Consider the following 57,671-nt stretch of genomic DNA (forward strand, 5'->3'; position numbering starts at 1 on the left):
CGACTCGCAACCTCGTCCGCCGTGAATTGCGTGCCCAGCAGCATCGCCGGCCAGATCAGGGCGTGGAAGACGATGTTGTCCTCGCCGATGAAGTGGACGATCTTGCAATCGGGGTTGCGCCACCAATCTTTATATTGTTCCCAGTCGCCGTCGAGCTTCTGACACAGGGCGGCGGTAAAACTGACGTACCCGATCGGCGCGTCAAACCAGACGTACAGCACCTTGCCCGCCGCGTCGGGGTCGTCCAGCGGCACCGGGACGCCCCACTCCAGATCGCGCGTCATCGCCCGCTCGGGCAGACCCGTCTTGATCGAGCCCAGCGCGAAGTTCGTCACGATCGGCCGCCAGTCCAGCGACGTGAGGCTGAACCAGTCGGCCAACATGCCCTGGAATTGGTCCAATCGCAGGTACCAATGCGTGGTGTTGCGCTGTTCCGGCGTTGCGCCGGTCAGCGCGCTGACCGGGTTGATGAGCTTGAGCGGGTCGATGCTGTTGCCGCATTGCTCGCACTGATCGCCGAGCGCCTGCGGGTTGCCGCAGGGCGTGCCGTCGTCCTTCTTGTGATAGCACGTCCCGGTCACATACCGGTCGGGCAGAAACTTCTTCGCTTGCGCGTCGTAGAGCTGCTCGGTCGTGCGCTTTACGAAGTGGCCGTTGGAATGGATCGTGCGGAAAAAGTCCTGACTCAACTTCGTGTGCAAGGCGACGTACTCGGGTTGATGCGTGCCGCCGTAAATGTCGAAGTGAATGCCCAGCCCCTCGAAGTCGGCGGCCTGCCGCTTGTGGTAGCGCGTGCAAAGCTCCTGCGGCGTGGTGCCTTCCTTGCGGGCGGAAATTTCAATCGCCACGCCGTTGTCATCGCTGCCGCAGATGAATCGCACATCATCCCCGCGCGAGCGCAAATAGCGCACATAAATGTCGGCCGGCAGGTACGCCCCGGCGATGTGCCCGACATGCAGGCGGCCGTTGGAGTAAGGCAACGCGGCGGTGACGAGGAACTTTCGACTCATGGGCGGGGATTCTAATGCCCGCCCCATCGCGCTGCCACGCGGCGCGGCAGCGCTCGCTGTCAGGGTTTCTGCGCCGCGGAATCGTCCGCACAGCTCCCTGGGAAATCTGGCTCCCACGGAATTCTGTCGACAAAGCCAGTTGGCCATGACCGGATCGACGTAGGATTTCTCATTAAGGCTGGTACAGAAAATGGGGCAGGTTCAACAGACCCCGATCCTAACGCAGGACCTGGATCAGTTTCTGGGGGGAAGGTCAGCATGTGTTCCGCTGCTCAATCCACTCCACCAAATCCCCCAGAAACGGCTTCGGATCGGCATCAAACTCCAGCGTGTGGCAGCCGTTGGGGTAGTCGGTGATGCGGCGGTCGGGGGACGGCAGAGCGCGGAGCCAGGCGCGGGTGCGGTCGTTGTCGATGATGCGTTCGCGGCCGGCGAGCAGGAGGTGGACAGGGTTGCGAAAGGATGTTTCGCCGAATCGGCGGACGATGCGGTCCATGCGGCGCGTGACGAGCAGAAACGGCGCGGTGACGTGCGTGAGAAGCAATTTGTCGTTTTCAACAAACCGGACGCGCTCGGGGTTCTCGGTGAAACAGGCGGGGTCGTTCAGCGGAATGGGAAAGAGCCGCTCGCGGTCGTTGATCAGCGCGACGCCGACGCGGAACTTCTGCGCCGTGGTGAGATCGACCCGCGGGAACAACCCCGGCGCGACCAGCGAGAGCGACGCGACCTCATTCGGCCGCTGCGCCGCGAGGCAGACGGCGAGCTTGCCGCCCCAACTGACGCCGACGACGTGCGCGGCAGGCTGACCCGTTGCCGCCAGCAGCGCATCCAGCGCGTCCGTAGCATCGGCGATGGCGCGCTCGAGCGAATCGACATGCCCGCGCTGCGATTGATTCAGCCCGCTGCCGCGCCGATCGGGCATCAGCACGGTGTACCCGCGATCGGCCAGGGCCTCGCCGGATTGTTCGTACCAGCCGCCGTGGGATTGGATGCCGTGAAAGTAGAGCACCGCGCCGCGCGGTTTGGGCGGTCGCCACCACCGCACCACCGCGCGATAGCCGTCGGAGAGCGTGAGGGGTTCGATGGTGGGCGACATGGCAGAAGAATAGACACGGTCGAGAGAAAAGTCGAAACGTCGAAAAAACGAAACAGGGAGCCGGCGGCACGCAAGGCCAAGCCTGGGATGGACATCGCCGGGGTATGACGGCGCGATGCGCCGAGCGGCGCGAGATGAATTACGGTTGAACCGTCGATTCGTCTTGGGGCGGCGGAGAGAAGAGCGCCTTGGCGGCGTCGAGCTGCTTGTGCCCGCCGAGGAGGATCAGCAGATCGCCGGCGGCGAAGGTCCAATCGGGGCCGGGGTTGGTCGCGGGCTTGCCGTCGCGCACGATGGCGATGATTGAGACGCCTGTCGCGGCGCGCAGATCAACCTCTCGAATCGAGCGGCCCAGGACCGGGCTGTCGGTCTCGAGCAGAAACGTCTGCGTGGCGGTGGCATCGAAGAGCTGAATCAACTCGGCGCGGCGTGCGGCCGTGTCGGGCAGGCCGCGCATCATGCCGTACTGCCCGGCGCGGACCATGGCCACTTGCGCCTCGATCACGTTGTCGGCGATTCCGAAATGGTGCAACACGTGCGCAAAGATTTCGATGGATGTCTCAAACTCCTCGGGGATCACCTGCTGCGCCCCGAGGCGATGGAGGACGTCCAGCTCGGCGACGTTTCGCGTGCGCGCGAGGATGAACAGATCGGGCCGCTCGGCGCGGGCCTGGGCCACGATGCGCCGCGTCGCAGGCTGATCGTGTATGGCGACCACCAGCGCGCGGGCGCTGGCCAGACCGGCCTGGAGCAGAATCGACAGCCGCGTGGCGTCGCCCAGGATCACGCGCCAGCCGTCGGCGCGGGCGGCCGACGCGAGGGCCGGGTTCATTTCGACAATGCTGAAGCCGATGCCGGTGGCTTTCAGCACGCGGGCGAGATTCTGGCCGTTCAGCCCGTAACCAACGATCACCACGTCGACGCCGGGCAGGCAGGGCGCATCCGTAAGCGGTTTGTCGAGATTGGAATCCGTCGAGGCCGGCTCGCCGCGCCGCCGCGCGATGGAGGCTGAAGCAAGGAAGATCGCCGAAATGCGATGCGCCAGCGGCACGAGCGGCGTGCCGAGGATCATCGTGCCGACGATGATGGCCGTGAGGACATTCATGGCGGCGGACGGAAACAGATTCATCGACGCGGCCTCGCGCGCGAGCACGAAACCGAACTCGCTGATGCTGGCCAGACCGAGGCCGACCTGGATGGCCAGGCGCATGGGCCAGCCGGCGATTCGCACGGCCAGCGCGGCGAGCAGCGTCTTGATGACAAGAATGACAACGACTGCGGCGGCGATCCAGTGCAACTGCGGCGAGGCCTCGGGCAGGTCGACGAGCATTCCCATCGACATGAAGAACAGCGCGTTGAAGACATCGCGAAAGGGGACGATGTCGGCGAAGAGCTGGTGCTTGATGTCGGTCTCGGCGAGCAACATGCCGGCGATGCAGGCGCCCAGGGCCGGCGCCCATCCGGCGCGCGCAGCGAGCCACGCGCCGGCGCAGGCCATCATCACCGCGAAGAGCGCCATCAACTCCTGACCGCCGACGCGCACCAGCGAGTTCGTGATCAGCGGCAGTACGTATCTCAACACAACCGCCGCAACGGCCAGCCCGGTGAGCGACGCCGCGCCGCGCAACAACCCCGCCGCCAGCCCACCCTCGCCCGGGCCGGCCAACAGCGGCAGGAACAGCATCAGCGAAATCACCATGATGTCCTGCACCAGCGAGACACCGGTGATCGTGCGGCCCATGGCCGAGTCCGTCTGGCGCATGTCGGCCAGCGGCTTGAGCACGATGGCCACGCTGCTGGGCGTGATGGCCAGCGCCAGCGCGAATGCGACAGTCCAGGACGAGGGCGTCGATGCCTTGATGAGCACCAGACCGACCAACAAGGTAAACGCGATTTGCAAGGCCGCGCCGAGAATGATGCGATGGCCGGTGCGCAGCAGCGGGCCGGGCGACAGCTCCAGGCCGACCGCGAAGAGCAACATGACGAGGCCCAGCTCGGCAAATTGCGAGACGGTGTCCTGCGTGATCAGTTGCAGGCCCGACGGTCCGATGACGATGCCGGAGACCAGAAACCCGACCACCGACGGCGCACGCAGCACGCGAAACAGCCACGCCACGGCGACGGCCGCACCGAAGAGCAGGACGGTCTGCTTGAGTAGAAGTGTGTCGGGCATGGAAAGACCGCCAACAGGCAAACCGCCAAAACGGTGAAACGCCGGATCGCGGTAGAGTGCTCCCAGACGGCACCACGTCAATGCGCAATCACGGAGTTCACCCGGCGACGCCGTAGTATGTGGCAACGGGTGCGTTGACGCGAGCACGAACGGCCGATGCGATGCCGTCCAGCTCCGCGTCGGTCAGCATCGTGGCATACAGCTCGGTCGTCTCGCGCGCGATCGTGTAGAGTTGAATCCTTTCGAGTCGCCCGCCGGCGGCAAGCAATTCATTCAATCGCGCGCAATAAGCATCGATCTCCTCGCGAGACGGCGGCGCGCCGTGCACGCGCATGAACAACGATTGGATCGTGACCGGCCGAACCCGCGCCGCGTCGAGAATGTTCGCCAGCACATGCGACAACGGAAGGTTCGGTCGATTCACGAGGCGATAGTATTCCTCCGTGCCGGCGTCGAGCTTGGCCCAGATGTGCCCGTTGTTCGCGTCGAGAATCGCCAGCCCCTCGCGCACCGCGGGCCGCGCGAGATAACAGGCGTCGGTAATCAGCACGAGTTGCGTATCCGTCAGCCCGTGAACGCGCCGCAGCTCCGCGGCGATCTGCACGGCGTCCTTGAACCGCGGATACGTCGTCGGCTCGCCGTCGCCGCTGAAGGCGATGTCACGAATAACGCGATTGGCCGGCGGCACGCGGTCGTAGGGCGACTCGGTGAAAATCGATCCGTCCACGGCGGCGAGGATCAGTTGTTCCAGCTCCGTGCGCAAAACGTTCAGGTCCACCTCGCGCGTGACGGGCGGCGTCTTGCGATCCACTTGGCAATAGATGCAGTCGAAATTGCACGCCTTGTCCGGGTTGAGATTGACCCCAATCGAAAGCCCCCCCGAACGCCGAGACACTACGGCATAGCAATAGAGGTTGTCCTGCCAGCGGCGATCGTGCTGGCGATAGGCGATGTTCAGCGGCGTGTCTGGCATGAGGATTGCTTAGTCTATCCGACGGTGAGGGTCAGCCGCCGCGTTGACGCGGCCCGGATGACATCCTAGGATGATACCACGCTGACGGACCATACGGCATGAGAGCAAGCACGCAAACATCCCGTCGAACCATGCTCTGGCGCAGCCTCTGGGCGCTGGTGCTGCTGTTGCACGCCCCGATCACGGTCAGTGTTTTCGCGGCCGCCCTGCGGCTGGAAGAAGGCCGGGCGTCGTGGTCGTCGCTCCTGCTTCTGGCTCTTAGCAACGCTTTCTTTATTATCGAAATTCTGTTCGCCTATTCGCTTCGACTGTTGCGCGATCGGCGGGCCGTATTTGTCTTTTTCCTCGTCATCGCCCTGTTGCACGTCGGTGTGATCGAGCGCGGTTTCCCGGCCTTGGTAGCCAACCTCGATCAACCCGTTGCATGGCTTCTGCTTGGCGTCGTCGGCACGATGGCAGTGCCGTTTTTCGCACGCCAGGGCCTCATTCTGGCGATCCGCCGCTGGGCCGATTCACTGGCGGCCTCCGTGCTGATAAGGGCCAGGCGCTATTCCACGCGCCCGGTGAGTCCCATTCTCCGGGTCTCACAGATTCAATCCATTCCCTTTGCCGCGCTTCGCGCCCCGCCTCGACGCTGACGTTCGTCGCTGCCGACGGATCGACACCGATCGCTTTCGCGCTTCGCGCGTCGGCTGAACGTCCAACCCCATTCTCGGATCATTGTTCGAGCGACCACTGCCGATTTCGGCGTGGCGCGGCAGCGTGTGAATCGCGTTTCAACGGAAGCGATGATCCAGTGCGCTGTTCATCCCGGATTCTCGCCGACCGAATCAGATCGGCGTGAGCAGTCGGCGCGGCGCATGGCCGCGCGAGGAGGCATGACGTTGAAGCGATTTCTTCCAGCGATGGCTGGAGTTCTGATAGCGGCGATTTCCGCGCGCGCTGCGGAATTTCGCCTGCTCGTGGGAGTGGATGTCGGCCGGTATCCCGGCACGGCGCGAAACGTTGCGCCGTCTCCGGGGCCGGGTTTTCCCGGCAGCTTTGCCGACGGTGACCGGCTGGCCGGCACGTCCGACACCGGCGCGATCGTCGCGTACCAGGGAATCGGGACGCCGCTGTATCCGCCGAACCACGTCGGCGCGATGAGCATGCTGTTCCGCCGCGGAAGCGTGCCGATCCCCGGGTTCGGTCCGCTGCCGCTGATGGGGATCGATTTCCTCGGCGGGCCGCTGCTCGATCTGGACGGCGACCTGAACAACGGCGTGCGCAGCCTCGTGCCGGTCGGCGGGAATCCGACACCGGTCGAGATACCGGGCACGACGAGCCACGTCGATCTGGTGTTTGATTTCGCCGGCGGCCTCGTCACGCTCGTGGGGCTGGATGCCACGGGTACCAACGAAGGCGGACCGTCGATCGGCCCCGGGATCGCGACGGTCCTCGTGACGCTGGCCGGCACGACGCCGACGGGCGGCGCGGGGGCCGGGCCGAATCCGGTGTACGACACGCGCGTCGGCGCGCTGACGCCGTACACCGGAACCGGCGGCACATTGACAGGCGTCTATCGTATCGACGCGTTGCCGCTGGAATACTGGTATGACTCGATCGAGCCGAACAGCGCGACGGCGGCCGACCTCGGCTCGCTTCAGCAGTTCGGCGTCTTCCGTGGATGGCTTGTCGTGCGCGATTGCGCGACGGGGCAGTTCCCGGTGCTGACCGGCGAAGGACTCGGGTCAACGCTCTGGCCGCTGGTCGACGCCGGGGACGTCGGAAACATCTACAACACCGCGGTCGATGCCTTCGGCGACACGGCGGAGATTTTCGAGGGCGTGCCCGCCGATCTGTTCACCGCGGCGGGCAACGGCGGTCTGCCGCTGACCGACGGCGGCGGCGATCTCGGCGCGTACTTCGACCACGTCGTGAAGCCGCGCGTCGCGATCGGCTCCGGTGCCTTTGTCTATCTCGAAGCAGCCGGCTTCGGCATCAACAATAGCGGCGATCCGGTCTTCACCGATACGGTGGGCTACGACGCCGTTTTGATCGGTGAGGCGGCGAGCGTCTTCGCCGCGGGCGATGTCAACGCCGACGGCGCGATCGACCTGCTCGATGCGTCGCTTCTGGCGTCGGTTCTCGTCAACCCCGCCGCGCACTCATCCTGCGAGCAAGCGCGGGCGGATGTCAACGGTGACGGCCAGCGCGACGGGCGGGACGTTCGCGCGTTTCTTGACGCTGTTCTGTGAAACGATGGAAACGAACTTTTTTCAAAATCGCACCTCAAGAGGGAGAAAGATCAAGATGACCAGGAATCAAAGCACAATGATCGTCGCGGCCGTGGCCGCTATCAGTTTGTCCGCCGGCGCGGCGCACAGCGCGGAATATCAGTTGTTGACCGGCGTCGATGCCGGGCTGGCACCGGGTGCGGTGCGCACGGTGTTCCCCAGCGGCGCGGGCGTGCCGGGGTCTTTCGCCGATGGCGATCGACTGGCTGGATCGGGGGCGACCTCGTCGGCGGCTTACGTCGGCACGGGCAGCCCGCTGATCGCGCCGAATGCCTACGGATCGCTAAGTTTCATGTTTCGCCGCGGCAGCGTGCCGGTGCCGCAAGTGGGTCAGGCGCCGGTGCTGGCCATTGATTACCTTGGCGGACCGCTGCTCGATCTGGACGGCGACTTGAACAACGGTTCGCGCAGCCTCGTGCCGGTCGGCGGGAACCCCACTCCGGTCGAAATCCCCGGCTCGCGCAGCAGCATCGGCCTGGACTTTGATTTCGGCGCGGGCGCGGTCTCGCTGACCGGTTTCGATGCCACGGCCACCAACTCCGGCTTTCAGGGGTTCGGCCCGAACATCGCGCTCACCGTCAATACGCTGTCCGGCACGCTGCCCAACGGCACGAACAGCGGCGCGGTGCTCAACCCCGCGCTGGACACGCGCAGCGGATCCTTGCAGGCGATCGCGCCGAACGTATATGGCATTACCGACCTCGGCTACGAAATCTGGCAGGACTCGATTGACCCCGCCTCCAGCACGGCCAGCACGCTCGGGACGTTCCAGTATCTCGGATCCCTGCGCGGGCTGGTCGTCACACGCGACGGCAACGGCAATTTCCCCACGCTGGCGGGGACGGGTCTGGGCGGCACGCTCTGGCCGCAGGTGAACTCGGCGCTGATCGGCGCGAACGTCGCGCAAACCTCCGGCCCGCCGCCGTTTACAACGATCACGAGCGGCCCCGCCAACGACAGCTTCCTCGCGCCGAACAACGGCGGTCTTCCGCTGACGGCGTTCGGCGGTGATCTCGGCGCGTATCTCGACGCCGTGGTCATTCCGCTGATCGATCCGCTGTCGCAGAGTTTTGTCTATCTCGAGTCGGCCGGCGTCGGCGCGAACAACAGCTTCGACCCGGTCTTCAGCGATACCACGGGCTACGACCTCGTGCTGATCGCGCAGTCGGCCCCGATCCCCGAACCGGCGACGGGCCTGCTGGCGCTGATCGGTCTCGCGGTGATCGTTCGGAATCGGCGCACTGCATAGAAAGGTTTCTCCGACTGGAGCAGTCGGGCACAGGAGCACGGGACATGTCGAAAGGAATGACAAATAGTCGGCACCCTAACAAGCCGCGACGTGGCGCCTTCACGCTGATTGAGCTGCTTGTCAGCGTGGGCATCATCGCGACGCTGATCTCCATCACGCTTCCGGCGCTGTCGTCGGCCAAGCGCCAGGCGCAAATCACCGGGTGCCAGGCCAAGCTGCGCGAGGTCTCGCAGGCGTTTTGGGCTTATTCCGTCTCCAACGACGCGCGCGTGCCGTACGTCGTTTCGCCGATGGTGAACGGCAAGTTCAACAACGCTTCCGTTCCCGATGCCGACATCGACCCCTACAACCGTGACCTGTGGCCCGACTCGCTTCAGAACATTCTCATGCCGCTTTACCTCGGTGAGAATCGAAAGCTCTTCACCTGCCCCGCCGCCAACCGCGGCTGGCCGCGCCAATCCGGTATGTTCGAGATGACCTACCGCGATGCCGGAATCAACCAGCCCGGCGGCGGCACGTCGCTGGCCGGTTCATACGAGCGTGAGGCGTTCGGCTTCCTCGATGGCCGGCCGATGGTGGAGTTCCGCCCGAAGTTCAGCGGCAACATCATTCAGGATGCGCAGATCCAAAGTTATCTGCGCGGCGCATTCCTGCGCGACATGATCCAGCGCGATGGAACGAAGATCGTGGGTCCGCATAACGGCGGGATCAACGTCATCAACCGCGAATTCGGCGTCGAATTTCGGGACCGGCGGGAGACGCAGGCCGATCTGGCCCCGAATTTCGGCGGCGTTCAGTTCTAGACCCCCTCGCCGAGGCGACCATCACGCCAACGGCGTTGTCGGCTCCCCATCGCCCCATATTTCCCGCGGCAACTCCCTCCAAACACTACCTGTGAATTGCTTGCCGCGCCGGCGACGAGGCGTATACAATCGCCCTCTGTGGGCAACTCGTAGCGGGGGGCGGCCGATCGTCAAGGCCGGGCAGGACCCAAACGATGTATGCGGGAAGAACCGCTGAACCGGGCGCGCCGCTCGCGAACCGGGATGCACGGCGACCGCAAAGGAGCGGGTTGCCGTTCGGAGCCGCAACCGTGAGGGGGCGGGTTCGAGGGCTATGACGCGCGGGCCGAGCCAGGCCCATCGCACCAGGAGGCGTCACCATGATCGGAGTGGGCGTGATGGGTTTGGGCTACTGGGGTCCGAATCTCGTACGCAATTTCGCATCGACCGACGGCGCGAAGCTCGCGGCCGTTTGCGACAAAGACCCGAAGCGTCTCGAACGCATTGGGCGACAGTACCCGGCGGCCGCCACGGTTGAATCGGCCGAAGCACTGTTCGGAACACCGGGCGTGGACCTCGTGGTGATCGCGACGCCGGTGCACACGCACTACCCGCTGGCCAAGGCCGCGCTGAACCAAGGCAAGCACGTGCTGGTCGAGAAGCCGCTGACCAGCGACCCGGCGCAGGCCGAGGAGCTGGTGGACCTGGCGAAGAAGGCCGGCCGCGTGCTGGCGGTGGATCATACATTTGTATATCACCCGGCCGTTGAGAAACTAAGCGACGTGATCAAGCGCGGCGAGCTGGGGGACGTCTGTTATTACGACTCGGTGCGGATCAACCTCGGCCTGTTCCAGTCGGACATCAGCGTGTTGTGGGATCTCGCCCCGCACGACGTGTCGATCATGCAGTACCTGATCAACCGCAAGGTGAAGTGGGTGCAGGCGGTCGGCGCGCGGCACGCGGGCCAACCGGTCGAGACGATGGCCTACCTGACGGTGCAGTACGAGGACAACGTGCTCGCGCACTGCCACGTCAACTGGCTTAGCCCGGTGAAGGTGCGACAGGTGTTCATCGGCGGCAGCAAGCGCATGGCCGTGTACGACGACAACCAGGTGGCCGAGAAGATCAAGATATACGACCGCGGCGTGGAGTTGCACGGCATCGATGGCGTGCATCAGGCGCGCGTGCAGTATCGCATCGGCGACATGTACGCGCCCGCGATTTCCAACGACGAGGCCCTGCGGCGCATGGCGCAGCATGTGGTCCACTGCATCCGCGAAGGCAAGTCGCCGATCACCGACGGCGCCGCCGGCCTGATGGTGGTGAAGATTCTCGCGGCGGCGCAGGCGTCCATCGAAACCGGCGACCGCCGAATGCTCTAAGCGCGGCAGCGGCCGCCCCCAGCGAGTCACAACATGAACCCACCCGACTACAAACGCATCGCGCCCGACGTGAAGCTTGGCCAGGACGTGCAGATTTACGCCTTCGTCAACCTCTACGGCTGCGAGATCGGCGATCGAACCAAGATCGGAACGTTCGTCGAGATCCAGCGCGGCGCGGTGATCGGCCGCGACTGCAAAATCTCCAGCCATACGTTCATCTGTGAAGGCGTCACGATCGAAGACGAAGTCTTCGTCGGGCACCACGTCGTCTTCATCAACGATCGATTCCCCCGCGCCACCAACCCCGACGGCACGATCAAAACCGCCGCCGACTGGGAGTGCCGCCGCACGCGCGTCGGCCGACGCGCCGGCATTGGCAGCGGTGCCGTCATCCTCTGCGATGTCACCATCGGCGAGAACGCGATCGTCGGCGCGGGCGCGGTCGTCACCAAGGACGTGCCGGCCGGCATGATCGTCGCCGGCAATCCGGCGCGCATCCTCGGCCCCGTCGGCGACAAGGAAACATGATGGCATCTCCGAAGTGGTCGGTCGCCGTCATGTGCTACAACGAGTCCGGATCGCTGGAGGCGATGGTCCGGCGGACGGTGGCCGTGCTGCGCGCGCGAGGCGAGCCGTTTGAAATCGTCATCATCGAAGACGGCTCGACCGACGGCTGCCGGGAAATCGCGGCGCGCCTGGCCGACGAGATCGCGGAAGTTCGCGTTCATCAACACCCGACGAATCTGGGCATCGGGGCGGTGCTCACCGATGGTTACCGTCAGACGATCGGCGACGTGGCAGTGATACTGCCAGCCGATTTGCAGTTTGCCCCCGAAGACCTCCCCAAGGCGATGGATCGCATGATCGAATCGAACGCCGACGTGGTGATGATCCGCCGGCCCGACCGGCACGACCCGCCGATGCGCCGAATGGTGTCGGCCTTCGATGAGATGCTGGTCGGCCTGCTCTTCGGCGTCTGGCAGCGCGATCTGCACTGGGTCAAGCTGTACCGTCGCAGCGTGCTGGATCGCGCCACGATCGTCAGCACGACGCCCATGGTTGATACCGAGTTGCTTGTGCAGGCCCATCGCATGGGCGCGCGAATCGCCACCATTGACCTGCCGCATCACCCGCGCACCACCGGCCAGAGCACCGGCGCAAAAGTCTCCCTGCTGGTTCGTACGTTTGTCGAATTATTCCGTCTGCGCCTGCGCCGGATGGGTCGCGTCGAACGCGCTCCAGGCGGGCGCCCTGTTCAACCCCAGGCAAAGAGTCACCCATGAAGAACATTCCGTTTCTCGATCTCAAGGCGCAGTACCTCCCGCTCGCTGATGAAATCCAGCGCGAACTGAAGGAAGTCTGCGAGACCACGCAGTTCATCCTCGGCGGAAAGGTCAAGGCATTTGAAGACGCTTTCGCCAAAGCCGTCGGCGCGAAACACTGCATCGCCCTCAACACCGGCACCAGCGCGCTGCATCTCGCCATGGACTGCCTCGGAATCGGCCCCGGTGACGAAGTGATTGTGCCCGCGATGACCTTTATCGCCACCGTCTGGGGCGCGGTCTACGCCCGCGCGACGCCGGTGCTCGTCGATGTCGATCCCGCAACGCGCAATCTGGATCCGAAAAAACTCGAAGCCGCCATCACCCCGCGCACCAAGGCCATCGTTCCCGTTCACCTGTACGGCCAGCCCGCCGATCTCGACGCCATCTTCGCCATCGCGAGGAAGCACAACATTCCGGTGATTGAAGACACCGCGCAGGCACACCTCGCGCAATACAAGGGCAAGACCGTCGGCAGCCTCGGGGTCATGGGGTGCTTCAGCTTCTATCCCGGCAAGAACCTCGGCGCGTACGGTGAAGGCGGCGCGCTCACCACCAACGACGACGCGCTCGCGAAGATCGCCCTCTCGCTGCGCGATCATGGCCAGGCGCAGCGCTACCATCACGATCGCATCGGCTACAACTATCGCATGGACGGCTTCCAGGGCGCGGTGCTCGGCGTCAAATTGCGACATTTGCCAAATTGGACCGAGCAACGCCGCCGGGCGGCCGCGCGCTACGCACAAAAGCTGGCACCGCTTGCAGACAAGGGCTTGGTGGATATCCCCCGCGAGCCGGACTGGTCGCGCGGCGTGTATCATCTGTACGTTGTACTCGTGAAAAACCGCGACGCCGTGAAGGACAAGCTGACCGCCGCCGGCGTCAACGTCGGACTGCATTACCCGATCCCGCTGCACCTCCAGAAGGCGCTGGCCCACCTCGGGCACCAGCGCGGCGATTTCCCCGTGGCGGAGCGAATCGCCGACGAGTGCATCAGCCTGCCGATGTTCCCCGAGCTGGCCGACGCAGACATCGATTACGTCGCCAGCGTCCTGTCAGAGTGCCTCGCATCCTGACGCGGTGAGGAACGACGCTTCGGACCTGGGAGCCGCGCCGAGATGGCCACCTCCGTGAATCTTGTCGAGCTACAGGACACGCTCTACACGTCGCGTAATCCCACGCGCCGCTGGTTGCACACCCAGCGGCTGGAATGGGTGCTGTCGGCCCTGGAGCGTCACAAGCCCGCGCCGTGTCATCGCGCCCTGGAGATCGGCCCCGGCTCGGGTACGTACCTGCCGACCCTTTGCGCCATGGCCGACGAAGTCGTCGCCGCCGACATCGAAGACGCATACCTCGAAAAAGCCAAGACCCTGACCTCCCGGCTGCCGAATCTGCAACCGCTCAAGGATGACATCACCGCGTCAAAGCTGCCGACCGGCCATTTCGATCTCATCCTCTGCACCGAGGTCATCGAACACATCCCCGGATCGCCGGCGGGTCTGCGCGAGATGCGCCGCCTGCTTCGCCCCGGCGGCGTGCTGGTGCTCTCCACGCCGCAAAAATACAGCACGATGGAAATGATGTGCAAGATTGCCCTGTTGCCGGGCATCATCGAAATCGTGCGGATGATCTACCGCGAGCCCGTCGTCGAATCGACCCACTGCAACCTGCTGACCGCCGGCATGTGTCGCCGCCTGATCACCGAGGCAGGGTTGACAATTGTCGATCATTACAAGCTGGCGCTCTACCTCCCCTTTATCGCGGAACTCACCGGGCGCGTCGGCCTGCGACTGGAGCAGTGGCTGGAGTCCGCCCTGCGCGGCACGCCGCTTGACGGCCTGCTCTGGACCCAGTGTTATGTGGCGCGGGCTTGATCCGCTCACGTCGAACCGCCGTTCGACGTGAACGCCTCCGCCGTCGCTTCGCGAACCCTTGCCGTGTTCGCCTGTTGAGCGCGACCGAACGGCTCCTGCTAGTCCCGATTGCATCCAAACATGGATTACGCTCACGCTTCCATGACCGATTGCCGACACCACCCTTCAAGCTTTGAACGCACACGGCGAATCGCCGCCTCGCTCATTCTGATCGTGACGATCGTCCTGATCGGGTTCGTTGCCTGGGCCGGCAGCTGGCGCGGCGGGTTGCAACCCGACTCGGTCACGTTTCTCGACGCAGCGCAGCGCCTCGCGGACGGCAAAGGTCTTTCCCACCGGTGGGCCTACTGGGACCCGGTCTATGAAACCGCTCATTTGCCCACGCGGACGACCATGTGGCCACCGGGTTATACAGCCGCCATCGCGGCGATGATCAAATCGGGCTGTTCCGCCTACGACGGCGCGCGACGCGTCGCCGGCATCGCGCTCTACTTGCTGCCCCTCGCACTGTTCGGCCTGGCGTGCCGAATGACGACTCCCGGCCGCGCTGCGCTCTGTGCCGCCGCGGCCGCCTGCTGCTTCCCCGTCCTGCGATTCGCCGGCGTCGTCCTGGCCGAGCCGCTCTTTCTGTTAATGGTGCTGCTGACCCTCATGGCCGCTTCGCGCGGGGCGACCGCCCCCCGCGCTCGAACGGCCGGAGCGTGGTTGCTCACGGCCGGCGTGCTCGGCGCGACGGCCTTTCTCGTGCGCCTGCCCGGGGCATCGCTCGGCGCGGCGCTGGCGGTCGCGGCGCTGTGGACCCGGCGGCGATTCGGCCGGCGAACCGGCCTCGCGATGCTTATTCCAGCGACCGGTCCGCTCGCCGTCGCGATCGGCGGATGGGTGTTAAGAAATCGACTCCTGTCGGGTTCAGCGGTCGCCTCCTTTCCCAACGGCCCTTATTCGCTGATCGCCAATCTGCGCGAAGTGCCGCGCAACGTTCTCTCGGAGTGGTTCGGATGGAAGTCGCTTTACCCCGGCCTGTTGGCTTTGCTGCGACCGCTTCAGGTCGGCCTGCTCCTCGTGCTGATCGGTTTGGCCCTGTGGAATGCCTGGCGCGGGTGGACGAGACCGAGACAGCCAATCGTCCCGGATTCCGCCGCGATCGATCCCGGCGGGACCGGTCACGCCGCCGGATCCCTTCTCGTGCTGACCTTTCTCATCGCTTATGCCGCGCTCATCTTCGCCGCCACCGCCGGCAAGGGCCTCATGGCCGAGGCACGATACTTTGTCGTCGTGCTGCCCGTCGTGACGCTCCTGCTCACAGTCTGGGCCACGTCGGGAGCCATGCGCGCCTCCAACGAAGCTTGCACTGCGCGAGCTGATCTGTCGCGATTCACGGGTGTTGCCGCGACGTTGCTTCTCTGCGCCGCGCAAGCGACCGCCCTCCTCCGCTGGACATCCGAACCGTCGCCGGAAAGCTACGTGGTCACGACGCGCGACAGCCCGGTGATTGCCTGGCTGCGCGATCACACAACGCCGGACGAATTGCTTCTGACCACCGCCGGCGCCGAGATCGCCATGTACCGGCCGAATCCGATCTTGCGCGTCGCCCGGCGGCCGCACTCGGCACGGCAGACGACCTCTTGGTCCGACGTGGACGAACTCGCCCGGCGAGCCGGAGCCCGCTACCTGATCCATTGGCGAAATTCCGAGCCGAACCCTTATGACGCCGAATCCTCCCGATTCGAGCAGTCGCTGAACGACCCGGCAATCTTCCGGGAGCGGGAGCCGGTTACCCTCGGAGAGCACATCATCTATCGCGTCGGGATCAGCGCGGGCACTGGCAGCGGCGCTTCGCGCGCGGGAACTGGCCATGGCAAGGGACAATCGAGGCGCGCAGAGGCGCTCGCCTACGACGAAGCAGGCGCATATGTCGAACGATCCAGCCAAAGCCCGCTGATGCATTGACACGCGCCGCCGAATAGCGCGATCGCGCGGCCCTTCGCGCCCCGCGCTTTAGCTTTCACGCACTTCTTGATACGCTCTTGCCCTGTGCCGCGGCGCGACGAACGCGCCGGCGGCCGGGGCATTTTTCATGCACGTCCTCGTCACCGGCGGCGCGGGTTACATCGGATCGCACACGGTTCGCGCCCTCCGCGCTGCGCGGCACGACGTCACGGTGCTGGACAACCTCTCGGCCGGTCACGCCCCCGCTGTTGATCCCGCCGCGAAGTTGATCGTCGGCGATCTCGAAGACCCGATCCTTCTGCGCGATGTGTTTGCACTGCGCCCCGTCGACGCCGTGATGCACTTTGCCGCGTCGATTGAAGTCGGCGAATCGGTGCGCGATCCGCTGAAGTTCTATGCGAACAACGTGGCCAACTCGGTGAATCTGCTTCGCGCCATGCAAGACGCCGGCGTGAAGCGCCTGGTGTTCAGCAGCACGTGCGCGCTGTATGGCGCGCCCGAAACAATGCCGCTCACCGAGGATCTGCCGACGCGGCCCGAAAGCCCCTATGCCCGCGCCAAGCTGGCCGTCGAATGGGCCTTGGCCGACAGCGCCGCGGCCTGGGGCCTGGGATACGTCGCACTGCGCTATTTCAACGCGGCCGGCGCGGCGGCGGACGCGACGATCGGCGAGGATCATGACCCCGAGACGCATTTGATTCCCAATGTGCTGAAGGTGGCGCTGGGGCAGGCGCCGCACGTGACGCTCTTTGGAACCGATTACGACACGCCGGACGGCACCTGCATCCGCGACTACATTCACGTGGACGATCTCGCGGCGGCGCACGTCCTCGCCATGTCGGCGATCGAGCCGGGCCGCGGGCGCGTGTTCAACACGGGGACGGGTCAGGGCGCGAGCGTGCACGATGTCATTAATACGGCACGCTCGGTGACCGGTCACGCGATCCCCGTGGTGGAGGCGCCGCGCCGCGCCGGAGATGTGCCGCGGTTGTACGCCGATTCGTCGCGTCTTCAGCGCGAGCTGGGCTGGACGCCGCGGGTGCCGCGCCTGGCCGACATCATCGCCAGCGCCTGGGCCTGGCACCGAGCGCATCCCAACGGGTTTGACGATCGACCGCGAGGGTGACCCATGTCCGAAACGCCACCAATCTGGCACCGCCACGGCCGGCCGCTGACCGAACTGGCCGACGCCTGGACCGTGCTGGCCGCCAACGCCGCGCCGCTGCCGATCGAATCCGTTTCGCTGGATCGAGCCGAAGGCCGCGTGCTCGCGCAAGCGATTCCCTGCAAGGGCGATTTTCCGCCGTTCGACAAGGCGATGATGGACGGCTTCGCCGTTCGTTCCGCAGACTGCGCAGCCCCCAACGCGTCGCTGACGCTCATCGGCACCGCCGCTGCCGGCCACGTGGACATCGCCGCGCTTCGACCCGGTCAGGCAGTGCGAATCAACACCGGCGCGCCGATGCCGAGCGGCGCCGACGCCGTCGCGCGAATCGAGGATGCAACCGTTTCGCAGGACGGAACGCGTGTCTCGCTGGCAAAGCCCGTGCGGTCCGGCATGCACGTCTCCCCGCGCGGCAGCGCGCAGCGCGCGGGCGATGTCGCCGTCGCGGCGCCGACTCGAATCGGACCGGCGCAGGTCGCGACGATTGCCGCCGCGGGCCATACGAATGCAACCGTGTTCGAACAAGCCGACGTCGCCATCGTCTCGACCGGTGATGAACTCGTCCCCCCCGGCGCTTCGACAAAACCGGGGCAGATTGTCGAAAGCAACAGCATCCTGATCGCCGGGCTGGTGCGACGATTCGGCGCAACCGCGCGGCCGCTCGGCATCGTTGAAGACCGCCCCGATGCGTTGCGCGAGCGATTTGCGGCGGCGCTTCAAAGCCGCGTGGTCATCACCTGCGGCGGCATGTCGATGGGCACGCTCGATCTCGTGCCGCAGACGCTCGAATCGCTCGGCGTACGATGGCTGTTTCACGGCGTGAACATGCGCCCGGCCAAACCCGTCGCCTACGGCCGCGGTCCTGCCGGGCAGCACGTGTTCGGCCTGCCGGGCAATCCCGGTAGTACATTTGTCGCGATGCACGTATTGGTGCGGCCGCTGCTGGACGCGCTGCATGGACTGGGCGGGGGTCCGCCGCGCTGGCGAGCGGCACGGCTGATCGAGGAGATCGCGCCGCACAAGGACTCTCGACCGGCCGTGCTGCCGGGGTTGATGCATGATGGCGACGACGGCGTGATGGAGGTTCGACTCATGGCGTGGGGCGGATCGGGCGACGCGATCGGCCTGGCGAGTGCCGAGGCGCTGATTTTCATTCCACACCCTGCCGAGGGCCTCCGCGCGGGAGAGGCTGTCACTTATCTGACACTTGATTGATTTGCGGGTCCCAGGCCCCGCGACAGGATCAGCGCCCGCGTTGCATCTGCTTGCGCAGAGTCTCGTATGCTTCCTGGCGCTGCTCGACCGAGGACTGCGACTGATTCAACGCTTCGAACCCCTGGCCGCTCGGAATCAACTTGAGCAGTTCTTCCAGCCGCGCTTTCGTCTCGGGGCTAAGTTCATCGAGGTTGATCTGCCCGTCACGATTGAACTGGTTGATGGCGTCGCGCAGCGCGGGGATACGCTCCATCGGGCTGGTTCGATTGACAAAATTTGACAAGCCCACCGAGCTGACTTCGTTCGCAATGCGCAGAATCGCGTCGGCCGTTGCCCGCTGATTCGGCGTGATGCGTGAGTCGGCGCCGGCACTGATGCGCGCCGCCGCCGGACGAATCGCCACCGCCGCCCAGCAAAGTGCCAGCGGAATGAGCGCGCCCTCGGCCGCGCCAATCAGCACGCCGATGCAGCGTTCGATCCGATGCAGCATCGGGCGCGATTCGACCGCGCTGCGCCGCACGCGAGACACGGTCGTGGCACCGACGAACAGCGCGACCATGCCCGCGACGCCCGCGACGAGATACCCCGTCACACCCGGCATGCCCAGCGACGCCGGCAGGCGCGCGACCGCATACGCAACAACGGCAAGCAACGGAAGCATCACCACTTTCCGCAGCCCGCCGCGCCACAGGCCCTGCAAACCGCCCAAGCCGATCGCGACCGCGGCAATCTGGCCCAGCAGCACGTCGCGCCCCCAGCTCGTGTAAAACAAGCCGCCCGCCGCGCCGATCCACAGGAACGCCGTCAGAAACGGCGGACCGGCGCGACGCGCGCCGGGAACCAGATCAAACGATGGCGCTGCACTCGAGGCACTGCGTCGAGCCATCTTCGGGGGCTGTTTCACGGGTGAATCCTCCACGCAGGTCGACCAGGGCGGAAGCTCCTGATAGCTCGGGCGCTCCACGGCCGGCGCCAACTCCAGTTCCTCCGGCGGTTGTTGCGTATCGCCATCAACGGACGAGCTCCGCGTCATGAACATGGCCGATTCTCCGATGGATGTTCCGTCTCGCGAGGCGGGTCTGCACGCTCGCGCAGTCGGTTGTCTATCGGTTCGGCCGAGGCGCGACGCAAGCTCGCCGATGGTCCGCGGCAGCCGTATCGGCCCTTCAGATAATAGCGGGATTTGACGAAAACGGCGTTCGGCAGACCCACGCCCGGGCCGATTCGCCGCTTCGCGGGTTACCGGTCGGCGGCACCCGTCAGGTCGTCGAGTTCGATTAGATCCTCGCGCCGGTCCATCGCGCGGTTGGCCAGCTCGTCGGCGCGCTCATTGGACTCGCGGTAAACGTGGGTCACCTTCCAGTCGCCGATCGCGCGCAGCTTCTTCATGATCGCGTCGAAGATGTCTTTGAGGTTCTCGCTTTTCACGCGGTACTCGCCGTTGAGCTGGCGCACCATCAGCTCGCTGTCGGACTTCACGAGAACCGCCGTGGCCCCCGCCGCAACAGCCACGTCCAGCGCGCGAAGCAGACCCGTGTATTCGGCCACGTTGTTCGTCGTGTGACCGAGAAAATAGCCGGCTTCATATTTCGGATTGCCCGCCTCATCGCAGATCGACACGCCCGCGCCGGCGGGTCCGGGATTGCCCCGCGCCCCGCCGTCGGTGTAGATCACAAGTCGCATGGATGAACTTACCGGCTGGCGGCCGCCCCGGATTCAAGGTAGAGAATTCGCCCGCAGACGTTGCACTTCACGGCCTCGTCACGCGACAGCAGGGCGTTGACCTGCTGCACCGTGACGCTCATGTTGCAACCCTGGCAGGCGTATTCGTCGCGCTTCGGATTGGTACGGATGATCCGCGCCATGGCTTCGCCGTCGTTCTTCGCCGCCACGCGGTTGAACAGATCAAGCACACCGGCTGGAATCCCCGCGGCCGCCTCGGCACGCTGTGCGTTCAAACTATCCAGCCGATCCTTCGACTGCGCCTCGACCGCCTTCTGCGCCGCGAGGAACTCGTCCACTTTTGCCGCCTCGGCTGCACGCTGTTCCTGGAGCGCGGCAATTTCCTTGCGCCGGGCGTCGACCTGCGCCATCTTCTGAAGCGCCGCCTCCTCGATTTTCGAGTTGTCGGCCTTGGTCGTGTTCAACTGCATCAGGACGGCGGAATACTCTTTGTTGGTTTTCGCGGCGTTCAGGGCCTGGCGAAGCTTGGTGATCTCGGCTTCGCGCGATTTGACGTCGAGATCAAGCCGATCGGCGTCCATCTGCTCGGAACGCAGCTTGAGCTGAAGGGCTGCGATTTGGGCGTCGAGCGATGCGACGGTCTGCTGCTGCCGCCGGACGGCTTGCGCCTTGCGGGCGATGGCCCGGTTGATGTCGGCGATTTGAAGCTCGACTTCCTGAAGTCGGTGCAGGGCGTCGAGAACGGCTCCCATGTTCGGCGTTCCTCACTTGCTCCGCGCGGGCGGTATTACCTTGCCAACCACGTCGAACATTATGCCCCCGCGCGGCCGTTTCAGCAACTGACCGCGATTTCACGCCCCGCGTCGTGATTTGTTTCGCGACCTCCGCGCATAAGCAAGGCCCGTCGGAGGTCGCCCACGGGCCTTGCCATCCGCCGCGCGGCCTGCGCGACGGGCCTCTCCCACACCGGTTGTTGGATCGCGCTACACCGCCACATCCGTCGGAGTACGCTGCGGCAAACCTGCCCCGCCGTCGCGCACGCACAACTGCCCCGGCACGATGATCTCCACCGGTCGCTGCCCCGCGCGATGTTCCATTGCCAGCTTCGCCGCCCAGTTTGTCAGCCGTGTGGCATCGACGTCATACGACGTGACCTTCGCCGCCACCGCCTGCGTCTCGCACGGCTCACCCAGCGCCGCCATCACCATACGCTTCCCGCGCCGTGCAGCGACCATCGACGCGTCGTTGAGGACCGCCTTCAACGCCGCACCGATCGCAATCACGCCGATCGGTTCCGCGCTGCCTCCGGAAGCGATGCGCACCAACGCGGGCGGCGACGCGATCTCGCATGAAACCGCCACGCGCCCGCTGCGCGCGGCGCACGTCTGCGCGCCGGTCAATACCTGATTCAACGCCGATGAACCCAGGGCCGACGCAAGCATGGCGACGCGTGTGCAACCGCGCAGGTACAAATACTCCGCCAGGCGAAATCCGGCATCGACGTAATCGGGTACCACTGTACACACTTTCCCCGCGCTGGACGGTGCGCCGACCTGCACGAACGCCAACTGCCGACGGAGCACCTCTGCGAGCAGATCCATCGTCGGCTCGCCTTGCATCATGCCGAGCGGATCGGCCGGAATGCAAAAGACCCCGTCCACGGTTCGCGAAGGAGACCCGGCCGCGTGGCCGTTGCCGTTTCGATCCTCGACGGCGGACGGATCAATCTTCACCGCGGCGCGACCGCGCTGCGGGCGATCGAGCGTCACGAGGCGATGGCCGGACGCCGCCAGCGCGGCGCGCAAGCGGTCGATCAGGGCCGCGCGATGCGGCGCGGCGGTCAGCGCGTCGGGCATGTGGCATGAATAGACACGTGCAGATTTCTCGGTCGCAGCCGCCGGACTGATGACGAACGTCCCGCGGCCGATGCGCCGGGTGACCAGTCCCTCGCTGCTCAAATCGCACAGGGCTTTGTTGATCGTCTTGGCGTTGGCCTCGAAGCGCCGGCCCAGGGCGCGTTCACCCGGCAGGCGGCCGGTCAACTCGCCGGTCAGAATCGCTTGTCGCAGTTGCTCCCGAAGCCGCTGAAACTTGTAACTCAAGCGAGGAAGATCCGGCGAACCGGACACCGCCCCTTGCGGGCGCGGACCCATCGACGCATGCATGCAAAAACCCCTGCTAAAATGTCGCGAGGTGAGTCGAGCCGGCACGCAAGCCGACGCACGGAGTACGCCGAGTTACGCGACAAAGGCGTCGGGGCGGGAGAAACCCGGAACAGCCTTCGCGGCAGGTCGAGTGACCGATCCGCCGTGCGGCTCTGCGGGATTCTTGGAGCGGACCAAGTGTCCGGCGATCCCTATCGGGCGGGTTCTTGCGCGTTATCGGATTGGACGGGTCGCAACCGAACTCCAAGCCCACTACTTCGACCCGGCGTCAATCGCCCGCCCGCGCCGCCGATTCCTTCGAACGGCTCCTCGGAAAGCAGCAAATGCCCGTCGAGATCCAGCCAGTCCACCAGCGGCGCGAGTTGCAGCGCCGCCGCGATGCCCAGACTGCTTTCGATCATGCAGCCCAGCATGACCTTCATCTCAAACGTCCGCGCCAAGGCGATCATCCGCAAGGCCTCGCGAATCCCCCCGCACTTGCTCAACTTGATGTTGATGCCGTCCACGCAGCCTGCCAGCGCCGCCACGTCGCGCGGCCGAACGCAGCTTTCATCCGCCACGAGCGGGCAGAGATTCCCCGCCAAGCCCGCGTCGCGGCCCATTTGAAGCCCTGCCTCACGAATGCGCCGCAATCCTTCCACATCGCCCGGCGTGATCGGCTGCTCGACAAACTCGACGCCGTACTTCGACAGCATCGGCAGCTTGGCGATGGTCTCGTCCACCGACCACGCGGTGTTCGCATCGACGCGAATCACGGCCTTCGGCGCCGTCGCGCGAATCACCGCGAGATTCTCCTCGTCGCGCGCCGTGCCGACCTTGATCTTCAACACGGGGTAACCGGCCGCCGCTCGCACGCGTTCGGCCAGCTTATCCGGATCGGCAATGCCGATCGTATATGAAGTAACAGGTATACATTTCGTCGACAGGCCCAGCATCCGCGCCGTGGGGACCCCCAACCGCTTGCCGATCCAGTCATGAAGCGCCGCATCGACCGCACACACCGCCGCGCGCTGACCGTCGAAACGTTCAAGCAACGCTGCAACGATGTGCTCGACTTCGAACGGATCCCGATCCGCCAGCAGAACGGCCATCTCCTGGAGCGCGGACGACGCCGATTCCAACGTCTGACCGTACGTGTCCATGGGCACGGCTTCGCCCCAACCCTCACCGCCGTCGTGGGTGACTTTTACCCAGAGGGTCTGTTTGTCCGTGCGAGTGGCGACGGCCGTGCGGAACTCCCGCGCCAGTCTTAGATTGATTTTTTGAAAGGTCAGATTCACGATGCAATTGCGGCCATGCTAAGGGGTTACGTGTCCATCAAGCAACGGGCGGCGGACCTTTGCAGGATGAAAGCGATGACGAGGTTTCCAAAGCCTGCATGGTCGTCATAACTATCGAATTATGATTAAGTTATGGCGAATTGCGCGGCTTGGTCAGGTGAAAGAAACATCCACTGGTCAGCGACGAATGGGGTGCTGAAAAAAAAGCAGAGAGGACTCCCGCACTGGCGTGGGTTTTGCTATCATTCGCAACTTGCTGAATGGGCTGATGACGGCCAAAATGCGAGTGAGTTGAACCGCTCGGGCGTTGGTCCCGAGAATGGTGTATTCGCTAGGAGTGCTATGTCCCTGTTACCTGTCAGGATCGCGGGCACCGGCAGTTTTCTTCCCGGGCCTCCGGTATCGAGTGATCGCCTGGAGGCGGTGCTCGGCACGTTGGATCAGGCGCCGCCGAAAGTAAAGAGCTTCCTGTCGAGCGTTGGTCCGAAGATGCTCGGCGAAGGCGGCGTTAAAACGCGCCATTTCGCAGTGGATCCCGAGACCGGGAACATGACGCACAACTTCAGCAGCCTGGCTGAAGAAGCGGCTCGTCGCGCCTTGGACATGGCGAAGATGGAACCGCAGGACATCCAACTGCTGATTATCTCCTGTCCGTCCTACGATCAGAGCACCCCGCCGACCAGCGCTCTGCTTCAAGAGCGTCTGGGTATCCAGGCGTGCGCCGAAATGGAGATTCACTCCAATTGCACCGGCGTCGGCAAGGGCGTGCAGGTCGCCTATGACGCCCTTCGCACCGGTCGCTACAAGACGGCCCTGGTGTGCTATAGCCAGTTGTCGTCGATCTACCTGCGGAGCTGCTACTTCAAACAGTCCAAGATGGACAAGGTTCACGCTGCGTTGCGGTGGATTCTCGCCGACGGCGCCGGCGCGCTTGTCCTCACCGGCGGCGACCACGGCAAGCCTGACCACGAAATCATCGGTACCTACGTCGAGTCGGTCGGCGCGGGTCGCCCCTCCGGAATGACCGCCGGCGGCGCCGCGGCAGACCTGATGCGAAAGGATCACCAGATCCCCGAGCTGTATAACGACGGCACGCACCACCTGTGGCAGGATTTCACCGCCGTCAACGACAACGCCGCTCCGTTGCTGTTGCAGGGCCTCATCAACTTCACCACGCAGATGAAGATTGATTCGTCTACGGTGGATCACTACGTCGTCTCGATCCCGACGCTTCAGTTGTACGAACGGCACATCCCGGCGTTTCTGGATCGCCTGCGGATCACTCGGGACAAGATCAAGTTCCGCAGCGACAAGATCGGCTACTGCGGCGGTTCGGCGACCCTGCTGCACCTCGATGAAATGGTGCGAACGGGCGAGTTGAAGTCCGGCCAGTTGGCGATCGTGCATGCCGTCGAGTCCAGCAAGTGGATGACAGCGGGGTTTGCGGTGCGATGGTAGACGAGCCGCGGCCTTCGCCGAGGCAGGACAAACCCTTCGCCCTTCGGGCCGTCGTGTACACGATCGGCTTTCTCTTCGTCATACTCGGCGTAGTGCCCTCGCTGTTCTACATCGTCGGCGAACGGCTCGTTCCGCCCATGGACTGGCCCGGCGACTGGCCGCCCGAAATCCAAGCCTATTGGACGAGTTTCCGCTCACTGGTGGGTGGGGCCATCTTTTCCGCGGGCCTGGCCGCGTATCTGTTCTGCTCGGCGTGGCTTGTGTTTCTTAGCAAGGCGCCGCACGTTCAGTTTCACGATCCCCAGGTGTTTGTCGCGACCGGGCCTTATCGCTGGGTGCGCAACCCCGTGGTGCTTACGCTGCTGGTGACCGCTGCGGGCCAGGCGATCTACTATGCCTCGTGGGGCATCGCACTCCTGGTCGTTTTGGGAATCGGTTTTGGGCACTGGCAGGTCACGCGGCTGGAAGAGCCGAACCTGCGACGCCTGTTCGGCGACAGCTACGAGGCGTATTGCCGTCGCGTGAACCGCTGGCTGCCGAAACTGCCGTCCGCCGAGCCGGACGACTAACCTTCTCATTCTTGCACCCCTCATTGCCATGACGGTTTTAGTCACGGGAGCTACAGGCTTTTTCGGCAGTCATCTCGTCGAGCAGCTCCGCGCCGACGACGTGCCGGTTCGAGCGCTGGTTCGACCGACAAGCGACACGGCGGTACTTGATCAGTTGGGCGTGGCGTGCGCCGTCGGGTCGCTCGAAGATGCCGATTCGCTCCACCGCGCGTGTGAAGGGTGCGACTTGGTTTATCACTGCGCCGCGCGCGTGGACATCGTCGGCACGCCCGACGAGTTTCATGAGACGACGGTCGAGGGCACGCGCCGCATGTTGCACGCGGCACGCGACGCCGGGGTCCGCCGTTTCGTGCACGTGAGTTCGTGCGGCATTTATCACCCTGACTTGCTCTCCGACGGCCGAACCATCACCGAATTCACGCCGACCCCGCTTCCGCCCGACTGGTTCATCTACGCACGGGCCAAGTATCACGCCGAGCAGGCGGTGAAGGAGTTTGACGCCGGCGAGATGGAATGGGTCATCATTCGAATCGCCTACCTTTACGGGCCGCGCAACCGCGTGATGCACAGCTATCTGCGCCCCGTTCTGGCGGACGGAATCATGATGATCATCGGCGACGGATCGAACACCCTCGCGATGATCTATGTGGCCGATGCGGCGCGAGCCGTGCGCCTGGCGGGGACGGTCCCCGACGCGGCGGGAAAAATACTCATCGCCGGGCCGAACGAGGGCGTGACGCAGCGGCAGTACTTTGACGCGCTGGCCGACGGATTCGGCCTGCCGCGCTGCAGGAAAAACGTTCCTTATGGAGTGGCCTTCTTCTTTGCAAGGATGGGAGAAGCCTTCATCAAGTCCGGCCCGCGCGCGGCGGCGATGCGGCGATCGGCCGTTGCGCTCACCGGTCTGCCTCAACGAATCGACTGCACGTTCACGCAGCGACTGTTGGGCTGGAGGCCGAGCACGTCGTTCGCCGAGGGAATCAGGAAGACGTTTGAGTGGTATCGCGCGGCGTATCATACCGCGAAGAGCGAGTAACGAAGGCAACGCCCTTTGCGCTTCTTGCTGAGTGGAATGCGACTGCTCGCAGCGGCCTGCGATCGTTCAGTCTCGCGCCGTCAGCTCGAACACGTCCCCCGCCGCCGGCATGTTGATATCCCGAAATCCGTCTTCGATCAGCGCCGACTTCATCGCCTCCATCTGATCGATTTCGCCATGCACCAGGAACGCCCGGCGGCAGCGCGCCGCGGTCGGCTTGCACATGCGGCGTAGTTCGTCGATGTCGGCATGGCCGGAGAAGCCGTTCAGCACAACGACTTGCGCTTTGAGGGACAACGTCTGCCCGAAGATCGAGACTTTTGGCTGTTTTTCGACGATGCGCCGGCCGAGGGTGTGCGCGGCCTGAAAGCCGACGATCAGGATCGTGTTGCGGGGGTTCTGGATGTTGTTGCGCAGGTGGTGAACAATGCGGCCCGTCTCGCACATGCCGCTGGCCGAAATGATGATGCACGAGCGACGGATGCGATTGAGTTTTTTGCTCTCCTCGGCGTCGCGGATGTAGGTGCAGGCGCAGGCGCCGAGGATGTCGCCGGTTTGTTTCTGAAAACTTCTCGCCTCGGTGTTGAACAGCTCCGGATGCATGCGGAACACCTCGGTCGCGTTCACCGCGAGGGGACTGTCGATGTAGATCGGCACACGCGGGATCGCCCCGGCGCTCTGAAGCTGGTGCAGCGTATAGACCAGCACCTGCGTTCGACCGACCGAGAAGGCGGGAATGATGAGCTTGCCCTTTCGCGCGATCGTGTCGTTGACGACGGCCGCCAGCCGCGCGCCGAGGTCCTCGGTCGGCGGATGATGCCGACCGCCGTAGGTGCTTTCGACGATGAGGTAATCGGTTTCTGAAAAAGGCCTGGGGTTGCGCAGGATGGGAATATCAAACCGCCCGACGTCACCGGAGAAAACAAGTGACACAGGCTTGTCGCCAACGGGTTGTTTGTATAGCAGGGCAATCGACGCGGCGCCGAGCATGTGGCCCGACGACTCGAACCGGGCGGAGAGCCGCCGGGTGATCCAGAACGGCTGCTCGTACGCGACGGTTTGAAACAGGCGCAAGGTCTGTTGCACGTCGTCATCGGTGTAAAGCGGCTCGATGGGCGGCTCTCCGACGCGGCTCTTTTTCTTGTTCAGAAAGTTCGCGTCTTCCAGTTGGATGTGCGCGGAGTCGGCCAGCATCAGGGCGCACAGGTCGCGTGTCGCCGGTGTGGCATAAATGCGGCCCGTGAACCCCTGTTTGACCAGAAGCGGCAGGCGGCCGCAGTGGTCGATGTGTGCGTGCGACAGGACAACGGCGTGCAGGGTGGACGGGTCGAAGGGAAACGTCTTGTTCTTCGTCTCGGATTCGGCGCGGCGGCCCTGAAACATGCCGCAGTCGAGCGCGACCTTCATGCCGTCGGCTTCGAGGAGGTGAAGCGAGCCGGTGACTTCGCGCGCCGCGCCGCAGAACGTGACCTTGAGCATCCCGCCATTACCAACGCTGGAGCGGGGCTTGTCAACGTCGACACGATCTGCTGCCGCCGAGGGATTGCGACCCGCACGCTTCAGGCATCCATTGCACCGCATTTGCGCCTGCGCTCGCGCGGCAATTCAATCAGCGCGGGGTCGTGCTGTTCGCCAGCGCTTGCAGCCCGGCGAAATACCTCGGGCGCCGATCAACGGGCAGCCTCGTAAGCTCCGCCACCGCTTCGCGCGCCAGCGCCGCCATCTCGCGCTGCATGGCCTGCGGCGTCCATTGCTCCGGCGGCAGGCTGAAATAGACACGATAGTCGATAAACTGATCCTTCCCCGCCAGCAGGTGCATCAACGCCGAAAACCGCCACAGCGGCCTCAACCGTTCGGGAAACGCCGTCGGCATCACCTCGCCGAAGACAAAGCCCAGCTCGGGTTGCGGATGCGCCAGCCGATCGTGCGGCAGGCCCAGCACGGCGTAACGCTCGGCGGCGCGAATCGCCTCCAGCGCGCCCGGGATCGGCGCCATCGCCTGATCTGCCGTCGCGTCCCCCGGTATTTCATTCGACCGCCACGATTCGAGCAGCCATCGAGCCAGCCGCTCGAACGCGTCGACCTCGGCCGCATGGGCACGCCGAAACGGGCTGTTCTCCGTTTCGAGTCGGCGGTAAAGACTCGCCGCGTATCGCTGCATGCCGATGGCGTCCCGGATGAAACCTGCCTCGTGCAGCAGATAGGCCTTGATCCGAACGGCCTCCATCGTTGGTCGATCAAGGCTCTCGTCAAAGGGGGCCGTCAAGACCATCTTGCCCGAATCGGTCAGATCGCAGGCGAGGGATTGCACGACCTCCGGCAGATTTGCGATGGCTCCGAGAATCCCAGCGAGTTCATCATCCAGCGCGGATGCCCGCAGTGCCCTTTGCACGCAGCGGTATTTCTCCTCCGGCGGCGTCTCTGGCAGTCGTGCATACAGCACGTTCACACCCGCCGAATAGGGATCAAGTTTCTCCTCGATCGCACGGCGAAGCACGAAACGCGCCTCCGTCGGCTTGCGCGCCAGCAGCAGCGTCCGTGCGTAATTCTCGATCACGCCGGCCAAGCCGGGTATCTCCTCGTACAACTCGCCCCACAACAACGCCGCCCGTCGAAGGGCCTCGGCATTAATTTCGGGGTACGCCAGGTCACCGGTTCGCCGCGGCGAACTTGCCTGCGCGCTCGCCAGCGCCTGCTCGGCCGCGCGAAAGCGAGCAAGAATTGTCTTCTCCGAGAAGAGCCTCCCGACGACCTCGAACTTTTCGGCGTCCGCCTCGCGCGTGTGACGCAAGACCGAATCCGCCGTCGCGCCCAGATACTCCCGATGCACGACGATGGCACACCCGAGCGCGATCGCCAGCCCAATCGCCTTTCCGGTAGCCGACATGCCCGGTGAATGAGTCGATGAACTCCGCGCGGGCTGATCGCCGGCCGATCCTGAATCCGACGTGGGGCGCGGGCGACTGACCGCGATCAGCAGACCCAGCATCGTCCAGTACCAGGGCGGCATCATGGGCCCGCGCAGCGTGATGCTGCCGGCCTCGGTGACGACAATCGCCGCAAGCCCCGCGATGAGGGCGAGCACATCCGGCGTGATGGCCGCGCGGCGCAGCGCGATCAGAATGGACCCGATCGGCAACGCGAGATAGAGAACCCCCGCCGGCACACCGAGTTCCACCGCGGCCTGCACCCACTCATTGTGAACGGCCGCGTCAATCGTTCCGTGATAAACCTGCGGCATGTCCGCCCGAAGCGGCGCGACGGCGTTGGTCATGTTCACCACCGTCATGTCCGGACCGACGCCCAGCAGGGGCTGCGCACGGATCAATTCGCCGCTGAGGCGCAGGTAGCCGAAACGCAGTGCAACGGGTATGGCACGCTCACGCTGGCCGCTGGCGCGCTCGCGTTGGACGTACCACGCCGCGGATCCCAAAAGCGCCGCGCCGGCGACCATCACCAGTCCACGGCGGAGCAATCGACCGCGCGATGCAACCGCTCCGCCGATCCACAGTCGAAACGCCACGATCAGCGCGACGCCCGCGAGGCAGCCGAGCATCGCCGCGCGCCGGCCCGATTGTTGCAGCACGTACGCAGCGATCCCCCCCGCAACAAGCACGCACAACCCGATGAGCCGTCGCGCCGGGTCCGGCTGTTCCGCCTTGTTCGGCTTAACGTCGCTTGCCGTTTGACGCCGGGCCAGCAACCAACCGCCCGCCATCGCCGACCAGACGGCCGCCAAGCCCGCCGTGATCGTCAGCGTGCCGATCGGCCAGGAGAAGTATCGCACGCCGAGATCGGCGCGGTGCGCCAGGGCCAGCCCGCACGCAACCGCGCCCAAGGCCAGCATTCCGCCGACGGCTGATCGCAACGCCCGCCCCGGCAGATAGCGCCCCAACAGCCACGCCCAGCCCGCGCCGGCCGCGAACCGCAACAGCCACCCGCGCGAGAGGTACATCGAGTCATTCGCCCAGGCCGACGCCATCCCCGCGACAAGTATCAATACGGATGTCGTGATGAGCCATCGCAGCCCCGGCGAGGCGGCGCCGTAAGAATCCCAAAGCGACCGGTCCATCCGCGGCGCGGCCAACGCAACCACCAGCGCGGCGCAGCCCAGCCCGACAAACGGCATCACATCACGCACGTCGGAGATGCCGCTCGTGGCAATCGGCAGCGTGAGCGCGCGGGCGATCGCAGCCAGGAGCGGATGCCATCCGCCGAGGCCGCCCGCTGCCGCGCCACCGAACGGGCCGACGCCGCTGTAAAGCAGCGTCGCCCCCGACAGCATCGCCAGGACGATCCCGGTCAGTCCGATGCTCAATCGGCGGTCATTCATTCGAGCCGTCCATTCATGCGTCCATCGTCCCGTCGCGTCGGCAGGCTCGCAAGCACTGCGCTCCGCATGGCCGTCAGGGGCCGCGGCCATGCCGCCCGACTCGGCGCAATCTTCCAAATCGCGCGACCCCGCCACCCCACTCGCACGGTGCGCGCGTAAAAAAGCAAAACGCAGGCCGAGACCTGCGCTTCGCCCATCCCCCGAGGCATTCGTCACAATTTGTGCGCCGGCTGGTCGCCCCAATCAACGGCTGCCGACCCCCCCGAGTAGCAGCCGTCCGAGCCTGACCCCCCCAGGCAAAGCTCGAATGATTCTGTCGGTGCGGGGCGCCGCGCCGGCGCGTGTGTCACTCCTCGAAGTTAATCAGTTTGTCGATATTTCGATCGGTTCAGGTCTGTCCGCCGCGCTTCCGGGCCGGGCGATTGCTGTGCCGCGACGGGCCGACCTTCATTCCTGTGTCTCGCCTTCCTGCTCGATCATCTTGCGAAGGTAGTCGTTCTCGCGCCGCGTTGCCTCCAGATCGAACAACAGGTACTTGATCGACAACCGCAGGTAATCAATCGACTCCTGCAAGCTGCTGACCGTGGCTTTCAGCTTGTCCTGGCGCATCTTTGTTTCGATCGCCAGCGATTCCAGCTTGCCCCGCTGCGTCTCCGGCAGCGTGCCGATCTCGTTCATCAGCTCCGCCAGCTTGCTCTGAAACGTTGTCTCATCCATCATCCCTGTCCCTCGCTCGCAAAGCGATGCGACCGGCGGCCGCGCTCGCGCTCTCCTCGTTGCGTCCTCTTTCCCTGGGATGGTTCAGCAAGGCCCGTGCCGCCGGGGCAGATCGTTGCCCCGCACCTCCGCTGAAGCGCGCCTAAACTGTTGGAGCGAATGCAGTAAGCGACGAAGGCTTCATTCCGCCCGCTCCCGATTCGCGGACGTTGGCCGGACCACCCTGTTTCAAAGATGCATCATTTCGGCCAGGGGATGTTGCAGGAAGACAGCATCGACGAGACGCGGCAGGTCGGCAGCACGGTGTTTGGCCGGGTGGATTCGCCCGAATAAACTGCTTTCCTTACGAGTTGAGCACGCCGAACCGGCGATGGAGTAGGACCCCTGTGACGATACCCGCTGACTACGACCCCGCCGCGCTGCAAGCCAAGTGGCAGCGCTACTGGGATGAACACAAAACGTTTCGCACGCCCAATCCCGGCGAGCCGGACTTCGATCCGACGCGCCCCAAATTCTACGTCCTCGACATGTTCCCCTATCCCAGCGGGGCCGGTCTGCACGTCGGTCACCCCGAGGGCTACACCGCAACCGATATCATCGCGCGATACAAGCGCATGCGCGGCTTCAACGTCCTGCACCCCATGGGCTGGGACGCCTTCGGCCTGCCCGCCGAGCAGCACGCCATTGAGACCGGCGAGCATCCCGCGATCTGCACCGAGCGAAACATCAACACCTTTCGCCGGCAACTCAAGATGCTCGGCTTCTCCTACGACTGGGATCGAGAAATCTCCACCACGCACGAAGACTATTACCGCTGGACGCAGTGGATCTTCCTGCAATTGTTCAACAGTTGGTACGACGCAACGTGCGAATGGACCGATGCCGTCGGGCGAACGATCGTCGGCCGCGCGCGGCCGATCCGCGAGCTGCCCATTCCCGACGACGTGCGCGCCGCGGGCGAGAGGGCCGTGCGCGAGTACGTCGATTCGCAGCGGCTGGCCTATCTTGCCGAGGTGCCGGTGAACTGGTGCCCAGCGCTGGGGACGGTGCTGTCCAACGAGGAAGTGACCAACGAAGGGCGCAGCGAACGCGGCAATCATCCGGTCTTCAGGCGGCCGCTCAAGCAGTGGATGTTGCGTATCACGAAATACGGCGACCGGCTGGAGCGCGACTTGGAGGAACTGGCCTGGCCCGAGAGCGTGAAGATCATGCAGCGGAACTGGATCGGCCGCAGCGAGGGCGCGCAGGTGAAGTTCGACGTTGTCGGACACGATACGGCGCTGGAGATCTTCACAACGCGTCCCGACACGCTCTTCGGCGCGACGTACATGGTGCTCGCGCCGGAGCATCCGCTGGTGGAGCGCATCACGACGGCCGACCAGCGCGATGCGGTGCGCGCTTACTGCGACGCCGCGAAACAGAAAAGCGATCTGGCCCGCACCGCCGAGACCAAGGAAAAGACCGGCGTCTTCACCGGAGCGCACGCCATCAACCCCGTCAACCAGGCGCGCATCCCGATTTGGGTCGCTGATTATGTGCTCATCTCTTACGGCACCGGGGCGATCATGGCCGTGCCGGGGCACGATCAGCGCGATTTTGAGTTTGCCAAACAGTTCAAGCTGCCGATCGTGTTGGTGGTGAAGCCGCCAGAGGAATGGCTCGCCGCGCAGCACACAACGATCGAGACGTACCTCGCACATCCCGAGCAGTGCGAAGCCGTTTTCGTCGACGACGGGACCGCGATTCACTCCGGCGAGTTTGACGGCCTGCCAACCGCGCAATTCAAAAGGAGAATCATCGCCTGGCTCGAATCGCGCGGGCTGGGCCGCGGCACGGTGAATTACAAACTGCGCGACTGGCTGTTCAGCCGCCAGCGCTATTGGGGCGAGCCGTTTCCGATATTGCACGGGCCGGAAGGCGAGATCGTCCCGCTTGATGAAAGCGAACTGCCGCTCACGCTGCCGCCGATGGATGACTTCCGCCCGACGCCGGCCGCCGAGGGCGATGCCAACGCTGCAACACCCGAGCCGCCGCTGGGCCGTGCGAAGCAGTGGGCGACGCTGACGCGCAATGGGAAAATCTATCAGCGCGAATTGAACACCATGCCGCAATGGGCCGGATCGTGCTGGTATTACCTGCGATTCCTCGACGCGCGAAACGAATCGCGCTTTTGCGGCAACGAAGCCGAACGCTATTGGATGGTCTCGCCGCGCAAGGACGGCACGCCGCACCTCGGCGGCGTTGACCTGTATCTCGGCGGCGCGGAACACGCCGTGCTGCACCTGCTCTACGCGCGTTTCTGGCACAAGGTGTTGTTCGACCTGGGCCACGTCAGCACGCCCGAGCCGTTCGGAAAGCTGTTCAACCAGGGCATGATCCGTGCGTTTGCCTATCGCGATTCGCGCGGCGTACCGCACGGCTACGACGAGATCGACTTTCGAGACGACGGCACGGCGCATCTGAAGGTCGGCGGCGAGAAACTGACCGCCACCGTGGAGAAGATGTCCAAGAGCCTCAAGAACGTCATCAACCCCGAGGACGTGGTCGGCGAGTACGGGGCTGATGCACTACGTTTGTATGAAATGTTCATGGGCCCGCTGGAGGCCAGCAAGCCGTGGAACCCGCGCGACGTGCCCGGCGTGTTTCGATTTCTTCAGCGCGTCTGGCGATTGATGATCGACCGCGAGACGGGAAACGTGTCGAGCGCGATCGTGACGACGGGCGTGAACCTCGACGCGAGCAACGAATTAGAACGCCACTTGCACCGCACCATCAAGAAAGTGGAGGAAGACATCGAAGCCATGGCGTTCAACACGGCCATCGCCGCCATGATGGAATGGGTGAACGCCGCCTACAAGGCGAAGCAGGTTCATCAGAGTCAGGCCGAGCGATTTGTGCTGATCCTCGCGCCGTTCGCGCCGCATATCGCGGAGGAGCTGTGGGAGCGATTGAAGCAGCGAATCGCCCCCGGCCGCGACGTGCCGAGCCTTGCGTATGAGCCATGGCCGACGTGGGACGCGGCCATGGTCGTCGAAAGCGAGGTTGAGATTCCGGTGCAGATCAACGGCAAGCTCGTCACGCGCATGAAAATCGCCAAAGCCGCGAGCGAAGACTCGGTGCGCATCGCGGCGCTGGCCGACGCGAAGGTGAAGGAGCGAATCGGCACGAGCGAGATCGCCAGGGCGGTATACGTTCCGGGGCGGATGTTAAATCTGGTCGTGAAGTAGATCCGGGCGACGCGCCATGGGTTCGAGCCGCGACGTGGGCGCACCGCGCGGCGATTCGGTGGCAACTGCGACGCGTGAATGATGTGTGCGGTCGGCATGGAAATGCCTGATGGATGCCCCGCTCGAAATCGAACTCAAGACGCGCGTTGATTCGCATGAGCCGGTTCGCGCAGCGCTGATCGCCGCCGGGGCGATACGGATCGGTGCGGTGCTGGAGACGAATCATTTTTTCGACACGCCCGAACAGACGATGCGGCAGCGCGGCGCGGGGCTGCGCGTGCGCGAGGCAATTCCCATCGAACCTGCTCGTGGACCTGGCGGGGCGTCGTCACCACCGATTCAAGCACCGTCACTCGCGACAATGACGTTCAAGGGCGCACAGCAGGCCGGCCTGTTCAAGGCGCGCGGCGAAATCGAGTTCGTGGTGGACCGCGCCGAAGCGGCGATCAATCTGCTCGCCGCCGTCGGCTTCGTGGAAACGTTGCGATTCCAGAAGCGCCGCGAGAGCTGGACGCTGCGCGACTGCGAAGTTGAACTCGATGAGCTGCCACAACTGGGGCGATTCGTGGAGATCGAAGGACCATCCGACGACGCGATCCGCGCAATCGCGCTCCAGCTTGGACTCGATCCGGCCCATTCCATCCGCGAGAGTTACGCCGCGCTGCTGGCGGCGACCAGGCCACCCGATTCGCCGCGGCCGTTCGTGATCGCCTTTGATTAAGCGCGGACTGCGGCATCGCAGACACGAAACACGCTCGATCAGATGGTTTCACGTGCGATGAGCAGCCGCGCGGGCTGAAGCCCGCGGCTCCTTGGAATGAAAATGAATGGGATGAGCCTAATTTTGGAATGACGATGAGCCCAATCTTGACGCGACCCCAAGCGGCGTCTACGTTGATCGCACGGAAACCCTTGGAGCAATGAACGAAATGAATCTTGTCACAGGCGGCACGGGACTGCTGGGCAGTCACATCGTGGAGCAGCTACGCAAGCGCGGCCGACCGGTCCGCGCGCTGGTTCGCCGAGGGGCGGACACGAGCTGGCTGCGCACACAGGGCGTCGAGCTGGCCGAGGGCGATGTCACAGATGCGGCATCGCTGAAGAAAGCCTGCGCCGGTGTGCAGTGCGTCTATCACGCGGCGGCGCGCGTCGGGGACTGGGGCCCCTGGCCCGATTTTGTGCGCATCACCATCGACGGCACGCGGAATCTCTTCGACGCAGCCGAGCAGTGCGGGGTTTCACGATTCATTCACGTCAGCAGCATCAGCGTCTATGGCCACGTGAACGAGAAGGGGCTGGTGGTCGATGAGACCGCGCCGCTCGGCGTGAACGTCCACAAGTGGTCGTATTACACGCGGGCGAAAGTCGCCGCCGAGGAAGAACTCTGGCGCCGCCATCGCGCCGGCGGCTGCGTGAAGTACTCCGTCATCCGCCCGAGCTGGCTCTACGGCCCGCGCGACCGCGCCACCATCGCCCGGCTCACGACGATGATCCGCACCGGCAAGGCCAAGCTGCTGGGCAGCGGCGACAATCGTCTTAATGTTGTCTACGCCGGCAACGTCGCCGAGGGCTGCATCCTCGCCGCCGACAACCCCGCCGCCATCGGCCAGGCCTACAATTGCAGCAACGACGGTGAACTCACCCAGCGCATGTATTTCGATCTCGTCGCCAAGGCCATCGGCTGCCCGCCGGTCACCAAGCGCGTGCCATACAAAGTAGCCTACAATGCCGCTTTCTTCCTCGAATGCTGCGGGCACCTGCTGGGCTGGGAGAAGCCGCCGATGATCACCCGCTACGCCGTCTGGCTCATGGGCCGCGATACGTTCTTCTCGGCCGACAAGGCCCGGCGCGAACTCGGATGGAAATCGACCGTCGGCTACGAGGAAGGCATCCCCGCCACGATCCGCTGGTATGAGGAAAACGCTCGGCGCAACGCGTCGCCGAGCGCCGCGGCGGTCACGGCCTAGCGGACGCACTTACCATGACCGCACACGGTTCGATTCACTCGCCGGTTACCTACGGCATCCTCGGCATTTTGCAGCGCGATGGTCGCGTGCTGCTGATTCAACGCTCACAGCACGTGCGTGTCCCCCTGGCGTGGTGCTTTCCCGGCGGAACGATCGAACCCGGCGAGTCACAGCCCGACGCGCTCGTGCGCGAGCTCCGCGAAGAAATCAACCTGACCGTCCGCCCCGAACGGCATCTGATGACGCAGACGAAACACGATGGACGGCTGGTGCTCTATTGCTGGTCGGCAGAAATACTCGAAGGCGAGTTGCGACCAAACCCGCAGGAAGTCGCCGACCTGGCGTGGCTCACGCCCGATGAAGTGCGCCGCATGGCCGGCGTCCTGCCCGGCACGACCGACATCCTCGACGGCATCGGCCTCTAGCTGCCGTTCGTTACTTATCGCAATTCGCCGGGGCTGCTCCAGTCCGCAGCAATTCCGCCTGGCGCGGATGCGGCCCCAGCCACGTCACGCGTGCCGAATCAATGTCATACACCGCGCCGACCACCTGCAAGCGGTCTTCCGTCATGAACCTGCGGATGTCCGCGCTGACTGCAAGCAATTCCTCCAAGCTGTGCCAGACATTTCGTTCGACCGCCGCATGAAGCAGCGCCTCCCCCGAAAGCTCCGAGCGCTCGCGCCGCACCGCATCCACGGCCGGACGAATGCGCGTGATGAGCTTCTCAAGGCTGCCGTGTTCGTGCGACCCGTCCACGACGGCTTTGACCGCCCCGCAATGTTCGTGGCCCAGTACGACCACCAATGGCAGATGCAGATGCTCGACGGCGTATTCAATCGAGCCGGCCTCATCGACCCCGCAGACATTGCCCGCGACACGGATGACGAACAGATCGCCGATGCCCTGATCAAAGAGCAATTCCACGGGAACACGCGAATCGCTGCACGCCACGATCGCGGCGAAAGGATGCTGCCCGTCGCGAGCCGTTTCGTGTCGACGATCCGCGCTCGCGTGCGGGTGCCGCGCATGATCTCGCGCAAAGCGATCATTGCCTTCGCGCAGCGCCTGTTCGGCCTGCTGCGGCGTGCGGGGGATCGCCTCGGACCGCAGGCAGCCGGTGGCAAACAGCAAGGCGAGCGAAATGACGGCGCGGTGTTTCACAATCGGAGCTGGGCCAACTGGGCCGGTTTGATCTCGTTCAGCGCGCTGACCACGCGGTCCGCGCGACCGAGCGCCGATGCAACGTGCGTGCCAGCCAGCGCGATGACCTTCATGCCGGCTGCACGCGCCGCTTCAATCCCCACGGGCGCGTCTTCCACAACAACGCAACGGCTCGCGGGCAGTCCGATGCGTTCGGCGGCGATGAGAAAAACCTGCGGATCGGGCTTGCCGCGGGTCACATCGTCAGCCGTGACCACCGCGCGAAGAAACCTGCCGATGCGCAGTTCCTCGCACACCAGAGACACGTTCTCCGCCGGGCCGGACGACCCGACCGCCAGCGCCGCCCCGGCCCCATGAAGCGACGCCACCAGCTCGCTCGCGCCCGGCATCGCCGGCACCCGGCCCCGAATCAAATCGCGGTAGATTTCTTCCTTCCGCCGTTCAAGACGTTTGACTTCATCAAGATCCGGCACGCCAAGCGTCTCGTGGATGAACTCCCAACTGGTTCGACCGAACCCACCGGCGAATTCAGTTTCGCCAATCGGCCGGCCGATCTCCGCGCCAAGTCGCACCCAGCTCTCCAGGTGCGCAGCGCGGCTGTCCACCAGCACGCCGTCCATGTCGAAGATCACGCCGAAAGGATGCATTCAGTGAGGGACACGCAGCAAGACGTCGACAAGTAACGCGAGTTCGCAACCTGCAAGACTCGAAACATTGAAAGGGCCGACGCCAGCCGCACGGTCCCGTCGTGAACCACATTCTTTCAATCGTTCGCCGTGCTGGGCGCTGTATTTTACCTGCGTCGCATGCGGTCACAACGCCGCGCCGACGGCCAGGGACAGGCCCTCGCTGCGTACCCGCTCGCCCTGCCCTTTTTTCAATGACAAAAGGATAGAATGACTACTGCGGAGCATCGCTGACATGGCTTCCGAAGTGAAGCCACTGGGAGCATTCACCTGTGGCACAGGCGTCTCGCCTGTGATTCACCCGCCGCGGCGGTTGACAGCCTTGTGGATCATTCTGCGGCTCCGATCAGGCCGCCTTGCCGGTCTTGCCGATTTTCTTGCGGGCCAGTTCCACGATCGCGTCAAACGCCTCGGGGTCGGCGATGGCGATCTCGCTAAGCATCTTGCGATTAAGCGTGATGTTCGACAGCTTCAGGCCGTTGATGAATTTGCTGTAGGTCAAGCCCCGCGCGCGGCAGGCGGCGGTGATGCGCGTGATCCACAGCGAGCGGAAGTCGCGCTTTCGGGCGCGGCGATCGCGGTAGGCATAGACCCCGGCACGCAGCACGGTGTCCCGCGCCGGGCCGAGCAGCTTGCTTCGCGCGCCGTAGTACCCCTTGGCGGCCTTGAGAATCCGCCGGACCTTCTTCTTGTGTGCGACGTGTGTCTTCGTGCGTGGCATGACGCCGATTCTCCATTGCGATCGCGGGGCGGGCTTATGCCTGCAACACCGCGGCGATCTTGCGGCTCAAGGCCTTGTTCGCCAGAATCCCCTTGCTCGTCAGTCGACGGCGGCGATTGCCGCCCTTGCCGCTCATCAGGTGGCCCATGTTGCTCTTGCGATACTTCACCTTGCCGTTGGCCGTCACCTTGACGCGCTTGGCAAGCCCCTTGTGCCGTTTCATCTTGGGCATGAAATCTGCTCCTGCTCGCGGTTTGCGAAGCCCCGCACTATAAACGCCACTCGCCCGGTTGGCAACCGCGAGCCGCCAACGACTTCCGCGACCCCCGATGCGCAATCTCTCCACGTCCGCCGTTCCAAAACCCTGTCACCAATGGAGTTACAGGCCATTCACGGCCATCATCTCACCCCGGGCCGTAGTCCGGCTCAATATCAGCTTCCCGCCGGAGTGGTCGACGGGCTGGACGCGGCGGGTGCAAGATGGTCCGGCGCGGCCGATTCCATCGGCGCGCCATCCTCGGCGCGCTTCTTCGTTGATTTGGAGGCTTTCGGCTTGCTGTCCGATTTCCCGTCGGCGGACTTGGCGGCCTTGGGCTTTCCGGGGGTCGGAACCTTCAGCGGGATCATGATCATCGTCATCTTGCGGCCGAGCATCTTCGCGTCGCGCTCGACCTTGCCGACATCCGCAAGGCCGGCGGCAATTTCGTTGAACGATTCCTGGCCGATTTCCTGATGGAACCGCTCGCGGCCCTTGAAGATCATGGTGAACTGGACCTTGTCTCCGCGAGTGAGAAACTCCCGCGCATGCTGAAGCTTGATCTGCCGATCGTGCGGATCGGTCTTCGGGCGGATCCGCACTTCCTTCATCTTCTGTTCGTGATGTTTGTGCTTCTGTTTCTTGGACAGCAAGTACTTGTGCTTGCCGTAGTCCATGATCTTGCAGACCGGCGGGCGCTCGTTGGGAGAGACTTCCACCAGGTCCAGGCCGACCTCCCGCGCCATGCGCAAGGCCTCGGCCGTTTCGACGACACCGCGTTGTTCGCCCTGTTCGTCGATCAGGCGAATGGGCGACAGGCGAATCTGCTCGTTGCATCTCAAATTGGTAATGGTCGATCACCTTCCTTTCTTCCTGTTCTTAGTGCGAATGCCCGGGCACACTCTCCCGAGCGAGGCGCTCCACGAACGCATCCAAACCCATGTTCTCGCTCTTGCCGGCGCGGTCGTTCACGTTCACCGCGCGGGCCGCGGCCTCCTGCTCGCCGACCACGACGATGTAGGGAATCTTCATCTGCCGGGCGCGGTGCTTCTTCGGGCCGATCTTCTCGGCCGAGTCGTCCAGCTCGACCCGGAAGCCGCCATCTTTCAATCGCTGCGTCACCTCACGGGCATACGGCTCGCTTTTCTCGCTGATGCTGGCCACCACCACCTGCACCGGCGCCAGCCAGACCGGGAACGCGCCTTCGAAATGCTCGATGAGAATCCCGATGAACCGCTCCATGCTGCCGAACGGCGCCCGGTGGATCATCACCGGACGATGCATGCGATTGTCGCGCCCGACATACTCCAGGCCGAACCGCTCCGGACCGTTGTAGTCGCATTGCACCGTGCCAAGCTGCCACTCACGGCCGATGCAATCCTTCACGACGAAGTCGATCTTCGGGCCGTAGAACGCCGCCTCGCCGACTTCCTCGGTCGCGCTCATGCCGCTGGCCGCCGCGGCCGCGCGGACCGCCGCCTCCGAATCGGCCCAGCCCTTCGGATTGTTAATGAACTTCTTGTCGTTCGGGTCGTGCAGGCCGATCCGCACACGGTATTCCTTCAGGCCGAGCATCTCCAGCACGTAGCGCGTCAGGCTCAAGCACTTGGCGAGTTCGTCCTGCAATTGCTCGGGCGTGCAGAAGAGGTGCGCGTCGTCCTGCGTGAAACCGCGAACGCGCGTCATGCCCGACAGCTCGCCCGACTGCTCGTAGCGATAGACCGTGCCAAACTCGGCCAGCCGAAGCGGAAGATCGCGATAACTGCGGGGCTCGCTGGCGTACAGGCGCATGTGATGCGGGCAGTTCATCGGCTTCAATAGAAACCCGTCTTCTACCTTCAGATTCTCACGAATCACCGCGAGGTTGTGATCGCGATTTCCCGGCGCAGGATTGAACCGTCGCGCCTCCGGCTGATCCGTATCACCCAGCAGCTCATTCCAAAGACGCCCGTTGGCCGCCTTCAGCTCGTCCAGCAGACGCTGCTCGCCGACCGGCATCGGTTGATCGTCGCCGCGCTCGTACTCCGCAACCCATAGCTCGTTGAGAATTCGCGCCGTGTCGGTCTCGTACAACGGAGGGAACTGCGCATCGCGATAATACGGAAAATGCCCGCTCGTGCGATACAACTCCAGCCGTCCGATATGCGGCGTGAACACCGGCTGGTAACCCTGCTCGCGCAGCTTGCCGCGGAGATGTTCCTCCAGCAGCAGGCGCACGGTCGCCCCCTTGGGCTTCCACAGAATCAGCCCGCTGCCTGCCAGCGGATCGATCGTAAACAGGTTCAGTTCCTGACCGAGCTTGCGGTGATCGCGCTTCTTCGCCTCTTCCAGCCGCGTGAGGTAGGCGGCCAAGTCCTTCTTGTTGTGAAACGCCGTTCCATAGACGCGCTGCAACTGCTGCTTGGTCGCATCGCCGTGCAGAAACGCCCCGGAAACCGTGAGCAACTTGAACCCGCCGATGCGCCCGGTACTGGGAATGTGCGTCCCCATGCAGAGGTCCTCCCAGTAACGCCCCGGTTCAGGACCGGTGACGTAGAAGCTCAATTTATCGCCCTTGGCGCGCTCGGCGTTCTCCACCTTGTACGGATTGCCCTCGCGGCGAACTTTTGCAAGCCCCTCGTCGCGGCTCATCTCATAGCGCGTGAAAGGCCGATCTTCCGCCACGATCTTCGCCATCTCGGCCTCGATCGCCGGGAAATCCTCCGGCGTCAGACGCCTCGGCAAATCAATATCGTAGTAGTAACCGTCCTCGACCGGCGGGCCGTAAACCAACTTCGTCTCGGGCCAGAGTTTGCAGATCGCCTCGGCCATGACGTGCGCCGTGCTGTGCCGCAGAATGGTCAGCGATTCGTCACTCTTGTCGGTGATCAGCCAGAGCTTGCAATCGCCGGAAAGCGGCGTCGCCAAATCAAGCATGACCGGCCCGCCGCCGAAATCGGCCTTCGCGCCCAGCGCGGCCTTGGCCAGTCCGGCGCCGATCTTTGCCGCCACATCGCGCGCCGTGGCGCCGTCGGCGTGTTCGTGGATCGATCCATCGGGCAGGGTGACTCGAATCATTCCATGGCGCTCCTGGCGCGGGCATACCTGGAATGGCGACCGTCCGCGCGCGCGGAATCCGCGAGCGCAGCCTGGCTGCGCAGAGCGCATTGCGGGTTGTGCAACCCCTGCGCAGTCACGATGTTCTGGATTTGCGGAACAAGATTGCGATCGCCACCAGTCAATGGCCCAATGAGGCCGTACCCCCCGGATTCATCATCAACACTATAACATCGGCAGGCTCGGCGTCAAGTTTAAACAGCTCCGACGGCCAGGAACCCGCGCCAACCACACGGTCAAATCAAGGTCCGACCTTGAACCCGCTGACCAGACCGAACCGCTGGACCACGTCCGGCGCCATGTTGGAAAGGTTCTCGGTCACCGTGTTCTGCGGCAGCCATTGGTAGGGGTTTGAGAAGTCGAGATCGCCCATCGTCGTGGCATGGCCATCGAAATAGACGAGATTGCCCTGAAAGGCGTTGGCCTTGGCGCCGCGAGGCGGGATGCCGGTGCTGTGTCGGAATCCGTAGATTCGGGCATCGACATTCGCGGCCGTTCCACCGCCGTTTCCAGGAGCAAAGCGGCGGTCCCACGAACGCGACCCCGCGAGCGTGCCCAGAAAATGCGGACCGCGGTCGGAAAAGGCACCGCCCCAAGTTGCGTTCAGACTCAGATCGTAGTCGGGCGTCTGGTTGATCTCGGAGTACTTGCCGCCATCTGCGAAGAGCACCTTGTTCGCCGGATTGCCGACGAGGCTCGCGCGCGGCTTGTAATTCATGGGAAGCTTGGTTTCAAACGAATTGCTGTAGTACGACGTGGCGTTGCCATCCCCGGGGAAGCCTGCTTCGGTCGCGGACGTCGCGTTGATGTACAGAAAATAGACACCCATATTATAACTGATCATGCGGTTCGTGCCGGCGTTCGGCCCGGCGAAATGAGTGGCGAGAAACTCATTCGCCGCACACAAAAACGCCTTGTGGGTGCGAATCGCGTTGAAGCGACGGGCGACACCGCTGTTCGTTCCATCGCCCTCGGGAAGATCAATCCCCATCTCCTTCGCCAAAGATCCCATGAAATCCCATCGCTGCACAGCCGCGCCGTACGCCACCGTCGGCATCGGTTGACCCCACAAATACGCTCCTGACGTGCTCGGAGCCCCCACAATCTGGTCCTCGTTGGCCGTCGACCAGGCGTGAGACGCCTGCGCCAAGCCCCGAAGCGTCGCCATGCAGGTGGTCTTCCGTGCAACCCGCATCGCACCCGTCATCGCCGGCAACAGCAACGACACCAGCAGCGCGATGATCGAAATGACCACCAGCAGTTCAATCAGCGTGAACCCACGCGATACACGGCGGGACATCCTCGCACTCCGCTTCGCTGCGACCAAGGTCATCACGCGCTTACCTTCCTTCCCGTGCGGCCGCCTCCATCAACTCCGCCGGCGGCTGGGGGTTGTGTCCCACGACTTCATGCCCGCAATCCGGACAGTATGTCTTCTCTTCCGTCTCCGGGTCCACGCGACGCTTCCAGAGAACCCACGTCGGCTTGGTCTTTGCCTTCGTGTACTCGCCGTTTTCGTCCTTCACCCAATAGCATGCCTCGCCGGCGTAGGCGTCCATCTTCCCGCAGACCTTGCACTTGATCGGCTCGACTTCCCCTTCGTCGATCGTGTGCTCGAAAGACTTGCCTGTCTCGGCACAGACATAGAATCGCTGCCGGGCAGACGCCGCGGCCGAGTCTCCGCCTAAATTGTACCACGCCACCCCCGCCGCCAGCACGAAAATCCCGCCCGCCACGGCGAGTTTGACCTTGCTATTGCCGTCGCCGGTGTCGTTGGCAGCCAAGATGCGCTCCCACAATTACCTGATCGCCAGCCGCCCCCGTTCGAGGCAGCCGTCCTGAACACTTGATTCGCCCCGCAACCCGATCGTTCAGGGCCGGGAAGAACCAGAGACAGGCCGGGGCGGGACAACCCATTAAAAAGCAGCGGCAACCCCGTCGGACAGATAGTTTCACCAAGCCCGGCGGGTCTTGCAAGCGCAGATCGGGTTAAGAATCAGTCAACGCGCAGGCCGCGCCCCGCCGCCCATGGTTGAAAACTCACAGGTCCGCCCCACGGAATCCATCCGTGTCCCAGTTGAGGGCGGCCTCTACCTTGCAGTGGGTATCGACGTAGTGTGGGGAATCCCGTGCAGATATGATGACCGCTGCGTTATACCTGAATCGCCGCCCGTTCGTGGGGCGGCCCAGCCGATTCGTTCACGGGAGTGACCCATGCGCAGATTCGTCGTCCGTTCGGATTCGTGCCTCACTGTTTTCACGCTTGCCGCATCCGTGGTGTTGTCGCTGGTCGCGTCGCACCGCGCCCGCGCCGGGGAGACGATCACCTACCCCAAGACGAAGACCGTCGAGCAGGTGGACGAGCTTCACGGCCGGAAGATCGCCGATCCCTACCGCTGGCTGGAGGACCTTGACGGCGCGGACACCAAGCAATGGGTCGAGGCGCAGAACAAGGTCACGTTCGGCTACCTCGAAACGATCGGCCCGCGCAAGCTGATCAAGGAGCGGCTGACGAAGCTGTGGAATTACGAGCGCTACGGCACGCCGTTCAAGGAGGGCGGGCGGTACTTCATCTCCAAGAATGACGGCCTGCAGAATCAAAACGTCTTCTACACGATGGAGACGCTCGACGCCGAACCGCAACTGCTGCTCGATCCCAACACGTTTTCGAAGGACGGCACGGTCGCGCTCTCCGGCATGGCCATCAGCGAGGATGGCAAGCACCTGGCCTATGGCGTGTCGGACGCCGGGTCGGACTGGCAGACGTGGAAGGTGATGGACATCGCGACGCGCAAGGAACTGCCCGACGTGATCAAGTGGGTGAAGTTCTCCGGGGCTGACTGGACGAAGGACGGCAAGGGGTTCTTCTACAGCCGCTACGACGAGCCGAAGGAGGGCAACGCGCTGTCGAAGGTGAATTACTACCACAAGCTGTATTATCATCGCCTCGGCGATCCGCAGGAAAAAGACACGCTCATCTACAAGCGCGACGACCAGAAGGAGTGGGGCTTCGGCGGCAGCGTCACCGAAGACGGCCGCTACCTGATCGTTCACATCTGGCTGGGCACCGAGCGGAAGAATCGCATCTATTACAAGGACCTGACGAAGGCCGACGCCCAGGTCACGCCGCTGCTGGATGACTTCGACGCCGAGTACGACTTCATCGACAACGAAGGCCCGGTGTTCTGGTTCAAGACGGATTTGAACGCCCCGCGCGGCCGCGTGATTGCGATTGATACGACCCGGCCGCAGCGCGAGAACTGGAAGGAGCTGATTCCCGAAGCGAAGGAGACGCTCCAGGGCGTGAGCGTCGTGGGCGAGAAGTTTTTCTGCAACTACCTGAAAGACGCGCAGACCGAGGTGCGCATCTGCGGGCTGGACGGCAAGTTCATCCGCAACGTGGACCTGCCGGGGATCGGTTCGGCCGGCGGCTTCGGCGGCAAGCGGAAGGACAAAGAGACTTTTTACTCATTTACGAGTTTTTCGGTGCCCGGCACGATTTATCGCTACGACATCGAAAAGGGCCGCAGCACCGTCTTCAAGCAGCCGAAGGTGGATTTCAATCCGAACGACTACGACGTGAAGCAGGTGTTCTACAGCAGCAAGGACGGCACGCAGGTGCCGATGTTCATCGTCCATCGCAAGGGCATCAAGCTCGACGGGAATAACCCGACGTACCTGTACGGCTACGGCGGGTTCAATATTTCGCTGACGCCGAGCTTCTCCGTCAGCAACCTCGTCTGGATGGAGATGGGCGGCGTCTATGCGATGGCCAATCTGCGCGGCGGCGGGGAGTACGGCAAGGCCTGGCACGACGCCGGCCGGCTGCATAATAAGCAAAACGTCTTTGACGACTTCATCGCCGCGGCCCAGTGGCTCATTGAGAACAAATATACCCGCCCGGCCAAGCTTTCCATCGGCGGCGGCAGCAACGGCGGCCTGCTGGTCGGCGCGTGCATGACCCAGCGGCCCGACCTGTTCGGCGCGGCCCTTCCGGCTGTGGGCGTGCTGGACATGCTGCGGTTTGAAAAGTTCACCATCGGCTGGGCCTGGCGCAGCGACTACGGCACGGTCGAGAAGAAGGACGATTTCGAGTACTTGCTCACGTATTCGCCGCTGCACAATCTCAAGAAGGGGACGAAGTACCCGGCCACGCTGATCACCACGGGCGACCACGACGATCGCGTCGTGCCGAGCCATAGCTTCAAGTTCGCGTCCGCCTTGCAGGCCGCGCACGAGGGCGACAACCCCGTGCTGATTCGCATTGAGACGCGCGCCGGGCACGGTGCCGGCAAGCCGACGATGATGATCATCGAGGAGCAGGCCGACCGCTGGGCGTTTCTCGTCAAAGCCCTGGACATGAACGAATCGGCGATGAAGCTCGGCGCGACCAAACTGGATCCGGCGGAGCCGACCCGTCGCGCGGATTGAGGTTCGCGGAGAATGCCGCTTCCGTGGCGCGGGGATGCCGACCTTCAAGAACCATGTACCGTATCAACGCCGAGCTATCGATTCCGCTGCGCGAGCTGCGCTTCACGTTCAGCCGCAGCAGCGGTCCGGGCGGCCAGAAGGTCAACAAAGTCTCGACGCGCGTCACGCTGCTGTTCGACGTGGCGCACAGCCCCTCACTGACCGATGGGCAGCGCGAACGACTCTCACGCGCCTTGGCATCGCGCCTGACGCAGGATGGCGTTCTGCGAATCGACGCGGGCGAAGCGCGATCGCAAGCCGCCAACCGCGAGATCGCCCTTGAGCGGTTCAACCGGTTGCTGGCCGGCGCGCTGCGCGTTCACAAAAAGCGAACAAAGACCAAGCCGACGCGCGCGTCGATCGAGCGTCGCCTGGGGGAGAAGTCAAAGCGCAGCGAGCGGAAGCGGTGGCGCTCCGGGCGATCCCACACTTCCGATTCCGATTGATCACGCCGCGCTCGTTCGATTGCTTGCGGAATCGGCTCTTTGAATCAGGTGAGAAACGGATTGTGCCGGCGTTCGCGGGCGATGGTCGTCACCGGCCCGTGACCGCTGTAGGACTTCGTCTCATCGGGCAGCACGAGCAGTCGCTCCTTGATGTTGCGAATCAGCCGATCGTGATCGCTGTGATGGAAATCCGTGCGTCCGATGGAGCTGTGGAAAAGGGCGTCACCGACGATCACGACGCCTGCCGCGGCGCAGTACAGGCTGCGCCCGCCCGGAGAATGGCCGGAGGTGTCAAGAATATGCCACGTCGAGCCGTCCAGCTCAAGTGAGCCGCCGTGCGGCAAATCGATACTCTCTTTCACGCCTGTTGAGAACGGAATGCCGATGTCGGCGGAGAGATTCTCGCGCGGGTCGTTCAGCGCCTTGCTTTCCTCGTTGGCGATGTACACGGGCAGGCCGCTGAATTGGCCGAGAATCTCCGGAATCCCCGCGATGTGATCGGCGTGGGCATGCGTCAGCACGATCGCGGCGGGAGTCAGCTTATTCTTCGTCACCTGCCGCGCAATCTCCGACGCCGACGGCGGCAGCCCGGGATCGATGATCCAGCACGCGCCGCCCGTCCGGCATGACACGATGTAAGCGTTTTCGCCGAAGCTCGGCTCGGTGACGCAGTGAATCGAAACCGGGTTGGCCATGGCGTTGAGCATGGGGTTGCAGATCAGCGAGACGAATCCGCGTCAACGTAACTCAAGATGCGGCGACCGTCGAGCACCAGAAAGGCCCCGTCGCGCAAATACAAGCCGCCGAAGGACAACAACGGAGGCGTCACAATGGACACGCCACCGGCCGATGCCTCGCCTTGCTTTCGCGCGATGCGCGTGCGTCGCGGCTGCCCGCTTTCCAGATCAAACGCCAGGATTCGCAGGCTGCGCGCCCGGTCGCGCGCCGTCGCATCGCTTGGCATCGTCGTCGGCTCATCGGACAGCGATCCGAAGGCCGCGTATTCGGCCCGTGCTTCGGCTGCGCCGGCTTCCACGATTGCGATCACGGCATCGCGTGCGACCCGCGGCGGATCGACACGCAACAATCCGTTCACCGTCTGCGACCAGAGCGTTTGCCCGTCGGCCGCATCGAGCACGGTCAACCGATTCGACGACGCGGTGACGAGCCGACCGTCGGAGAGTTCGGCCCAAAGCGGGTCGCCCCCCGACTCGACGAGCGACGCGGACGTCCAGATCGGCAATCCGTCGCGCAGCTCGTACTTCGTGATTCGCCCGCCATCGTGGCCGATCAGTACCCCTTCGGAATCGACTTGTAGCGTGCCGAGCAAAAAGCGTTCGTCGCTGGTCAGGGTCCAGGCCGCCGCGCCGCTCGGCAGATCGTAGCAGGTGATGGCGTTGGAGGTGACTGCCAGAAGCGTGTCACGCGGAGTGAATTGCACGGACTGGATCGGCCACTCGTCGCCCGGACGCAGCGTGGCGACCGGCCGGCCCGACGCGGCCTCCAGCACGGTGATCGCCTGCGATCGCTCCTGCCATGAGGTATGACAAACATATGTCTCATTGGCGGTGAGTTGGCCGCCGACCGGCAGCCGCACCGCCGCTCGCCAGCGCACGCCGCCGTCGGCCAAGTCGATGGCGACCAACTCTCCGTGATCGTCGGCGCTGAACAGCCGCGTCGGCGTCAGGGCGTGCATGGAGTAAGACGCGATCTCCTCCGGGTCGGATCGTGGATCGGGGCGGGCCTCCTCGCCGATGCTCCATTCGACCCGGCCGGTCGCGCGCGCGACGGCAAAAAGCCGCTGCGGCGTGGCGAAGATCAGTCGCTCGCGGTCCATGCCAAGCAAGGCGGGCTGCACCGCAACGACCGGCGCATCGCGCCAAATCGTCCGCCCGGTGGCCGCGTGAATGTATTCCAGACGTCCGTCGGTATACAGCGCAACGCCCTCCCAGGTGGTCCCGGGCAGCCGAGGAAAGACCGGTTCGAGAATGGTCGCATGTTCGCCAAAGACCCGCTGGTGCGACGCATCGGCCGCGATCGTGGCGAGGTCGTGGGCCGGCTCGCGTGGCGGCCCCTTCGGAAACATCGCCTGCATCATCGATGCGAACGTATGCGTCGCCCCGCGATGTTCGAACTGCGCGGTCGGAAACCGTCGCACCCCGCGCGCCAGCCATTGCGCGGCTTCCCGCGCCTGACCGGCTTCGCGCAGCGCATCGCACAACTCGGCACATAAGCCCGGACGCTCGAATGCGTCCGCCCGCCGTGCGCTGCGCCGAAGCGCGTCCACCGCTTCATTCCAATCGCCCTGGCGAGCGGCCCGCCGCGCGAAGGTTCGCAGCGCCGTCGCGGCGGCTGTGCTGTTCGGAAACGAATCGGCCGCTTCCAGCAGGTCCGCCGCGTCGGACGATTGCTCCGCGCGGGCCAGCCGGTCCCGCGCGCGCTGCTCCAGCGAGTCGTACACTGCCGCCCCGCCTTCATGGCGAAGCCGATCGATGCAGCGCATCGCGACGAAGCCCGCCGGCTGACGCGGAACCTCTGATTCGCCGATCGGCTCGTTCCCGGCGACCGGCGGCAGCAGGTTCGCATCCAGCTCCACGCGCACCCGGCGCAACGTGGGCTGATTGAGAACCTGTTGGTACTCCTCGACCGCCTCACGGAGTTTGCGAAGCCGGCGCAGTACAAACGCACGCTCGAATCGGTTGACGATCTCCTCCTGCGGACCCGTCGCACACGCCCCGGCCAACTCCAGCAGCGCGGCGGATGCCTCCCACCCGCGCCGTGCTTCATCCTCCGCCGCGTCGACGCCGCTCCGCGCAATGAGAGCATATTCAGTCAATTGTCGATACAATCCCCGCCGCGCCGGTTCGTCACGCAAGCCTGACGGACCGCCCAGCCGCGCGATCGCCTCGCGCGCCGCGCGCAACGCCGTTTCGTAATCGCGCGCCGCCAGCGACAGCTCCGCCATCGCCAGGGCCGGCTGCGCATCGTCGGGCCGCTCGCGCATCCGCTCCGCGATCCGCTTCATCGCCGACGCGCGCGAATCCAGACCGCACACGCTCAACGCCGAAGCCGCCACGATCTGATCCGGCAACACCAGGACATTCCCGGCGTCCTCCACCGACCAGCGGTACGGACGCGGCGGACCGCCGTCGAGGCTCATCTGCACCAGCGCGCGATCCGTTGGAATCAGCAACCCCTCGCTCGTCACCGCGCCGCGACCGAAGACCTGGCCGCTGTCCAGCGGCCTCTGCCAGGCAATCCGCCGCGCCGCAAGGTCGTAGCAAACCACTTGCGAGCCCGCGAGATACAGCCGGTCGTTCGCCACACCCAGGATCACCTCCGGCAGGTGGGCCGACTCCAGCGACAGACGAAACTGCTCGCGTCCGCTCAACGCGTCGAAGACAAAAATCTGATCGGCATCCAGCGGCGAGACGATCAGCGAATCGCGCCACACGATCGGAGGCTGGTAGTGCCACGACCGCGCCGGCCTGCCCATGCGCGTCGGCCAGAGTCCCTCCGGCGCCTCGGTGAATTGCGAGGTATACGTCGTGAGCCAGACAACGCGGCCGGTGTGGCGGCTGACCGCCGCAACCGCTCCCAGATTGGTGGCGACAAAGACCAGATCGCCCCACGCGGCAGCGTGCGTCAACGTCGCGCGGTGATAGCCGTAGCTGCCGGTCGCGGCTTCGGCGATGTGCGTGGCGAGTTCCAGCGCGCCGCTTGCGGCATCGATCCGCAGCAGGAGACAGGCCTCGAATCCGAAGGCCTTTCGCCGCCGTGCGATCGCATAGAGCTTGTCGTCGATCTGCAACGGCGCGCCATCCAGCCGGAGACGCTCGAACGCGCCGACCAGACCGTTCAGATCATTGCGCCAGATCACCTTGCCTGTCGCGGCGTTCAGGCAGACCAGCGTCGCCAGTGTGCCGGGCGATTCGCCCTCGCGCGGCGCCGCCGGACGCTCCAGATGAACGTACAAGCGCCCCGCTTGCAGGAGCGATGTAAACTGTGGCGGCGCGTCATCGTCCGACATCCACGCCCCGCCGGCGCTCTCTGCGCCCTCGAGCGTATAGCGCCAGACCTCGCGACCGGGGTCGTTCGGATCAATCGACCACACGCGCGTGGCATCGTGTAAAAAAACAAGTGTGCGACCACTGCCCGGCGGCGCCTCGCCCGCGACCGCACAGGCAGCCAACAATCGGCCGCTCTGCACCGCGCGCGTCACGGCATCGCGACGCGCCACGGAAGACTCGTACCCCTCGAACGCATTGTCCAGCGCGAGCCGCTCACGATCGGAGTAACGCCACAGCCTCGCTTCGGCGCGCGAGATCGTGCGGCTTGCACCGCGCCGCGCCGACCCGCCGCAAAACGCCCCGGGCGTCGAGTTGAAATCATCTTCCGGCGACAAAGCGGCCGAACCCTCCAGCTCGCGCTGCACGCCGCGTAGAAAATCCCGCAGCAACTGCTCACGGCCCGCCCACACCACGGTCGGCCCGCCGCCCATCGACAGTTCGCGCTCCAACGCCTCCAGCGGCGCCCGATCGCCCGACCACACCGCTGCGCACGCCGCTTTCGCTCGCCATCGCAATCCGCTTCCGCGGCGGCTTGGATGATGCGCCGAAAGCTCCATCCACCACCGCCGCGCAGCCTGAAGATCCCCCGCCGCCAGCGCCCGTTCCGCCGCCTCGTCCAGCGCCTCGCCGCCGGCCAACGTCGCAAAGGCATCGGCTGCGACCGACAGCAACTCCGCCATCGACGACGACTGCCTCGCCCGACTCAATCGCTCCCGTGCCGCTGGGCCGATCGTCTCTTCCAACGCCTCCAACCCCGCATCCGGCCACGTGCACATCAGGCGATTGACGTGCTGCCGAATGGTGACGTACACCCCATCCGGCTCCTCGATCAGGTAATCACCGCCTTGCGTCGCCAGCTCATACAGGGCCGTCGCCGCAGCCGCATGACGGCCCGATTCAGCCAATCGCACCGCCGCGGCCAATTTCTCCTGAATCTCAAAACTTGTATTCAGAAACGCGCCGGCACTTTGACGCGGAGGTTCGCCCGGCCCCACGGCTTGTCCCCAGCCAACCGCAGGCCCGAGCCAGCAAAGCACCCATAAAGGAGGTACGAGTCGCACCGGTTCTGTCCTGTTCCGGGCACGCCGAGCATGCGCCGCGTGATCCACGAACCCTCCTGAATCATAAGCCCACTGGGGGTTCGTCTGTAGCGCGTTCGATCGGCGCGGGCTGAACCATGCCGTTCTCCTCCATCAGCAGCCGAACGTGATAAAAAAAGCCGCGATCCGGTCGGACCGCGGCGAAGAATACTTCCGTGATTAGCGATGCGGGGCGGTCAGTTCAAGCATGCGCGACCGGCCGCGACGAGTAGCCTCCCCAATTATCTCCTCGTGCCGCTCCCGGCTCGCCGGGGACCGACCACCGCGGCTAATCATCCCGCTTCTTGGCCTTCTTGCCGTGCTTCTCGAAGAACTTGCAAAGTTCCTCGGCCGACGATTCGGCCAGAGCGCCGTCACCCGTGCGACTCGCCTCGCTCTTGGTCGCGATCTGCACGCGGCCGACCTCGGCCCCGTTGGCCTTCAGGTAATACAGCACGATGGCGTGCTTGTCGGGGAAGACCGATCCGCCCTTGTTGAACCACATGATGTGCGGCTCAATGGTCAGCGTCGGCGAACCGCCGCGGAACGGCGCGTCGTCGCCCATGGTCAGCTCTTCCTTCAGCGCCTTGACCAACTCGCTCTTGAAGCTCGTCGAGACGAGGCCGCCCAGTTCCGTCTGGGGCTGTTCGATCGTGACGCCGGCATACTGCGAATAGCCGCTCGCACCGGTGCCCGGCACGATGTCAAAATCGCTGCTCGCGCCCTTGGCCTCCTTGAAGGCCCGCTTCGCGACGGTCGTGCAGCCCGAACCGGCCAGCACGGTCACAGCCAGAAATCCGCAGACGATGAACTTGCGCATGGTCTCTCCTCCTGTCGGTTGCGAGGTTCGTTTGGTTGAGTCCGCCGGTACGTTTCGATGGGCTGTCAAACGACAGCGGCTGGGATTGTATGTCGAGGGGGCAGGGCGTCAAACACGGCGATTGCCCTGATTCGCAGCCAAGAAAAAAACGCCGCCCCGCCTGTCAGGTCGACAAACGGGACGGCGCGAGGAGCTACGTCAAACCAATCCAGCACAAACCGGCGGCAAGCCGGTGTGGGGACGTCACGGGATGATCACGATTCCCAGGACCGCCTGAAGGATGAACAGGATCGTGCCCCAGAAGAAGAACCCGTAGAAAAATGTCGCCAGCAGCGCCGACACAAGGAAATCGAATCCGCCGTCCAGCGCCTTCACGCCGCCGGTCGCCGTGTCGACGCCGGAACCGTTGCCCGAAACGACCGACTGTCCGCCGATCGGTCCGCCAGCCTGCGCGTCCAGCGCGGCCGCCGCATCGAGCAATTCCGCGTTGGCCTGCTTGAAGGCATCGAGCGTGTTTTCGTCGGTTGTCGCACTGCTCGTCCAGTCGGCCGGGCGGTTCCACACCGCGCCGTTGGAGTTGGCGATCCGCGTGATGTGCTTCGCGGCGTCGATCGAGACCTGGATCAGCTCGGCCCCGCGGCCGATCGTGATCTGCCGCAGCGCGACCGTCTCGCCGGAATCAAATCGCCCGCTCATCTCCCGCACGCTGTCGGGAAAGATTACGCGAAACGTATTCGTCGTCGGGTTCACCAGCACGGCCGTCGCGCCGTCAAATGCCGTGCCCGCCAGCGACTGCGTCAGGGCATGGTCGGCCGTCAGTTGCACAAGGTACGAGCCGTCTGCCAAGATGACCGGGGCCGCGCCGCAGCCGGCCCAGTATTGCACATTGAGAATGAGGGCGATGCAGACAATTGACTTGGTCTTGAACAGCATACGGCGCAGTGATCGCTTCATCAGATTTCCTCCTGAAATAGGGTTTCGCGGCCCGGTGATCCCTAGAGCACCAGGTCCAGCACGACCACAACCTGGAACACAAAATAAAGCGTGAGCAGAACGCCCCACGGCGCGAACCAGACGTAGCTCAACGCCAGAAACGCGAACGGAAACGACGAGGCCGTGTCCTTGCCGAACTGCGCCCCGCCCTGGTCATCAATCTGTTGCGCCATCGCGATCAGGTCCGCATTGGCGTCCAGATACGCGTCAATATCCGAAGCCATAGCCTTGGCACCCGGTGCGCGAGGGGCCGTCGGAGCCGCCGGCGCCGCCGTGCTGACGCGCTGCCAGCGCGCGCCCGCCGACGTGTCGATGTCGGTGATCTCTTTCCGGCTGTTGATCTTCAGCGTCACGACCTGGCCGCCCTGGCCGATGGTAAACGAGCTGACGTAGGCCTGGCCCTCCTCGGTCGTTGCGAACTTCCCGGAAAGTTGCGTGTTCGTGTCGGGATAAACCAGCCGGAAGCTGTTGGTTGACCGATCGACCTGAATCGCCGTCGCGCCGTCGAAGGGCGTGCCGGCCAGTTGCTGGGCCAGCGGATGATCGGCCGAAAGTTCGAGGGTCTCGGTCGATTCGGGCAGGAACAGGGCCGACTGGCCGCAGCCGGTGACGACGACGAGGTTGAAGACCAGCGCGACGCCCAACAGGGCCTTGGCCTTGAAGAGGTAGACCTTGGTTGCGGAACTCATTTTGTAATCCCTCCCAGATAGGTAGAACAAATGCCTGCCTTGCACGATTGCTTCTTGCGCTACTTAAACATGGCCGCAGAGAAATTGGCCCACAATCCGACGGGTCCCCCCCGCCGAGCGCGAAGCGCCCGATCCCGCACGGCCCGTTGCGTGGTGCTGCGTCGGTCGCGCGGGATCAAACCGAATCGCATAAACGACTTATAACAAAAACGGGGCGGAAAAGTCAACCGATTTCGGATACGCAAAACAGACATTATCGGGTCATGGTTTAACAGGTTTACCCATCGGAATTTCGTGAATTCGTAGTCATGTAGGCGGTGCCTGCCGCATCGAGTCTACCATGATTGGCGGCCAAACCCCCTCCATGCAAGCCGGCCAACAAAAGCCGGCTGATTGCTGGAGGTCGCACTTCATAAGGAGCCGGTGCATCGATAAGGTTTGCGATGCCCACCTTGCCATCTGGGACAACGGGAATGCGCAATCCGCGAAAGTAACGCCGTCAAGCCCGTTGGCCGTGTGCCCTGGCTTGCGATAAAATCCTGATTGACAAGCGCTAACGGTTAAATACAATCGCTCGATCGACGGTTGGGTTATCCGGTTGTCGCCATACGCATGGCCAGCGTAACCTTGACGGACGTGACAAAGGTTTACCCGGGCGGCGTGAAAGCGGTCGATCGGGTCAATTTGTCCATTGGCGACCAGGAGCTGGTGGTGCTCGTCGGGCCTTCGGGCTGCGGCAAGAGCACGACGCTTCGCATGGTTGCCGGTCTGGAGGAGATCAGCAGCGGGACGATTCGCATCGGTGAGCGGGTCGTGAACGACGTGGCTCCGAAGGATCGCGACATCGCGATGGTCTTTCAGAACTATGCCTTGTACCCGCACATGTCGGTGTACAAGAACATGGCCTTCAGCCTGAACTTGCGCCGGCGCGAGTTGGGGTTGTCCAAGGCCGACATCGACAGGAAGGTCCGCCAGGCCGCGGCGACGCTGGGCATCGAAGCCCTGCTCGATCGCAAGCCGCGGGCCTTGTCCGGCGGTCAGCGGCAACGGGTCGCGGTCGGCCGGGCGATCGTGCGAAGTCCCAAGGCGTTCCTGTTTGACGAGCCGTTGTCAAACCTGGACGCCAAGCTTCGGGTCGAGATGCGCAGCGAAATCAAGCGGCTTCAACGTCAGTTGAAGACGACGACGATCTACGTGACGCACGACCAGGAAGAAGCCATGACGCTGGGCGACCGCGTCGTGGTCATGAAGGATGGCATCGTGCATCAGGCGGCCCCGCCGCTGGACGTTTACGAGCGGCCGGTGAATCGCTTTGTCGCGGCGTTCATGGGAATGCCTCCGATGAGCTTCATCGAGGGTCGCCTCGCGACAGACGGCGGCAAGCGATCGTTCACGGATGGACGCGAGACGATTCCGCTTTCGCCGCGCGGCGCGCAGTGCGTGGCGGATCGAGCAGACGGGCCGATCGTACTCGGCATTCGGCCCGACGCGTTCTCGCCCCGGCCACACGCCGGGTCGGACGCGGCCGATGGAAACAACGCCCGGCTGGCGGTGACGATTTCGCTGGTCGAGCCTTTGGGAGATCGAAAGGACGTTTACATGACCACGTCGGCCGGTCATCGGCTGGTGGGTCGCGTGGACGCTCGATCGGGTTTGCAGGAAGGGCAGGAGGTTTCGATGTACATCGACTTGAACCGCGTCCACCTGTTTGAGACGGGCGAGACCGGCCGGAATCTGACGGCCGCCGCGCCGATGCAGATCGCTTCGAAGGAAAGCGGCCGTGCCGAGTAATCCGGCTGCTTTCAAGTCCCCGTACGGGGTGCGCACCTCGGTCCCATCCGCGAGGAGGGGTCAAATGGTGTAGTCGCTTCGCGACAACGCACGACCGCACGGGGCGACCGCGGCCCGCTGGCAATCCGCGGTCAGGAAGCGGGCATCGACGTTGGCCCGCTTTTTTGTTTGGACGGAAATAGAGCGAATCGCGACGCGCCAACGTCGCTGATCGCTCACACCGGCGAGCGCGGCCGCGGAAACCGCCGCGCGACAAGTGAATAGGAAAGACGAGACATGAATCCTGAAATGATCCGCATCGTCGACGGGCTGGCCCGCGACAAGAATATCGACAAAGACCTGGTTCTGGGCGATTTGGAAGCCGCCATGGAATCAGCCATCCGCAAGAAGTTCGGCCAGGACGAGGAAGTCACCGTGGCCATCGACCGGATCACCGGCGCGATCGAGGCGACGGTCAACGGCGAGCCGGTCAGCATGGCCGATCTCGGGCG

The 57,671-nt window shown here is 64.3% G+C and carries 48 protein-coding genes and 1 pseudogene (2 of these 49 running past the window's edge); 23 read left to right on the top strand and 26 right to left on the bottom strand.

Annotation, left to right across the window (positions count from 1 at the left end):
* From HRU71_08110 to HRU71_08125, 4 genes are all read right to left on the bottom strand, one after another.
* A protein-coding gene (locus HRU71_08110; GenBank protein ID QOJ03448.1) for a class I tRNA ligase family protein crosses the window boundary here: on the bottom strand, positions 1-1,010 show its 5' portion. The gene continues 769 nt to the left of window position 1, outside the view; only the first 1,010 of its 1,779 coding nucleotides appear in the window; the start codon lies at positions 1,008-1,010; the stop codon falls past the left edge of the window.
* A 253-nt stretch (positions 1,011-1,263) separates the two neighbouring features.
* Complete coding sequence (locus HRU71_08115; protein QOJ03449.1) at positions 1,264-2,106, bottom strand: alpha/beta fold hydrolase; 843 nt, start codon at positions 2,104-2,106, stop codon at positions 1,264-1,266.
* A gap of 139 nt (positions 2,107-2,245) precedes the next feature.
* Positions 2,246-4,279: a cation:proton antiporter gene (locus tag HRU71_08120; protein QOJ03450.1), complete on the bottom strand. Its 2,034-nt coding sequence runs from the start codon at positions 4,277-4,279 to the stop codon at positions 2,246-2,248.
* Between the two features lie 97 nt (positions 4,280-4,376).
* Positions 4,377-5,252, bottom strand: coding sequence for a radical SAM protein (locus HRU71_08125; GenBank protein ID QOJ03451.1), 876 nt, complete (start codon positions 5,250-5,252; stop codon positions 4,377-4,379).
* A 98-nt stretch (positions 5,253-5,350) separates the two neighbouring features.
* On the opposite strand from HRU71_08125, the gene HRU71_08130 reads away from it, so the two are divergent.
* The 12 genes from HRU71_08130 to HRU71_08185 all read left to right on the top strand — a co-directional run bounded on the left by HRU71_08130 (position 5,351) and on the right by HRU71_08185 (position 18,467).
* Positions 5,351-5,890: a hypothetical protein gene (locus HRU71_08130; GenBank protein QOJ03452.1), complete on the top strand. Its 540-nt coding sequence runs from the start codon at positions 5,351-5,353 to the stop codon at positions 5,888-5,890.
* 126 nt (positions 5,891-6,016) lie between these two features.
* Positions 6,017-7,489 carry a hypothetical protein gene (locus HRU71_08135; protein QOJ03453.1) on the top strand — a complete coding sequence of 491 codons (1,473 nt, stop codon included), beginning with the start codon at positions 6,017-6,019 and terminating at the stop codon, positions 7,487-7,489.
* 55 nt (positions 7,490-7,544) lie between these two features.
* Complete coding sequence (locus HRU71_08140) at positions 7,545-8,777, top strand: hypothetical protein (GenBank protein QOJ03454.1); 1,233 nt, start codon at positions 7,545-7,547, stop codon at positions 8,775-8,777.
* 56 nt (positions 8,778-8,833) lie between these two features.
* Positions 8,834-9,580: a prepilin-type N-terminal cleavage/methylation domain-containing protein gene (locus HRU71_08145; GenBank protein ID QOJ04959.1), complete on the top strand. Its 747-nt coding sequence runs from the start codon at positions 8,834-8,836 to the stop codon at positions 9,578-9,580.
* Positions 9,581-9,939: 359 nt separating this feature from the next.
* On the top strand, positions 9,940-10,941 hold the full coding sequence (locus HRU71_08150) for a Gfo/Idh/MocA family oxidoreductase (GenBank protein ID QOJ03455.1): 1,002 nt from the start codon (positions 9,940-9,942) through the stop codon (positions 10,939-10,941).
* 33 nt (positions 10,942-10,974) lie between these two features.
* Entirely contained in the window at positions 10,975-11,469 is a 495-nt protein-coding gene (locus HRU71_08155; GenBank protein ID QOJ03456.1) for an N-acetyltransferase, read from the top strand.
* Complete coding sequence (locus tag HRU71_08160; GenBank protein ID QOJ03457.1) at positions 11,466-12,224, top strand: glycosyltransferase family 2 protein; 759 nt, start codon at positions 11,466-11,468, stop codon at positions 12,222-12,224. The genes HRU71_08155 and HRU71_08160 overlap by 4 nt, the downstream gene beginning before the upstream one ends.
* On the top strand, positions 12,221-13,339 hold the full coding sequence (locus tag HRU71_08165) for a DegT/DnrJ/EryC1/StrS family aminotransferase (GenBank protein ID QOJ03458.1): 1,119 nt from the start codon (positions 12,221-12,223) through the stop codon (positions 13,337-13,339). Before HRU71_08160 ends, HRU71_08165 begins: the two co-directional genes overlap by 4 nt.
* Positions 13,340-13,381: 42 nt before the next feature.
* Entirely contained in the window at positions 13,382-14,137 is a 756-nt protein-coding gene (locus HRU71_08170; protein QOJ03459.1) for a methyltransferase domain-containing protein, read from the top strand.
* A gap of 141 nt (positions 14,138-14,278) precedes the next feature.
* Positions 14,279-16,087, top strand: a complete 1,809-nt coding sequence (locus tag HRU71_08175) for a hypothetical protein (protein QOJ03460.1) — start codon at positions 14,279-14,281, stop codon at positions 16,085-16,087.
* Between the two features lie 127 nt (positions 16,088-16,214).
* Positions 16,215-17,213, top strand: coding sequence for a UDP-glucose 4-epimerase GalE (gene galE / locus HRU71_08180; protein QOJ03461.1), 999 nt, complete (start codon positions 16,215-16,217; stop codon positions 17,211-17,213).
* Positions 17,214-17,216: 3 nt separating this feature from the next.
* Positions 17,217-18,467 (top strand): molybdopterin molybdotransferase MoeA, encoded by a 1,251-nt coding sequence (locus HRU71_08185; protein QOJ03462.1) that lies wholly within the window; start codon positions 17,217-17,219, stop codon positions 18,465-18,467.
* A 28-nt stretch (positions 18,468-18,495) separates the two neighbouring features.
* On the opposite strand, the gene HRU71_08190 is transcribed toward HRU71_08185, so the two are convergent.
* The 5 genes from HRU71_08190 to HRU71_08210 form a co-directional block, all read right to left on the bottom strand.
* Entirely contained in the window at positions 18,496-19,506 is a 1,011-nt protein-coding gene (locus HRU71_08190) for a CvpA family protein (GenBank protein ID QOJ03463.1), read from the bottom strand.
* Positions 19,507-19,706: 200 nt separating this feature from the next.
* Positions 19,707-20,150, bottom strand: a complete 444-nt coding sequence (locus HRU71_08195; protein ID QOJ03464.1) for a ribonuclease HI family protein — start codon at positions 20,148-20,150, stop codon at positions 19,707-19,709.
* An 8-nt stretch (positions 20,151-20,158) separates the two neighbouring features.
* Positions 20,159-20,902, bottom strand: coding sequence for a hypothetical protein (locus HRU71_08200; protein QOJ03465.1), 744 nt, complete (start codon positions 20,900-20,902; stop codon positions 20,159-20,161).
* Between the two features lie 231 nt (positions 20,903-21,133).
* Positions 21,134-22,252, bottom strand: a complete 1,119-nt coding sequence (locus HRU71_08205) for a GntR family transcriptional regulator (GenBank protein ID QOJ03466.1) — start codon at positions 22,250-22,252, stop codon at positions 21,134-21,136.
* A 254-nt stretch (positions 22,253-22,506) separates the two neighbouring features.
* The gene (locus tag HRU71_08210) at positions 22,507-23,595 is read right to left on the bottom strand and encodes a dipeptide epimerase (protein QOJ03467.1); all 1,089 of its coding nucleotides are present in this window, start codon (positions 23,593-23,595) and stop codon (positions 22,507-22,509) included.
* A 342-nt stretch (positions 23,596-23,937) separates the two neighbouring features.
* On the opposite strand from HRU71_08210, the gene HRU71_08215 reads away from it, so the two are divergent.
* Genes HRU71_08215 through HRU71_08225 form a run of 3 tightly spaced genes read left to right on the top strand, consistent with a single transcriptional unit; the run spans position 23,938 to position 26,658 of the window.
* Complete coding sequence (locus HRU71_08215; protein ID QOJ03468.1) at positions 23,938-25,053, top strand: 3-oxoacyl-ACP synthase III family protein; 1,116 nt, start codon at positions 23,938-23,940, stop codon at positions 25,051-25,053.
* The gene (locus tag HRU71_08220) at positions 25,047-25,622 is read left to right on the top strand and encodes an isoprenylcysteine carboxylmethyltransferase family protein (protein ID QOJ03469.1); all 576 of its coding nucleotides are present in this window, start codon (positions 25,047-25,049) and stop codon (positions 25,620-25,622) included. The genes HRU71_08215 and HRU71_08220 overlap by 7 nt, the downstream gene beginning before the upstream one ends.
* A gap of 28 nt (positions 25,623-25,650) precedes the next feature.
* Positions 25,651-26,658 carry an NAD-dependent epimerase/dehydratase family protein gene (locus tag HRU71_08225; GenBank protein ID QOJ03470.1) on the top strand — a complete coding sequence of 336 codons (1,008 nt, stop codon included), beginning with the start codon at positions 25,651-25,653 and terminating at the stop codon, positions 26,656-26,658.
* 66 nt (positions 26,659-26,724) lie between these two features.
* Here the strand turns inward: HRU71_08225 and HRU71_08230 are convergent, their stop codons facing one another.
* From HRU71_08230 to HRU71_08240, 3 genes are all read right to left on the bottom strand, one after another.
* The gene (locus HRU71_08230) at positions 26,725-28,137 is read right to left on the bottom strand and encodes an MBL fold metallo-hydrolase (protein ID QOJ03471.1); all 1,413 of its coding nucleotides are present in this window, start codon (positions 28,135-28,137) and stop codon (positions 26,725-26,727) included.
* A gap of 130 nt (positions 28,138-28,267) precedes the next feature.
* Positions 28,268-31,081 (bottom strand): O-antigen ligase family protein, encoded by a 2,814-nt coding sequence (locus HRU71_08235; protein ID QOJ03472.1) that lies wholly within the window; start codon positions 31,079-31,081, stop codon positions 28,268-28,270.
* Between the two features lie 357 nt (positions 31,082-31,438).
* Positions 31,439-31,711 (bottom strand): transcriptional regulator, encoded by a 273-nt coding sequence (locus HRU71_08240; protein QOJ03473.1) that lies wholly within the window; start codon positions 31,709-31,711, stop codon positions 31,439-31,441.
* A 389-nt stretch (positions 31,712-32,100) separates the two neighbouring features.
* Between HRU71_08240 and HRU71_08245 the strand changes: the two genes are divergently transcribed.
* The 4 genes from HRU71_08245 to HRU71_08260 all read left to right on the top strand — a co-directional run bounded on the left by HRU71_08245 (position 32,101) and on the right by HRU71_08260 (position 37,327).
* Complete coding sequence (locus tag HRU71_08245) at positions 32,101-34,935, top strand: leucine--tRNA ligase (GenBank protein QOJ04960.1); 2,835 nt, start codon at positions 32,101-32,103, stop codon at positions 34,933-34,935.
* 109 nt (positions 34,936-35,044) lie between these two features.
* Positions 35,045-35,656, top strand: a complete 612-nt coding sequence (locus tag HRU71_08250) for a class IV adenylate cyclase (protein ID QOJ03474.1) — start codon at positions 35,045-35,047, stop codon at positions 35,654-35,656.
* 199 nt (positions 35,657-35,855) lie between these two features.
* Positions 35,856-36,902, top strand: a complete 1,047-nt coding sequence (locus tag HRU71_08255) for an NAD-dependent epimerase/dehydratase family protein (GenBank protein QOJ03475.1) — start codon at positions 35,856-35,858, stop codon at positions 36,900-36,902.
* A 14-nt stretch (positions 36,903-36,916) separates the two neighbouring features.
* Positions 36,917-37,327 carry an NUDIX domain-containing protein gene (locus tag HRU71_08260; GenBank protein ID QOJ03476.1) on the top strand — a complete coding sequence of 137 codons (411 nt, stop codon included), beginning with the start codon at positions 36,917-36,919 and terminating at the stop codon, positions 37,325-37,327.
* 10 nt (positions 37,328-37,337) lie between these two features.
* Here the strand turns inward: HRU71_08260 and HRU71_08265 are convergent, their stop codons facing one another.
* From HRU71_08265 to HRU71_08305, 9 genes and pseudogenes are all read right to left on the bottom strand, one after another.
* Positions 37,338-38,063: a carbonic anhydrase gene (locus HRU71_08265; protein ID QOJ03477.1), complete on the bottom strand. Its 726-nt coding sequence runs from the start codon at positions 38,061-38,063 to the stop codon at positions 37,338-37,340.
* Entirely contained in the window at positions 38,060-38,695 is a 636-nt protein-coding gene (locus tag HRU71_08270) for an HAD family phosphatase (protein QOJ03478.1), read from the bottom strand. Before HRU71_08270 ends, HRU71_08265 begins: the two co-directional genes overlap by 4 nt.
* Before the next feature lie 400 nt (positions 38,696-39,095).
* A complete protein-coding gene (gene rplT / locus HRU71_08275) occupies positions 39,096-39,470 on the bottom strand; it encodes a 50S ribosomal protein L20 (GenBank protein QOJ03479.1) in 375 nt (124 codons plus the stop codon).
* Positions 39,471-39,504: 34 nt separating this feature from the next.
* Complete coding sequence (gene rpmI / locus HRU71_08280) at positions 39,505-39,702, bottom strand: 50S ribosomal protein L35 (protein QOJ03480.1); 198 nt, start codon at positions 39,700-39,702, stop codon at positions 39,505-39,507.
* Between the two features lie 200 nt (positions 39,703-39,902).
* Complete coding sequence (locus tag HRU71_08285; protein QOJ04961.1) at positions 39,903-40,577, bottom strand: translation initiation factor IF-3; 675 nt, start codon at positions 40,575-40,577, stop codon at positions 39,903-39,905.
* 28 nt (positions 40,578-40,605) lie between these two features.
* The gene (locus HRU71_08290) at positions 40,606-42,642 is read right to left on the bottom strand and encodes a threonine--tRNA ligase (GenBank protein QOJ04962.1); all 2,037 of its coding nucleotides are present in this window, start codon (positions 42,640-42,642) and stop codon (positions 40,606-40,608) included.
* Positions 42,589-42,873: pseudogene (locus HRU71_08295) on the bottom strand (TGS domain-containing protein). Before HRU71_08295 ends, HRU71_08290 begins: the two are co-directional and overlap by 54 nt.
* Positions 42,874-43,063: 190 nt before the next feature.
* Positions 43,064-44,155: a type II secretion system protein gene (locus HRU71_08300; GenBank protein QOJ03481.1), complete on the bottom strand. Its 1,092-nt coding sequence runs from the start codon at positions 44,153-44,155 to the stop codon at positions 43,064-43,066.
* 7 nt (positions 44,156-44,162) lie between these two features.
* Positions 44,163-44,606 carry a hypothetical protein gene (locus HRU71_08305; protein QOJ03482.1) on the bottom strand — a complete coding sequence of 148 codons (444 nt, stop codon included), beginning with the start codon at positions 44,604-44,606 and terminating at the stop codon, positions 44,163-44,165.
* 430 nt (positions 44,607-45,036) lie between these two features.
* Between HRU71_08305 and HRU71_08310 the strand changes: the two genes are divergently transcribed.
* Entirely contained in the window at positions 45,037-47,253 is a 2,217-nt protein-coding gene (locus HRU71_08310; GenBank protein ID QOJ03483.1) for a S9 family peptidase, read from the top strand.
* Positions 47,254-47,306: 53 nt separating this feature from the next.
* Positions 47,307-47,738 carry an aminoacyl-tRNA hydrolase gene (gene arfB / locus HRU71_08315; GenBank protein ID QOJ03484.1) on the top strand — a complete coding sequence of 144 codons (432 nt, stop codon included), beginning with the start codon at positions 47,307-47,309 and terminating at the stop codon, positions 47,736-47,738.
* Positions 47,739-47,782: 44 nt separating this feature from the next.
* On the opposite strand, the gene HRU71_08320 is transcribed toward arfB, so the two are convergent.
* From HRU71_08320 to HRU71_08340, 5 genes are all read right to left on the bottom strand, one after another.
* The gene (locus tag HRU71_08320) at positions 47,783-48,445 is read right to left on the bottom strand and encodes an MBL fold metallo-hydrolase (protein QOJ03485.1); all 663 of its coding nucleotides are present in this window, start codon (positions 48,443-48,445) and stop codon (positions 47,783-47,785) included.
* An 11-nt stretch (positions 48,446-48,456) separates the two neighbouring features.
* Complete coding sequence (locus HRU71_08325; GenBank protein QOJ03486.1) at positions 48,457-52,869, bottom strand: PQQ-binding-like beta-propeller repeat protein; 4,413 nt, start codon at positions 52,867-52,869, stop codon at positions 48,457-48,459.
* Between the two features lie 307 nt (positions 52,870-53,176).
* A complete protein-coding gene (locus HRU71_08330) occupies positions 53,177-53,707 on the bottom strand; it encodes a hypothetical protein (GenBank protein QOJ03487.1) in 531 nt (176 codons plus the stop codon).
* 243 nt (positions 53,708-53,950) lie between these two features.
* The gene (locus tag HRU71_08335) at positions 53,951-54,661 is read right to left on the bottom strand and encodes a hypothetical protein (GenBank protein ID QOJ03488.1); all 711 of its coding nucleotides are present in this window, start codon (positions 54,659-54,661) and stop codon (positions 53,951-53,953) included.
* A 41-nt stretch (positions 54,662-54,702) separates the two neighbouring features.
* Positions 54,703-55,389, bottom strand: coding sequence for a hypothetical protein (locus HRU71_08340; protein QOJ03489.1), 687 nt, complete (start codon positions 55,387-55,389; stop codon positions 54,703-54,705).
* 612 nt (positions 55,390-56,001) lie between these two features.
* Here HRU71_08340 and ugpC point away from each other — a divergent pair.
* Together ugpC and nusA are read left to right on the top strand one after the other, a co-directional pair.
* On the top strand, positions 56,002-57,180 hold the full coding sequence (gene ugpC, locus HRU71_08345; protein ID QOJ03490.1) for a sn-glycerol-3-phosphate ABC transporter ATP-binding protein UgpC: 1,179 nt from the start codon (positions 56,002-56,004) through the stop codon (positions 57,178-57,180).
* A 276-nt stretch (positions 57,181-57,456) separates the two neighbouring features.
* On the top strand, positions 57,457-57,671 hold the 5' portion of the coding sequence (nusA, locus tag HRU71_08350) for a transcription termination/antitermination protein NusA (protein QOJ03491.1). Its footprint extends 1,159 nt past the window's final position; the window shows 215 of its 1,374 coding nt (coding positions 1-215); its start codon is at positions 57,457-57,459; its stop codon lies off the right edge, out of view.

This window comes from Planctomycetia bacterium, from assembly GCA_015200345.1.
GTDB lineage: Bacteria > Planctomycetota > Phycisphaerae > UBA1845 > UTPLA1 > PLA3.

Coding starts and splice junctions, on each gene's coding strand:
- HRU71_08190 (QOJ03463.1), bottom strand. CDS start 19,506: ATGTTCATGACGCGGAGCTCGTCCGTTGATGGCGATACGCAACAACCG.
- arfB (QOJ03484.1), top strand. CDS start 47,307: ATGTACCGTATCAACGCCGAGCTATCGATTCCGCTGCGCGAGCTGCGC.
- HRU71_08225 (QOJ03470.1), top strand. CDS start 25,651: ATGACGGTTTTAGTCACGGGAGCTACAGGCTTTTTCGGCAGTCATCTC.
- HRU71_08140 (QOJ03454.1), top strand. CDS start 7,545: ATGACCAGGAATCAAAGCACAATGATCGTCGCGGCCGTGGCCGCTATC.
- HRU71_08235 (QOJ03472.1), bottom strand. CDS start 31,081: ATGGCCGCGGCCCCTGACGGCCATGCGGAGCGCAGTGCTTGCGAGCCT.
- HRU71_08145 (QOJ04959.1), top strand. CDS start 8,834: ATGACAAATAGTCGGCACCCTAACAAGCCGCGACGTGGCGCCTTCACG.
- HRU71_08125 (QOJ03451.1), bottom strand. CDS start 5,252: ATGCCAGACACGCCGCTGAACATCGCCTATCGCCAGCACGATCGCCGC.
- HRU71_08340 (QOJ03489.1), bottom strand. CDS start 55,389: ATGAGTTCCGCAACCAAGGTCTACCTCTTCAAGGCCAAGGCCCTGTTG.
- rplT (QOJ03479.1), bottom strand. CDS start 39,470: ATGCCACGCACGAAGACACACGTCGCACACAAGAAGAAGGTCCGGCGG.
- HRU71_08240 (QOJ03473.1), bottom strand. CDS start 31,711: ATGATGGATGAGACAACGTTTCAGAGCAAGCTGGCGGAGCTGATGAAC.
- HRU71_08150 (QOJ03455.1), top strand. CDS start 9,940: ATGATCGGAGTGGGCGTGATGGGTTTGGGCTACTGGGGTCCGAATCTC.
- HRU71_08290 (QOJ04962.1), bottom strand. CDS start 42,642: ATGCTTGATTTGGCGACGCCGCTTTCCGGCGATTGCAAGCTCTGGCTG.
- HRU71_08220 (QOJ03469.1), top strand. CDS start 25,047: ATGGTAGACGAGCCGCGGCCTTCGCCGAGGCAGGACAAACCCTTCGCC.
- HRU71_08255 (QOJ03475.1), top strand. CDS start 35,856: ATGAACGAAATGAATCTTGTCACAGGCGGCACGGGACTGCTGGGCAGT.
- HRU71_08320 (QOJ03485.1), bottom strand. CDS start 48,445: ATGCTCAACGCCATGGCCAACCCGGTTTCGATTCACTGCGTCACCGAG.
- HRU71_08310 (QOJ03483.1), top strand. CDS start 45,037: ATGCGCAGATTCGTCGTCCGTTCGGATTCGTGCCTCACTGTTTTCACG.
- HRU71_08330 (QOJ03487.1), bottom strand. CDS start 53,707: ATGCGCAAGTTCATCGTCTGCGGATTTCTGGCTGTGACCGTGCTGGCC.
- HRU71_08170 (QOJ03459.1), top strand. CDS start 13,382: ATGGCCACCTCCGTGAATCTTGTCGAGCTACAGGACACGCTCTACACG.
- HRU71_08165 (QOJ03458.1), top strand. CDS start 12,221: ATGAAGAACATTCCGTTTCTCGATCTCAAGGCGCAGTACCTCCCGCTC.
- rpmI (QOJ03480.1), bottom strand. CDS start 39,702: ATGCCCAAGATGAAACGGCACAAGGGGCTTGCCAAGCGCGTCAAGGTG.
- HRU71_08115 (QOJ03449.1), bottom strand. CDS start 2,106: ATGTCGCCCACCATCGAACCCCTCACGCTCTCCGACGGCTATCGCGCG.
- galE (QOJ03461.1), top strand. CDS start 16,215: ATGCACGTCCTCGTCACCGGCGGCGCGGGTTACATCGGATCGCACACG.
- HRU71_08155 (QOJ03456.1), top strand. CDS start 10,975: ATGAACCCACCCGACTACAAACGCATCGCGCCCGACGTGAAGCTTGGC.
- HRU71_08130 (QOJ03452.1), top strand. CDS start 5,351: ATGAGAGCAAGCACGCAAACATCCCGTCGAACCATGCTCTGGCGCAGC.
- HRU71_08335 (QOJ03488.1), bottom strand. CDS start 54,661: ATGAAGCGATCACTGCGCCGTATGCTGTTCAAGACCAAGTCAATTGTC.
- ugpC (QOJ03490.1), top strand. CDS start 56,002: ATGGCCAGCGTAACCTTGACGGACGTGACAAAGGTTTACCCGGGCGGC.
- HRU71_08185 (QOJ03462.1), top strand. CDS start 17,217: ATGTCCGAAACGCCACCAATCTGGCACCGCCACGGCCGGCCGCTGACC.
- HRU71_08195 (QOJ03464.1), bottom strand. CDS start 20,150: ATGCGACTTGTGATCTACACCGACGGCGGGGCGCGGGGCAATCCCGGA.
- HRU71_08215 (QOJ03468.1), top strand. CDS start 23,938: ATGTCCCTGTTACCTGTCAGGATCGCGGGCACCGGCAGTTTTCTTCCC.
- HRU71_08230 (QOJ03471.1), bottom strand. CDS start 28,137: ATGCTCAAGGTCACGTTCTGCGGCGCGGCGCGCGAAGTCACCGGCTCG.
- HRU71_08260 (QOJ03476.1), top strand. CDS start 36,917: ATGACCGCACACGGTTCGATTCACTCGCCGGTTACCTACGGCATCCTC.
- HRU71_08200 (QOJ03465.1), bottom strand. CDS start 20,902: ATGGGAGCCGTTCTCGACGCCCTGCACCGACTTCAGGAAGTCGAGCTT.
- HRU71_08160 (QOJ03457.1), top strand. CDS start 11,466: ATGATGGCATCTCCGAAGTGGTCGGTCGCCGTCATGTGCTACAACGAG.
- HRU71_08300 (QOJ03481.1), bottom strand. CDS start 44,155: ATGACCTTGGTCGCAGCGAAGCGGAGTGCGAGGATGTCCCGCCGTGTA.
- HRU71_08120 (QOJ03450.1), bottom strand. CDS start 4,279: ATGCCCGACACACTTCTACTCAAGCAGACCGTCCTGCTCTTCGGTGCG.
- HRU71_08175 (QOJ03460.1), top strand. CDS start 14,279: ATGACCGATTGCCGACACCACCCTTCAAGCTTTGAACGCACACGGCGA.
- HRU71_08250 (QOJ03474.1), top strand. CDS start 35,045: ATGGATGCCCCGCTCGAAATCGAACTCAAGACGCGCGTTGATTCGCAT.